The organism is Shinella sp. M27 (assembly GCF_049199905.1).
In the GTDB taxonomy this organism is placed as follows: domain Bacteria; phylum Pseudomonadota; class Alphaproteobacteria; order Rhizobiales; family Rhizobiaceae; genus Shinella.
In genome coordinates, this window is sequence record NZ_JBLZPK010000007.1 from 156008 (window position 1) to 211091 (window position 55084).

Annotated in this window: 45 protein-coding genes, 1 pseudogene and 1 riboswitch; of the genes and pseudogenes, 29 read left to right on the plus strand and 17 right to left on the minus strand. The window is 64.2% G+C overall.

The genetic code is table 11. The features are described from left to right. The 3 genes from ACOZK4_RS01925 to ACOZK4_RS01935 all read left to right on the plus strand — a co-directional run. Positions 1-377: precorrin-8X methylmutase (locus tag ACOZK4_RS01925; RefSeq protein ID WP_421590106.1), on the plus strand; the 377-nt coding region annotated here is incomplete at its 5' end. Beyond that, entirely contained in the window at positions 377-1108 is a 732-nt protein-coding gene (locus ACOZK4_RS01930) for a precorrin-2 C(20)-methyltransferase (protein WP_421590108.1), read from the plus strand. The genes ACOZK4_RS01925 and ACOZK4_RS01930, both read left to right, overlap by 1 nt. Continuing rightward, positions 1105-1869 carry a precorrin-3B C(17)-methyltransferase gene (locus ACOZK4_RS01935; protein ID WP_421590109.1) on the plus strand — a complete coding sequence of 255 codons (765 nt, stop codon included), beginning with the start codon at positions 1105-1107 and terminating at the stop codon, positions 1867-1869. The genes ACOZK4_RS01930 and ACOZK4_RS01935 overlap by 4 nt, the downstream gene beginning before the upstream one ends. Here the strand turns inward: ACOZK4_RS01935 and ACOZK4_RS01940 are convergent. Next, positions 1833-2603, minus strand: a complete 771-nt coding sequence (locus tag ACOZK4_RS01940; protein WP_421590110.1) for a cobalt-precorrin-6A reductase — start codon at positions 2601-2603, stop codon at positions 1833-1835. The genes ACOZK4_RS01935 and ACOZK4_RS01940 overlap by 37 nt on opposite strands. Here ACOZK4_RS01940 and cbiE point away from each other — a divergent pair. Beyond that, positions 2596-3855 carry a precorrin-6y C5,15-methyltransferase (decarboxylating) subunit CbiE gene (cbiE, locus tag ACOZK4_RS01945; RefSeq protein WP_421590111.1) on the plus strand — a complete coding sequence of 420 codons (1260 nt, stop codon included), beginning with the start codon at positions 2596-2598 and terminating at the stop codon, positions 3853-3855. The two genes, ACOZK4_RS01940 and cbiE, sit on opposite strands and share 8 nt — an antisense overlap. A gap of 3 nt (positions 3856-3858) precedes the next feature. Further along, positions 3859-4623 (plus strand): precorrin-4 C(11)-methyltransferase, encoded by a 765-nt coding sequence (cobM, locus tag ACOZK4_RS01950; RefSeq protein WP_421590112.1) that lies wholly within the window; start codon positions 3859-3861, stop codon positions 4621-4623. On the opposite strand, the gene ACOZK4_RS01955 is transcribed toward cobM, so the two are convergent. Continuing rightward, entirely contained in the window at positions 4620-5492 is an 873-nt protein-coding gene (locus tag ACOZK4_RS01955) for a LysR substrate-binding domain-containing protein (RefSeq protein ID WP_421590172.1), read from the minus strand. The two genes, cobM and ACOZK4_RS01955, sit on opposite strands and share 4 nt — an antisense overlap. An 87-nt stretch (positions 5493-5579) precedes the next feature. Between ACOZK4_RS01955 and ACOZK4_RS01960 the strand changes: the two genes are divergently transcribed. Continuing rightward, positions 5580-6605 carry a YeiH family protein gene (locus ACOZK4_RS01960; protein WP_421590113.1) on the plus strand — a complete coding sequence of 342 codons (1026 nt, stop codon included), beginning with the start codon at positions 5580-5582 and terminating at the stop codon, positions 6603-6605. 5 nt (positions 6606-6610) lie between these two features. Here the strand turns inward: ACOZK4_RS01960 and metH are convergent, their stop codons facing one another. Together metH and ACOZK4_RS01970 are read right to left on the minus strand one after the other, a co-directional pair. Continuing rightward, entirely contained in the window at positions 6611-10405 is a 3795-nt protein-coding gene (gene metH, locus ACOZK4_RS01965) for a methionine synthase (RefSeq protein ID WP_421590114.1), read from the minus strand. A gap of 85 nt (positions 10406-10490) precedes the next feature. After that, positions 10491-10706 carry a hypothetical protein gene (locus ACOZK4_RS01970; protein ID WP_421590116.1) on the minus strand — a complete coding sequence of 72 codons (216 nt, stop codon included), beginning with the start codon at positions 10704-10706 and terminating at the stop codon, positions 10491-10493. A 102-nt stretch (positions 10707-10808) separates the two neighbouring features. Next, positions 10809-11025, minus strand: a riboswitch (cobalamin riboswitch). A gap of 408 nt (positions 11026-11433) precedes the next feature. Here ACOZK4_RS01970 and ACOZK4_RS01975 point away from each other — a divergent pair. Together ACOZK4_RS01975 and ACOZK4_RS01980 are read left to right on the plus strand one after the other, a co-directional pair. Beyond that, positions 11434-19920: a GH36-type glycosyl hydrolase domain-containing protein gene (locus ACOZK4_RS01975; RefSeq protein WP_421590117.1), complete on the plus strand. Its 8487-nt coding sequence runs from the start codon at positions 11434-11436 to the stop codon at positions 19918-19920. A gap of 24 nt (positions 19921-19944) precedes the next feature. Further along, entirely contained in the window at positions 19945-21096 is a 1152-nt protein-coding gene (locus tag ACOZK4_RS01980; protein WP_421590119.1) for an OpgC family protein, read from the plus strand. A 35-nt stretch (positions 21097-21131) separates the two neighbouring features. Here the strand turns inward: ACOZK4_RS01980 and ACOZK4_RS01985 are convergent, their stop codons facing one another. Next, positions 21132-22889: a glucan ABC transporter ATP-binding protein/ permease gene (locus ACOZK4_RS01985; RefSeq protein WP_421590121.1), complete on the minus strand. Its 1758-nt coding sequence runs from the start codon at positions 22887-22889 to the stop codon at positions 21132-21134. A 301-nt stretch (positions 22890-23190) separates the two neighbouring features. Here ACOZK4_RS01985 and ACOZK4_RS01990 point away from each other — a divergent pair, with 301 nt between their 5' ends. The 6 genes from ACOZK4_RS01990 to ispG all read left to right on the plus strand — a co-directional run bounded on the left by ACOZK4_RS01990 (position 23191) and on the right by ispG (position 31814). Beyond that, positions 23191-23931, plus strand: a complete 741-nt coding sequence (locus tag ACOZK4_RS01990; RefSeq protein ID WP_421590123.1) for a helix-turn-helix transcriptional regulator — start codon at positions 23191-23193, stop codon at positions 23929-23931. A gap of 207 nt (positions 23932-24138) precedes the next feature. Further along, entirely contained in the window at positions 24139-27597 is a 3459-nt protein-coding gene (pyc, locus tag ACOZK4_RS01995) for a pyruvate carboxylase (protein WP_421590125.1), read from the plus strand. 124 nt (positions 27598-27721) lie between these two features. After that, entirely contained in the window at positions 27722-28273 is a 552-nt protein-coding gene (locus tag ACOZK4_RS02000) for an N-acetyltransferase family protein (protein WP_313527460.1), read from the plus strand. 170 nt (positions 28274-28443) lie between these two features. Next, the gene (locus tag ACOZK4_RS02005) at positions 28444-29208 is read left to right on the plus strand and encodes a DeoR/GlpR family DNA-binding transcription regulator (protein ID WP_421590173.1); all 765 of its coding nucleotides are present in this window, start codon (positions 28444-28446) and stop codon (positions 29206-29208) included. 26 nt (positions 29209-29234) lie between these two features. Next, on the plus strand, positions 29235-30425 hold the full coding sequence (locus ACOZK4_RS02010; protein ID WP_313527462.1) for an MFS transporter: 1191 nt from the start codon (positions 29235-29237) through the stop codon (positions 30423-30425). A gap of 135 nt (positions 30426-30560) precedes the next feature. Next, complete coding sequence (gene ispG / locus ACOZK4_RS02015; RefSeq protein WP_313527464.1) at positions 30561-31814, plus strand: flavodoxin-dependent (E)-4-hydroxy-3-methylbut-2-enyl-diphosphate synthase; 1254 nt, start codon at positions 30561-30563, stop codon at positions 31812-31814. On the opposite strand, the gene ACOZK4_RS02020 is transcribed toward ispG, so the two are convergent. The 3 genes from ACOZK4_RS02020 to ACOZK4_RS02030 form a co-directional block, all read right to left on the minus strand. Then, a complete protein-coding gene (locus ACOZK4_RS02020) occupies positions 31815-32459 on the minus strand; it encodes a LysE family translocator (protein WP_421590126.1) in 645 nt (214 codons plus the stop codon). It abuts the gene before it with no gap. Between the two features lie 126 nt (positions 32460-32585). Continuing rightward, positions 32586-33641, minus strand: a complete 1056-nt coding sequence (gene hisC / locus ACOZK4_RS02025; protein ID WP_421590127.1) for a histidinol-phosphate transaminase — start codon at positions 33639-33641, stop codon at positions 32586-32588. Between the two features lie 4 nt (positions 33642-33645). Continuing rightward, positions 33646-34563, minus strand: coding sequence for a polyprenyl synthetase family protein (locus tag ACOZK4_RS02030; protein WP_421590128.1), 918 nt, complete (start codon positions 34561-34563; stop codon positions 33646-33648). 100 nt (positions 34564-34663) lie between these two features. Between ACOZK4_RS02030 and mtgA the strand changes: the two genes are divergently transcribed. The 4 genes from mtgA (at position 34664) to ACOZK4_RS02050 (ending at position 37069) form a co-directional block, all read left to right on the plus strand. Further along, positions 34664-35455 (plus strand): monofunctional biosynthetic peptidoglycan transglycosylase, encoded by a 792-nt coding sequence (mtgA, locus tag ACOZK4_RS02035; protein ID WP_421590129.1) that lies wholly within the window; start codon positions 34664-34666, stop codon positions 35453-35455. A gap of 68 nt (positions 35456-35523) precedes the next feature. After that, complete coding sequence (locus ACOZK4_RS02040) at positions 35524-36171, plus strand: glutathione S-transferase family protein (protein WP_421590130.1); 648 nt, start codon at positions 35524-35526, stop codon at positions 36169-36171. 147 nt (positions 36172-36318) lie between these two features. Beyond that, positions 36319-36504, plus strand: a complete 186-nt coding sequence (gene rpmF / locus ACOZK4_RS02045) for a 50S ribosomal protein L32 (RefSeq protein WP_024271259.1) — start codon at positions 36319-36321, stop codon at positions 36502-36504. A gap of 157 nt (positions 36505-36661) precedes the next feature. Beyond that, positions 36662-37069, plus strand: coding sequence for a hypothetical protein (locus ACOZK4_RS02050; RefSeq protein ID WP_313527472.1), 408 nt, complete (start codon positions 36662-36664; stop codon positions 37067-37069). 35 nt (positions 37070-37104) lie between these two features. On the opposite strand, the gene phaR is transcribed toward ACOZK4_RS02050, so the two are convergent. Next, positions 37105-37683 (minus strand): polyhydroxyalkanoate synthesis repressor PhaR, encoded by a 579-nt coding sequence (phaR, locus tag ACOZK4_RS02055; protein WP_117371305.1) that lies wholly within the window; start codon positions 37681-37683, stop codon positions 37105-37107. 289 nt (positions 37684-37972) lie between these two features. Between phaR and ACOZK4_RS02060 the strand changes: the two genes are divergently transcribed. From ACOZK4_RS02060 to ACOZK4_RS02085, 6 genes are all read left to right on the plus strand, one after another. Then, complete coding sequence (locus tag ACOZK4_RS02060; RefSeq protein ID WP_421590132.1) at positions 37973-39154, plus strand: acetyl-CoA C-acetyltransferase; 1182 nt, start codon at positions 37973-37975, stop codon at positions 39152-39154. A 132-nt stretch (positions 39155-39286) separates the two neighbouring features. Beyond that, positions 39287-40012: a beta-ketoacyl-ACP reductase gene (locus tag ACOZK4_RS02065; RefSeq protein ID WP_313527479.1), complete on the plus strand. Its 726-nt coding sequence runs from the start codon at positions 39287-39289 to the stop codon at positions 40010-40012. A 78-nt stretch (positions 40013-40090) separates the two neighbouring features. Then, positions 40091-40399, plus strand: coding sequence for a 4a-hydroxytetrahydrobiopterin dehydratase (locus ACOZK4_RS02070; RefSeq protein ID WP_421590133.1), 309 nt, complete (start codon positions 40091-40093; stop codon positions 40397-40399). A 128-nt stretch (positions 40400-40527) separates the two neighbouring features. Then, complete coding sequence (locus ACOZK4_RS02075; RefSeq protein ID WP_421590134.1) at positions 40528-40917, plus strand: YkvA family protein; 390 nt, start codon at positions 40528-40530, stop codon at positions 40915-40917. Between the two features lie 321 nt (positions 40918-41238). Continuing rightward, complete coding sequence (locus ACOZK4_RS02080) at positions 41239-41742, plus strand: invasion associated locus B family protein (RefSeq protein WP_313527485.1); 504 nt, start codon at positions 41239-41241, stop codon at positions 41740-41742. A gap of 70 nt (positions 41743-41812) precedes the next feature. Further along, positions 41813-42325, plus strand: coding sequence for a SixA phosphatase family protein (locus ACOZK4_RS02085; protein WP_421590136.1), 513 nt, complete (start codon positions 41813-41815; stop codon positions 42323-42325). Positions 42326-42334: 9 nt separating this feature from the next. Here ACOZK4_RS02085 and ACOZK4_RS02090 read toward each other — a convergent pair whose 3' ends face one another. Genes ACOZK4_RS02090 through ccmA form a run of 5 tightly spaced genes read right to left on the minus strand, consistent with a single transcriptional unit; the run spans position 42335 to position 45276 of the window. Beyond that, positions 42335-42949: a DsbE family thiol:disulfide interchange protein gene (locus ACOZK4_RS02090; RefSeq protein ID WP_421590138.1), complete on the minus strand. Its 615-nt coding sequence runs from the start codon at positions 42947-42949 to the stop codon at positions 42335-42337. Continuing rightward, positions 42946-43113 (minus strand): heme exporter protein CcmD, encoded by a 168-nt coding sequence (gene ccmD, locus ACOZK4_RS02095; protein WP_421590140.1) that lies wholly within the window; start codon positions 43111-43113, stop codon positions 42946-42948. Before ccmD ends, ACOZK4_RS02090 begins: the two co-directional genes overlap by 4 nt. After that, complete coding sequence (locus ACOZK4_RS02100; RefSeq protein ID WP_421590142.1) at positions 43110-43871, minus strand: heme ABC transporter permease; 762 nt, start codon at positions 43869-43871, stop codon at positions 43110-43112. Before ACOZK4_RS02100 ends, ccmD begins: the two co-directional genes overlap by 4 nt. 60 nt (positions 43872-43931) lie before the next feature. After that, complete coding sequence (gene ccmB / locus ACOZK4_RS02105) at positions 43932-44591, minus strand: heme exporter protein CcmB (RefSeq protein ID WP_421590143.1); 660 nt, start codon at positions 44589-44591, stop codon at positions 43932-43934. Between the two features lie 43 nt (positions 44592-44634). Beyond that, positions 44635-45276: a heme ABC exporter ATP-binding protein CcmA gene (gene ccmA / locus ACOZK4_RS02110; RefSeq protein WP_421590145.1), complete on the minus strand. Its 642-nt coding sequence runs from the start codon at positions 45274-45276 to the stop codon at positions 44635-44637. Between the two features lie 267 nt (positions 45277-45543). On the opposite strand from ccmA, the gene acnA reads away from it, so the two are divergent. From acnA to ACOZK4_RS02125, 3 genes are all read left to right on the plus strand, one after another. Continuing rightward, positions 45544-48237 (plus strand): aconitate hydratase AcnA, encoded by a 2694-nt coding sequence (gene acnA, locus ACOZK4_RS02115; RefSeq protein WP_313527501.1) that lies wholly within the window; start codon positions 45544-45546, stop codon positions 48235-48237. 202 nt (positions 48238-48439) lie between these two features. Further along, positions 48440-49153 carry a DUF1223 domain-containing protein gene (locus tag ACOZK4_RS02120; protein ID WP_421590174.1) on the plus strand — a complete coding sequence of 238 codons (714 nt, stop codon included), beginning with the start codon at positions 48440-48442 and terminating at the stop codon, positions 49151-49153. A gap of 345 nt (positions 49154-49498) precedes the next feature. After that, positions 49499-49873 carry a DUF2794 domain-containing protein gene (locus tag ACOZK4_RS02125; RefSeq protein WP_313527503.1) on the plus strand — a complete coding sequence of 125 codons (375 nt, stop codon included), beginning with the start codon at positions 49499-49501 and terminating at the stop codon, positions 49871-49873. Between the two features lie 104 nt (positions 49874-49977). On the opposite strand, the gene ACOZK4_RS02130 is transcribed toward ACOZK4_RS02125, so the two are convergent. The 3 genes from ACOZK4_RS02130 to ACOZK4_RS02140 form a co-directional block, all read right to left on the minus strand. Next, complete coding sequence (locus ACOZK4_RS02130; protein WP_313527505.1) at positions 49978-50721, minus strand: Bax inhibitor-1/YccA family protein; 744 nt, start codon at positions 50719-50721, stop codon at positions 49978-49980. Between the two features lie 186 nt (positions 50722-50907). Beyond that, entirely contained in the window at positions 50908-53460 is a 2553-nt protein-coding gene (locus ACOZK4_RS02135) for an ABC transporter permease (RefSeq protein WP_421590146.1), read from the minus strand. Continuing rightward, positions 53457-54170, minus strand: coding sequence for an ABC transporter ATP-binding protein (locus ACOZK4_RS02140; RefSeq protein ID WP_421590148.1), 714 nt, complete (start codon positions 54168-54170; stop codon positions 53457-53459). The genes ACOZK4_RS02135 and ACOZK4_RS02140 overlap by 4 nt, the downstream gene beginning before the upstream one ends. 59 nt (positions 54171-54229) lie before the next feature. On the opposite strand from ACOZK4_RS02140, the gene ACOZK4_RS02145 reads away from it, so the two are divergent. Then, positions 54230-54874 (plus strand): arylesterase, encoded by a 645-nt coding sequence (locus ACOZK4_RS02145; protein ID WP_421590149.1) that lies wholly within the window; start codon positions 54230-54232, stop codon positions 54872-54874. 82 nt (positions 54875-54956) lie between these two features. After that, positions 54957-55084, plus strand: a pseudogene (locus ACOZK4_RS02150) (RNA 2',3'-cyclic phosphodiesterase); the annotation flags it as partial.

The following is a 55084-nucleotide window of genomic DNA, read 5'->3' on the forward strand; positions in this document are numbered from 1 at the left end:
CCGCCGCCCGCCTGCCGGCCAATAACGATGTCATCTGCACGCTGCGCGATCCGCGCACGCCCGACATCGCCAAAGAGATCGACAACACCCGCTCGGCGGCCGCCATCCGCCTGTGGCTCGAGCGCATGGCCGGCTCCGTCGTTGCCATCGGCAATGCGCCGACCGCGCTGTTCTACCTGCTCGAGCTCCTGCGCGATGGCGCGCCAAAACCGGCGGCGATCCTCGGCATGCCCGTCGGCTTCGTCGGGGCGGCGGAATCCAAGGATGCGCTGGCAGACAATTCCTACGGCGTGCCCTTCGCCATCGTGCGCGGCCGCCTCGGCGGCAGCGCCATGACGGCCGCCGCTCTCAATTCGCTCGCACGGCCGGGAGTATGATGATGACGACAGGACGACTTTACGGTGTGGGCACGGGGCCGGGCGATCCGGAGCTTCTGACCCTGAAGGCGGTGCGGGCGATCGGTGAAGCCGATGTGCTCGCCTATTTCGCCAAGGCCGGCCGCTCGGGCAATGGCCGGGCGATCGTTGAAGGCCTGTTGAAGCCCGGCATGGTGGAGCTGCCGCTCTACTATCCCGTGACGACGGAAATCGACAAGGATCACGACGACTACAAGAGCCAGATCACGGCCTTCTACGATGCCTCCGCCGCTGCCGTGGCGGAGCACCTTGCCGCCGGCCGCACGGTCGCGATCCTGTCGGAGGGCGATCCGATGTTCTACGGCTCCTATATGCACCTGCATGTGCGCCTTGCCGACCGCTTCCCGACGGAAGTCATTCCCGGCATCACCGCGATGTCCGGCTGCTGGTCGCTGTCGGGCCTGCCCATCGTGCAGGGCGATGACGTGCTCTCCGTCCTGCCGGGCACGATGCGTGAGGAAGAGCTGTCGCGCCGGCTCGGCGATACCGAGGCGGCCGTCATCATGAAGGTTGGCCGCAACCTGCCAAAAATCCGTCGGGCGCTTTCGGAAGCCGGTCGTCTCGGTGAGGCCGTCTATGTCGAGCGCGGCACCATGGCGACGAGCAAGTCCATGCGCCTTTCGGAAAAACTCGACGACACCGCGCCCTATTTCTCGCTCGTGCTCGTGCCGGGCTGGAGCGCGCGGGCATGACCGGCAAACTCTTCGTCATCGGCACCGGTCCCGGCAATCCGGACCAGCTGACGCCGGAAGCGCTTGCTGCCGTCGCCGCATCGACCGAATTCTTCGGCTACTTTCCCTATATCGACCGGCTGAACCTTCGGCCGGACCAGATCAAGGTCGCTTCCGACAACCGCGAGGAACTGAACCGTGCGCAGGCAGCTCTGACGCGGGCCGCCGAAGGCGTCGACGTTTGCGTCGTCTCGGGCGGCGATCCCGGTGTCTTCGCTATGGCGGCCGCTGTCTGCGAGGCGATCGATGCTGGGCCGGAGGAGTGGAAATCGGTCGATCTGACGGTCGTGCCGGGTGTGACCGCGATGCTCGCCGTCGCCGCCCGCATCGGCGCGCCGCTCGGGCATGATTTCTGCGCCATTTCGCTGTCGGACAATCTCAAGCCCTGGGATATCATCGAAAAGCGCCTGCGTCTGGTGTCCGAGGCGGGTCTGGTGATCGCGCTCTACAACCCGATCAGCAAGGCGCGACCCTGGCAGCTCGGCCGGGCCTTCGAGATTCTGCGCGAGACCTTGCCGGCCACGACGCCCGTCATCTTCGGCCGCGCCGCCGGCCGGCCGGATGAGCGCATGCTGGTCATGCCGCTGGGCGAGGCCGAGGCCGACCGCGCCGACATGGCGACCTGCGTCGTCATCGGTTCGCCGGAAACCCGCATCATCGCCCGCCCCGGCCTGGCTGACCTCGTCTATACGCCGCGTTTCCTGAAGGACGCGAGCAGATGATCGGCGAGCCGCAGCGCATCCTCGACCGTTTCGGCTCGGTGGTCGTCCGCGACCGCCGGCCGCTCGATGAGCAGGACGGGCAGGCCGAGAAGGCGCGCGGCGACGATCTTTCCCCGCGTGGCCTCGCCGCCGGAATTCTTGCTGACGACCACATCGATCCTGTGGGCGCGCAACAAGGCGATCTCGTTTTCGACGGCGAAGGGGCCGCGGGCGAGCAGGTATTGTGCATCGGGCACGTCGAGCGGCGGATCGACGGGATCGACGCTGCGCACAAGGTAATGATGCTGCGGGGCGGCAGCGAAGGCCTTCGCCTCCTGCCGGCCGATGGTGAGAAAGACACGGCGCGGCACCTCGCCGAGTGCCATTACCGCATCGGTGACCGAGGCGACGCGCGTCCAGCGGTCGCCGGAAACCTCTTCCCAGCCGAGCCGCTCCAGCCGCAGCAGCGGAATACCGGTTGCGGCGCTTGCCGTGCGGGCATTGGCGGAAATCTGTTTGGCGAAGGGATGCGTGGCGTCGATGACAAGATCGATCGCATGCGATGCAAGATGGGTGACAAGCCCCTCGGCGCCGCCAAAACCGCCCGTGCGTACCGGTACTGGCTGCGGTGCGGGATCGAGCGTGCGGCCGGCGAGCGACAGCGTGACGGCAAGGTCGGGGCGTTCCCCAAGGCGATCGGCCAGGTCGCGCGCTTCCGTCGTGCCGCCCAGAATGAGGATGCGTCGCTTGTCCACGCCTGATCGATCCCTTTTGCCCACCGCCCCTTGGCTTTCCATCGTCGGGATCGGCGAGGACGGTCTAGCCGGTCTCGGCGACGAGGCCAAGGCCGCGATCGGCCGCGCCGAGATCGTCTTCGGCGGCGCGCGGCATCTGGAACTGGCGGAAGCCGCTATCAGCGGTGAGCGCCACGGCTGGCTCAGCCCCTTCGAGCGCTCCGTCGAGGCCGTTCTTTCCGCGCGTGGGCGGCCGGTGGTCGTGCTCGCCTCGGGCGATCCCTTCTTCTACGGTGTCGGCGTGACGCTGTCGCGCCGCATTCCGCGCGCGGAAATGCGGGTCTTCCCCGCCCCTTCTTCGTTCAGTCTCGCGGCTTCGCGCATGGGATGGGCCTTGCAGGATACGGTCTGCATCTCCCTGCATGGCCGTCCGCTCGATCTCATCCGCCCGCATCTGCATCCCGGCAGCCGCATCCTCGCGCTGACCTCCGACAGCGATGGTCCTGCGGCGCTGGCTGCGTTGCTGTCTCAAAGCGGATTCGGGAACTCGGCGCTCACGGTTCTCGAAGCGCTTGGCGGTGCGCGCGAGCGGGTGAGCAGCCATCAGGCGCAAAGCTTCGCGCTTGCCGATGCCGACATGCTGAATGTCTGCGCGGTGGAGGTTTTCGCCGATAACGCGGCGGCGCGCGTGCTCGCCTTCACGCCGGGCCTCGACGACGGGCTTTTCGAGCATGACGGGCAGATTACCAAGCGCGAAGTGCGCGCTTTGACGCTTTCGGCCTTGGCGCCGAAGCGCGGTGAACTTCTCTGGGATGTCGGCGGCGGCTCCGGCTCTATCGGCATCGAATGGATGCTGGCCGATCCCTCGCTCCGGGCCATCGCCATCGAGGGGCATGCCGAGCGCGCGGCCCGCATCCGGCGCAATGCGCAGAATTTCGGTGTGCCGAGCTTCGTGGTCTTTGAGGGCATAGCGCCCGGCGCGCTCGAAGGCCTTGCAGCTCCCGATGCGATCTTCATCGGCGGCGGCGGCAGCGAGGCGGGGGTGATGGAGGCGGCGCTGGCGGGCCTGAAACCCGGCGGCCGGCTGGTCGCCAATGCGGTGACCACGGAGATGGAAGCGGTGCTGCTCGCCCACCACGCCCGGCTCGGCGGCGCGCTCACCCGCATCGATATCGCCCGCGCATCGCCCGTCGGGCAGATGACGGGCTGGCGGCCGGCCATGCCGGTCACGCAATGGAGCTGGGTCAAGCCGGCTAAACAGTTTGAGGACTAAGACATGACCGTTCACTTCATCGGCGCCGGCCCCGGCGCCGCCGACCTCATCACCGTGCGCGGCCGCGATCTCATCGGCAAATGCCCCGTTTGCCTCTATGCCGGCTCGATCGTCTCGCCGGAGCTTCTGCAATATTGCCCGTCCGGTGCGCGCATCATCGATACGGCCCCGATGTCGCTCGACGAGATCGAGGTGGAATATGTCCGCGCGGCTGCGGCGGGCGAGGATGTGGCGCGGCTGCATTCCGGCGATCTCTCGGTCTGGAGCGCCGTTGCCGAGCAGATAAGGCGGCTGGAAAAGAACGGCATCGCCTATACGATGACGCCGGGTGTGCCCTCCTTCGCGGCGGCGGCTGCAGCACTTGGCCGCGAACTCACCATTCCCGCCGTTGCGCAGAGCCTTGTACTCACCCGCGTTTCCGGCCGCGCCTCGCCTATGCCGAACCGCGAGACCCTGCAGGGATTTGGCGCGACGGGGGCGACGCTCGCCATTCACCTCGCCATCCATGCGCTCGACCAGGTGGTGACGGAACTCACGCCGCTCTACGGCGCCGATTGCCCGGTCGCGATCGTCGTCAAGGCCTCCTGGCCGGATGAGCGCGTGGTGCGCGGCACGCTTTCCGATATCGCTGCGAAGGTGGCGGAAGAGCCGATCGAGCGCACGGCGCTGATCTTCATCGGCCGCTCGCTGGCGGCGGAGGATTTTCGCGAAAGCTCGCTCTACGATCCCGCCTATCAGCGCCGCTTCCGCGGCCGCGACGGGTTTTAAGGCAGCATCACCTCGAAGGCACGCGCGGCCTTGGAGCGATAGCGCTCCTTGTGCCGCAGCAGTCGGAAGGCCCGTTCCGGCAGGGCGAAGCCGACGGGCATGAGCCTGCCGGCGGCGATGTCGTCCTCCACCACGGCAAAGGACACCGCCGTCAGCGCCCCGCCGCTCAGCACCGCGCTGCGCACCGCCTCGTTCGAGGGGAGCGACAGCGCCACATCCAGCGCATCCTCCCTCACACCATGATCGGCAAGCATCGCGGTCAGTGCGCTGCGCGTGCCGGAGCCGGGTTCGCGCAGCACCCACCGGGCTGTGGTCAGCATGGCGGCATCCGCCGGACGGCCGGCGAGCGGATGGCCTGACGGGGCGACGATGACCACGCGGTCATGGGCGACGATGCGCTGGGCAAGAGCGGGATGATCCACGATACCCTCGACGAAGCCGAGTTCCGCCTGCCCTTCGAGCACGGCGTCGGCCACCTGCTCGGTGTTGCTGGCGCCGAGCCTGATATCGATGGCCGGATAGTCCGCCTTGAAGCGCATCAGCCGCGGCGGCAGCCAGGAGCCGGCGACGGTCTGGCTGGCCGCAAGCGTCAGCATGCCGCGCTTCAGGCCGCCGATCTCGGTGAGGAAGAGGTCCGCGCCTGCCGCCCGCGCCAGCGTGGCCTTCGCCTCGGGCAGGAAGGCCGCCCCGGTCTCCGTGAGTTCGATGCGTCGCCCCGTGCGGTGGAACAGCGCGATGCCGTAGCGCTCCTCCAGCACGCGGATTGCGGAGCTGACGGCCGAGGGCGTGAGGTTGAGCGCCTCGGCCGCCTGGGTCAGGTGCTCGCGCTCGGCCACGGCGATGAAGATGCGGAGCTGTTCGAGCGTCATCATCTGTTCGATCCAATCGAATGAAATATGCGATATTTACCGATGGATCGAACGGATTTTCAAGCGCATTTTTGGCGCATGGAAAATTTGGTCAAGAATCTGAAGAATTTTGGAATTGCATCCCTGTTTCCGGGCGTGCTGCTCTCAGGACTGGTTTCCGGCCTCGCGCTCGTTGCGGAGCGGCTGGAAGTGTGGCTGACGGGTGGCGCCCGGGTCGAGGCGCTGGTGCTGGCGATCCTGATCGGCGCGCTTTGCCGTCTCACGCTGCACCGGGCTGCTTTGCTCGATCCCGGCATCGCCTTTTCGGCAAAGTATTTTCTGGAGATTGCCATCGTGCTGCTCGGCGCGAGCGTGAGTGCGGCGGCAGTGACGGAGATGGGCCTGCCGCTGATCGCGGCCATTGCGGTCGTGGTGGGCATCGCGCTCGTCGCAAGCTATGCGATCGGCCGGGGGCTTGGGCTATCCCGTCCCGTCGCGCTGCTCGTCGCCTGCGGCAATTCGATTTGCGGCAATTCGGCGATCGCCGCGACGGCGCCGGTCATCCGGGCGGATGCGGAGGATGTCGCCTCCTCCATCGCCTTCACCGCGGTTCTCGGCATGCTGACCGTGCTCGCCTTGCCGTTTCTGGTGCCGCTGCTCGGGCTTTCGGCGACGGGTTACGGCGTCATGGCCGGCATGACGGTCTATGCGGTGCCGCAAGTGCTGGCGGCCACCGCGCCGGTCTCCGCGCTCAGCATCCAGATCGGCACCTTCGTCAAGCTGGTGCGGGTGCTGATGCTCGGCCCGGTCATCTTCCTGCTGTCGCTCGCCTCGGGCAGGTCAAAGGGGAAACGCCCGGCGCTGCACCTGATGGTGCCCTGGTTCATCCTCGGTTTTCTCGCCCTGCTCGTTGCCCGCAGCGCCGGCCTCGTCGATGCCGCCTTGGCCGCGCGCATGAACGGCCTGGCGACGGTGCTGACGATCCTGTCGATGGCGGCGCTTGGCCTCGGCATCGACCTGCGCCGGGTGATGCGCGCCGGGCCGCGGGTGACGGCCGCGGTCGTGCTGTCGCTCGGCGTGCTCATAGCTGCGAGCTATGCCATGGTGCTGCTGCTCGACCTTGCGACGGCCTGAAAATCTCAGGCCGCGTTTTCCCGCGCGGTCGCCGGTATGTAGTTGAGGACCGGCCCCAGCCAGCGCTCGACCTCGTTGATCGCCATGCCCTTGCGCCGCGCATAGTCCTCCACTTGGTCGCGCTCGACCTTGGCGACGCCGAAATAGTAGCTTTCGGGCGCCGCGATATAGAGGCCGGAGACGGAGGAGCCGGGCCACATGGCAAAGCTCTCCATCAGCATCACGCCGATATCCTTTTCCGCATCGAGCAGGCGGAAGAGGGCCGTCTTTTCCGTGTGGTCGGGCTGGGCGGGATAGCCGGGCGCGGGGCGAATACCGATATAGGGCTCGCCGATCAGATCGGTCGGAGCGAAGGTTTCATTGGCGGCGTAGCCCCAGAGTTCCTTGCGCACGACTTCGTGCATGCGCTCGGCAAAGGCTTCGGCAAAGCGGTCGGCGAGCGCCTTGACGAGGATCGAGTTGTAGTCGTCGTTCGCCCGCTCGAAGCGTTCGGCAATGGCGATCTCGCCGATGCCGGCCGTGACGACGAAACCGCCGAGATAATCCGGTTTGCCGCTGTCGGCAGGCGCAACGAAATCGGCGAGCGCGACATTCGGCCGGCCGTCGCGCTTGGACAGCTGCTGGCGCAGCGTGAAGAAGGTGGCGAGTTCCCTGGTTCGCGTCTCGTCGGTGAAGAGCCTGATATCGTCGCCCACCGTGCCGGCCGGCCAGAAACCGACGACGGCCTTGGGCGTGAACCATTTCTCCGCGATGATTTGTTCCAGCATGGCCTGCGCATCGGCAAAAAGCTGGCGGGCGGCGGCGCCCTGCTTCTCATCGTCGAGGATTTTCGGATAGACGCCCTTCAGCTCCCAGGTCTGGAAGAAGGGGGTCCAGTCGATGTAGCGGGCAAGGTCTGCAAGGTCCCAGTCCTGCCAGACGCGGGTGCCGAGGAAGGACGGCGTCTTCGGCCGGTAGGCGGACCAGTCGGCCTTGAAGGCGTTTTCGCGGGCCTTGGCGAGCGGCAGACGCTGCTTTTCGGCCTCGCTTCTGGCATGGGCGTCGGCGACCTTGCGGTATTCCGCCTTCAGCGTCTCGACATAGCCCGGCTTCATCTCCGGCGACAGCAGGCTGCCGACGACGCCGACGGCGCGGCTCGCGTCGGTCACGTAAACGGTTTGGCCCCGGTCGTAGCGCGGATGGATTTTCACGGCGGTATGAACACGGCTCGTCGTCGCGCCGCCGATCAGGAGCGGGATGTCGAAGCCTTCGCGCTCCATTTCGGCGGCGACATGCACCATCTCGTCGAGCGAGGGGGTGATGAGGCCGGAGAGGCCGATGATATCGACCTTTTCGGCTTTCGCCGTCTCAAGGATCTTCGTTGCCGGCACCATGACGCCGAGGTCGATGATCTCGTAATTGTTGCAGGCGAGCACGACGCCGACGATGTTCTTGCCGATATCGTGCACGTCACCCTTGACGGTGGCCATCAGGATCTTTCCCGCGCTCTGCCGTTCGCCGCTGCCGCCATTGGCGCGCTTTTCGGCTTCCATATAAGGCAGCAGCACCGCGACGGCCTGCTTCATCACACGGGCGGATTTCACCACCTGCGGCAGGAACATCTTTCCTGCGCCAAAAAGGTCGCCGACGACGTTCATGCCGGCCATCAAGGGACCCTCGATGACGTGCAGTGGACGCTCCGCGTTCTGACGTGCTTCTTCGGTGTCTTCCTCGACGAATTCGGTGATGCCGTTGACGAGGGCATGTTCCAGCCGCTTCTCGACCGGCCATTCGCGCCAGGCGAGGTCGCGCTCCCGAGCCTCCTTGCCGGCCGCGCCCTTGAAGCGCTCGGCGATGTCGAGCAGGCGTTCGGTCGCGGTGCCGCCGGCCTTCGGCACGCGGTTCAGCACCACGTCCTCGCAGGCCTCGCGCAGGTCCGGTTCGATCGTGTCATAGACGGCGAGCTGGCCGGCATTGACGATGCCCATGTCCATGCCCGCCTGGATGGCGTGGTAGAGGAAGACGGCGTGCATCGCCTCGCGCACTGGCTCGTTGCCGCGGAAGGAGAAGGAGAGGTTGGAGACGCCGCCCGAGATATGGACATGCGGGAGGGTAGCGGTGATCTCGGCGGTCGCTTCGATGAAATCGACGCCGTAGTTGTCGTGCTCCTCGATGCCGGTCGCCACGGCAAAGATGTTCGGGTCGAAGACGATATCTTCCGGCGCAAGGCCGGCGACTTCGGTGAGCAGCGTGTAGGCGCGCGTGCAGATTTCCACTTTGCGCGCCTTCGTATCGGCCTGGCCTTTCTCGTCGAAGGCCATGACGACCACCGCCGCACCATAGGCGCGCACGAGCTTCGCATGTTGCAGAAAGGCCTCTTCACCCTCCTTCAGCGAGATGGAATTGACCAGCGGCTTGCCCTGCACGCATTTCAGGCCGGCCTCGATCACTTCCCATTTGGATGAGTCGATCATCACGGGAACACGGGCGATATCGGGCTCGGCGGCGATGAGGTTGAGATATTCCACCATCGCCTTGGCGGAATCGATGAGGCCTTCGTCCATGTTGATGTCGATGATCTGCGCGCCGTTCGCCACCTGATCGCGGGCGACGTCGAGAGCGGCCGCGTAGTCGCCCGCCGTGATCAGCTTGCGGAATTTCGCCGAGCCGGTGACGTTGGTGCGCTCGCCGACATTCACGAAGGGAATGGCTTCGGTCAGCGTGAAGGGTTCGAGGCCGGAGAGGCGCATGTGGCGTGGAATGTCGGGGATGGCGCGCGGCTTGTGGCGCGCGGCGGCTTCGGCGATGGCGCGGATATGGTCCGGCGTCGAACCGCAGCAGCCGCCGACGATATTGACCAGCCCATCGCGCATGAACCCTTCGATCTGGGCGGCCATCTCGTCCGGCGTCTCGTCATACTGGCCAAAGGCATTCGGCAGGCCGGCATTCGGATAGGCGCAGACGAAGGTTTGCGCCACGGAGGAAATCTCGGCGAGGTGGGCGCGCATGGCATTGGCGCCGAGCGCGCAGTTGAGGCCGATGGAGAAGGGGTCGGCGTGGCGCACCGAATTCCAGAAGGCCTCCGGCGTCTGGCCGGAAAGGGTGCGGCCGGAGAGGTCGGTGATGGTGCCGGAGATCATGACGGGCAACTCGATGCCCTTTTCCTCGAAGACCTCGCGCGTGGCGAAGATCGCGGCCTTGGCGTTCAGCGTGTCGAAGATCGTCTCGATCAGGATGATGTCGGCACCGCCGTCGATGAGGCCGCGCAGCTGTTCGGCATAGGCGATCCTGAGATCGTCGAAGGTCACGGCACGGTAGCCGGGATTGTTGACGTCGGGCGAGATGGAGGCGGTGCGGTTGGTCGGGCCGAGCGCACCGGCGACGAAGCGGCGTCGGCCGTCCTTTTGCTGGGCACGCAGGCCGGCGCGGCGGGCAAGGCGCGCGCCGTCGCGGTTCAGCTCATAGACCATGTCCTCCATGCCATAGTCCGCCTGGGCGATGGTGGTGGAGGAGAAGGTGTTGGTTTCCAAAATATCGGCGCCGGCGAGCGCGTAGCGATAGTGGATGTCCTCGATGGCGCCGGGCTGGGTCAGCGTCAGCAGATCGTTGTTGCCCTGCTGGTGGCAGGCGCAATCGCCGAAACGGTCGCCGCGGAAATCGTCCTCGAGCAGCTTCAGCGTCTGGATTTCCGTGCCCATGGCGCCGTCGAGCACGAGAATGCGTTCGCGGGCGGCGGCTTCGAGGGCGGCGCGGATCTCGCGACCGTCCCGCTTCGGCTGTTCGGGGCCGAACAGGTCGTCCAGGTGGGAAGTGGTGGCCATGGGGAAACCCTCCGATGCAGTATCGTCTGCATCGGAGTTCACATAAAGATATCTTTATGTCAATATATCTTTATGTGGTTTGGCCCTAGTGCATCGGTCCATTCGCCCCGGCAAGCGAGGCGAACAGCGCCTTGAGGCGGATGATGTCAGGGTCGGCGCTTTGGCAACGGGCAAGCTTGTCCACCTCCTTCAGCGCCTCGACCGGAAGATCGGCGCCGCGCGGCTGCCAGAGCAGCCAGGAGATGAAGACGGATTCCGGCTTGCCGGTACCGGACGGCTGGATATCGGTGAATTGATACATTCTTTTTCCCCAATCGAAAATTGGGGGATGACCGGACGCACGCTGCTGGAATTTCACCCAAAGGTGACAACAAGCGCACCCTTGGGACACCCCGCCCATGGACGTTACAGACGTGTCAGGGCAGGTCTCCTGGCTTGCGGGTCATTGCCTTTGTCTCGCCTTCCCGGTGGTTCACACCAGTGGCATGGAGCGACATCGGCTCGCCGTTCACAGTTGCGGGGGCAGCGCCGGTCTTGATCCTCCTTGGAGCATCGCACCGGCTTCCCTCTTAGCCTCCGAGCCGCATGCGACTCGGAAGACCCTGACGGCCGGAGACTGGCGTGACGCGGTAAGCAAGTCAAGGATGCGGGAACACGATGCACAGGCCCGGAACTTTTTTCTCAGCAATGCATTTGGGCTTCCGCCTGCCTCCTGCCCCTCGCTCGTCTCGCCGGCGAGGGCGTGATTCACCAAAACTGCAGATGAGGGCCAATGCAGAGCCATCCCGACACGCTGAGATGTTGCAAGTCTCTGTCCTTACGGCTAAAAAATGCCGTTTTCATGCACCACGCGGCCAGGATGCCAATCAGCGTGTCGCCTGAGCCATGTTCTTTCCGTCAGCGCCATGGGGGCGTCGCATGGTGTCATGGCTGATCGCGGCACAGAGACGAAACCTGCCCGCAAAAAACCCTCCGGCGCACAGGCCTTTGCCGGATGGTTCAACATGGCCGGATCCAGATTAAGAAATATGTCCCTTCACAATACGCCGCACGCCGCCCGCGACGCAGACGCCAAGCAGATCGACTATAACGATTCGATCCGCGCCACCTATCTGACGCTGGAGGAGCTGGCCGAGTGCGGCGAGGCTCTGGCGCGCGACAAGATTGCGCCGCTGCCCGGTTTCCGGCCCTTCGAATTCCGCGCCCGGCACAAGGAAAACGAGAAGGAAATCTTCCGCGTCTATCAGGCGACGGCCAAGGACGTGGAGTCGGGCGCGCAGATCACGCCCGCCGCCGAATGGCTGCTCGATAATTATTACGTCATCGAAGAGGCCATCCAGGAGGTCCGCCGCGATTTCCCGCGCCGCTTTTACCGCCAGCTGCCGACCGTCGAGATCGACGGGCAGGCGGTGCCGCGCACTCTGGTGCTGGCCTGGCTCTACGTCGCGCACACCCAGAGCAACATCTCGCATGAAAGCCTGACGGCCTTCGTGCAGGGTTTCCAGAAGATCGATGCGCTGAAGATTGGTGAACTCTGGGCGCTGCCATCCTTCATCCGCTTCGTGCTGCTCGAAAACCTGCGCCGCATCTCCAGCCGTGTCGAGCGCTCCCGCAAGATGCGCTTCAAGGCCAATGACGTCGCCGATGAGCTGGTGCGCCTGAACGATCCCGAAAAGAGCATCCAGTATCTGCGCTCGATCGAGAACTTCGTCGAGGACAACACCTTCGTCACGCAGCTGCTCTACCGGCTGCGGGATGGCCTGCAGGCATCCGGTGTGGTGATCCAGTGGCTGGAGCGCAAGATCGAGAGCCGCGGCAGTGATCTCGAAGAGCTGATCGTCTCGGAAAACAACCGCCTGTCCTCCGGCAATGCGACGATGAGCTCGCTCATCAAGAGCCTGCGCACCGTCGACGACACCGAATGGCCCGTCTGGTTCGAGAGCGTCAGCCGCCTCGACGACGCGCTGCGCCAGGGCTCGGACTATTCCGACCTCGATTTCGGCTCGCGCAACAAGTACCGCAACACGATCGAGCGTTTCGCCCGCCGCTCCGGCAAGACGGAGCTTGAAGTCACCGAGATCGCGCTTGCCATGACGGCGGAAGATGCGGCCGCCCATGTCGAGGACCTCGACTACAAGGCCAATGTCGCCGCCTTCCTCGTCGGCAAGAAGCGCAAGCAGCTCGAAAAGCGTATCGGTTACCGTCCCTCCATCGTGCAGCGCATCGTGCGCTTCGGCCGCAAGCTCGACTGGTTCGCCATTGCCGGGCCGAATATCCTGCTGACGCTGCTCGCGATGATCGCGGTCTTCTACTTCCTCGATCAGCTCGATATTCCGAACGGCGCCTGGTTGATCATGCTGGTGCTCTTCGCGCTGCCGGCTTCGGAAGGCGCCTCGGGCCTGTTCAACACGCTCGTCACCTTCTTCGTCACGCCCTCGCGGCTTGTCGGCTACGAATTCAAGGACGGCATTCCCGACGATGCGCGCACGCTCGTCGTCGTGCCCTGTCTGATCGCCAAGCGCGACCATGTCGATGAGCTGGTGCGCAATCTCGAGGTGCACTACCTCGCCAACCCGCGCGGCGAGATCTATTTCTCGCTGGTCAGCGACTGGACGGACGCCCAAGTCGAGGAAACCCCCGCAGACCTCGAAGTGCTGGAATACGCCAAGCGCGAGATCGCGGCGCTTTCGGCGCGTTATGCCTATGACGGCCGCACGCGCTTCTACCTCCTGCACCGCCGCCGCCTCTACAATCCCTCCGAGGGCGCCTGGATGGGCTGGGAGCGCAAGCGCGGCAAGCTGCACGAACTGAACCTGCTTTTGCGCGGCGACGGCGACACAACCTTCCTGCCAGGCGCCAATGTGGTGCCGCCTGACGTCAAATACGTCATGACGCTCGATTCCGACACGCGCCTGATGCGCGATGCCGTGACCAAGCTCGTCGGCAAGCTGCACCACCCGATCAACCGTCCGGTCATCGATGCCGAAAAGGGCAAGGTCACCGCCGGCTACAGCATTCTCCAGCCACGCGTCACGCCGTCGCTGACGACCGGCAAGGAAGCCTCGACCTTCCAGCGCATCTTCTCCGCCGACCGCGGCGTCGATCCCTATGTCTTCACCGTCTCGGACGTCTATCAGGACTTCGCCGGAGAAGGCACGTTTACCGGCAAGGGCCTCTACCATGTCGACGCCTTCGAGGCGGCCGTGAAGGGCCGCATCGGCGAAAACGAAGTGCTCAGCCACGACCTGCTCGAAGGTTCGTTGTCGCATTGCGCGCTGGTCACCGACGTCGAACTCATCGAGGACTTCCCGACCCGCTACGGCACGGAAACCTCGCGCCAGCATCGCTGGGCGCGTGGCGACTGGCAGCTCCTGCCCTACCTTTTCAACCCGGCCAACGGCATTTCCATGCTCGGCCGCTGGAAGATGTACGACAACCTGCGCCGCAGCCTCATCCCCATCGGCTGGCTCGTCGCCTCCGTCATGGGCTGGTACTATATGGAGCCGCGCCAGGCGCTGATCTGGCAGCTCGTGCTGATCTTCCTGCTCTTCGTCGCCCCCACGCTCTCGCTGATCTCGGGCATCATGCCGCGCCGCGGCGACATCGTCGCGCGCGCCCATGTGCACCGGGTCATCTCCGATATCCGCGCCTCCAATGCGCAGGTCGCGCTGCGCATCGCCTTCATCGCCCATTCGGCGGCGCTGATGGCGGACGCCATCGTGCGTTCGATCTACCGCACCTTCGTCAGCCGCAAGCTGATGCTGGAATGGCGCACGGCCGCGCAGGCCGACAGCGCCGCACGTGGCGGCATTCTCGACCATTACAAGGCGATGTGGCAGGCGCCGGCGCTCGCCGTGCTTTCCGTGGCGCTTGCCACGATCTCGGATACGGGCCTGCCCTTCATCGGCGTGCCCTTCGCGCTCGTCTGGGCGCTCTCTCCGGCCATTGCCTGGTATGTCAGCCAGACGGCCGAAACCGAAGACCAGCTCGTCGTGTCCGACTATGTCGCGATGGAACTGCGCAAATACGCCCGCCGCACCTGGCGCTATTTCGAGGATTTCGTCACCGCCGAGCAGCATTACCTGCCGCCGGACAATTTCCAGGAAACGCCGCAGCCGGTGCTCGCCGAACGCACCTCGCCGACCAATATCGGCGTTTACCTGCTTTCCACCATTTCCGCGCGCGATTTCGGCTGGATCAGCTTCGAGGAAACGGTCCGCCGCCTCGAGCAGACCATCGCCACCATCGACGGCATGCCGAAATATCGCGGCCATCTCTACAACTGGTACCGCACGAACACGCTGGAAACGCTCGGTCCCCGTTACGTCTCGGCGGTCGACAGCGGCAACCTCGCCGGCCATCTTATCGCCGTCTCCTCCATGTGCCGCGAATGGGCGGAAGCGCCCTCGGCGCATCTGCAGGGCAGTCTCGACGGCATCGGCGACGTCGCCTCGATCCTCTCTGAAACGCTGAAGAAGCTGCCGGACGACCGCAAGACCGTGCGCCCGCTGCGCCGCCTCATCGAGGAGCGCATCGTCGGCTTCCAGAACGCGCTCGCCGCCGTCAAGCGCGAGCACGAATTCGCCTCCATCCGCGTCATCAACCTCTCGGTGCTGGCGCGTGACGTCAACAAGCTGATCGTCAATCTCGACCACGAGATCAAGTCGGCGGACAGCGGCGAACTCGCCAAATGGGCGGGCGCGCTGGTCGCGACCTGCGAGGCGCACATCGCCGACAGCGTCTTCGACCTCGGCTCGATCGAGGGCCTGCGCAACCGTCTCATCGTGCTGCGCGACCGCGCCCGCGACATCGCCTTCTCGATGGATTTCGGCTTCCTGTTCCGCCCGGAACGGCGCCTGCTCTCCATCGGCTACCGCGTCGAGACCAACGAACTCGACGAGGCCTGCTACGACCTTCTCGCGTCCGAAGCCCGCCTCACCAGCCTCTTCGCCATCGCCAAGGGGGATCTGCCGACCGAGCACTGGTACAAGCTCGGCCGTCCGGTCGTGCCGGTCGGCTCGCGCGGCGCGCTGGTCTCCTGGTCCGGCTCGATGTTCGAATATCTGATGCCCCCGCTCGTCATGCAGGAGCGCCAGGGCGGCATCCTCAACCAGACCAACAATCTGGTGGTGAAGGAACAGATGAACCACGGCCGCCGTCTCGGCACGCCCTGGGGCATTTCGGAAGCGGCCTTCAACGCTCGCGACCATGAACTGACCTACCAGTACACGAACTTCGGCGTGCCGACGCTCGGCCTCAAGCGCGGTCTCGGCCAGAACGCCGTCATTGCGCCCTACGCTTCACTGCTCGCCGCGCAATATGCGCCGAAGGAAGCGCTCGAAAACCTCGAGCGACTGCGCAAGCTCGGCGCGCTCGGTGTCTATGGTTTCCACGACGCCGTCGACTTCACGCCGACCCGCGTGCCGGAAGGCAAGACCTGCGCCGTTGTGAAGAACTACATGGCGCACCATCACGGCATGTCGATTGCCGCTGTCGCCAACGTCGTCTTCAACGGCGCGCTGCGCGAACGCTTCCATGCCGACCCGGTCATCGAGGCCGCTGAACTGCTGCTGCAGGAAAAGGCGCCGCGCGACATCCCCATCATCAACGCCAAGCGCGAGCCGGAAACCGTCGGCAGCACGCAGGCCGACCTGCTGCGCCCGGAAATCCGCATCATCGAGAACCCCTTCGCGAAGGAGCGGGAAACCGTCTTCCTGTCGAACGGCCACTATTCGGTGATGCTGACGGCGAACGGCTCGGGTTATTCGCGCTGGAACAGCCAGTCCGTCACGCGCTGGAAGCCCGATCCGACGGAAGACCGCTGGGGTTCGTTCCTCTTCCTGCGCGATACCGTCTCCGGCGAGTGGTGGTCCGCCACGGCGGAACCCAAGCGCATCGAGGGCGAGAAGACCAAGACGCAGTTCGGCGACGACAAGGCGGAATTCGTGAAAACCATCGGCTCGCTCACCAGCGAGGTCGAGGTCATCGTCGCCACCGAGCACGATGCCGAGGGGCGTCGTCTGACGCTGCTCAACACCGGCACGGAAGACCGCTTCATCGAAGTGACCTCCTATATGGAGCCGGTCATCTCGACCGACGACGCCGACAGCGCCCATCCGCTGTTCTCGAAGATGTTCATCCGCACCGAGATCGGCAAGCGCGGCGACGTCATCCGGGCGGAGCGCAACAAGCGCAATCCGAACGAGCCGGACATGGCGATCGCCCATCTGATCGTCGACAATGCCGGCCCGTCGCGCCGCACCGAGGTCGAGACCGACCGCCGCCGCTTCATCGGCCGTGGCCGCACACTCGCCACCGCCGCCGCCTTCGATCCGGGCGCGCAGCTTTCCGGAACGGACGGATTCACGCTCGATCCGGTTCTGGCGCTACGCCGCGTGGTGCGCGTGCCCGCCGGCAAGAAGGTCAAGGTCATCTTCTGGACGATTGCGGCCCCGAGCCGCGCCGAGGTGGATGCGGCCATCGACCTCTATCGTCATCCGGAGAGCTTCAATCAGGAAATGATCCATGCCTGGACGCGCTCGCAGGTGCATATGCGCCATATCGGCGTGACCTCGCAGGAGGCGGCGAGCTTCCAGACGCTCGGCCGTTACCTCACCTATCCCGACATGCACCTGCGTGCCGATGCCGGCACGATCCAGACGGGGCTGACGGCCCAGTCGGCGCTGTGGCCGCTGGCGATTTCCGGCGATTTCCCGATCTTCGTCCTGCGCATCAACGACGAGATCGATCTCGACGTCGCCCGCGAGGCGCTGCGCGCGCAGGAGTATCTGCGCCACCGCGGCGTGACGGCCGATCTGGTCATCCTCAACGAGCGCGCCTCCTCTTATGCGCAGGATATGCAGCACACGCTCGACCAGATGTGCGAGAACCTTCGCCTGCGCGGCCAGTCCGACGGCATGCGCCAGCATATCTTCGCGGTGCGCCGCGATTTGATGGAGGTCTCCACCTGGCAGGCGCTGCTGGCCACCGCCCGCGCCGTCTTCCATGCGCGCAACGGCACGCTCTCCGATCAGATCAACCGCATGGCGATGCTCTTCTCCACGCCGCGTGGTGAAGACGATGTGAAGGCCGAGATCGTTGTTCCAAAGCTGCCGGCCCCTGCTGCCGCGGAGCCGGTGACGATCGATGGCGAGGGCCTGACCTTCTGGAACGGTTTCGGCGGTTTCAACGCTGATCGCCGCGAATATGCCGTGCGCCTGCGCGGTGGCACGGTCACACCCCAGCCGTGGATCAACGTCATCGCCAACAAGGAGTTCGGCTTCCACGTTTCGGCTGAGGGGGCTGGCTTCACCTGGAGCCGCAACTCGCGCGATTTCCAGCTGACACCCTGGACCAACGACCCGGTCATCAACCGTCCGGGCGAGGCCTTCTATGTCAGGGATCGCGACCGTGGCACGGTCATGACGCCCTTTGCGGCGCTGTCGCAGCGTCCGTCGGTGAAGTTCGAGACCTGGCACGGCCTCGGCTACACCGCCTTCCGCAGCTGGGAGGACGGTATCGAGCTCGATCTCGTGCAGACGGTCGATCCCGAGGACCCGGTGAAATATTCGCGCCTCGTCGTGAAGAACACCGGAGACACGGAACGCAGCCTCTCGGTCTATGGTTATGTGGAATGGGTGCTTGGCAACAATCCCGTCAAGACGGCGCCGTTCATCCTGACCAGCCATGACGAAGAGACCAGCGCTCTTTTCGCCAACAATCCCTACAGCTTCGATTTCGCCGGCCGGACCAGCTTCTTTGCCGTCGATGCGCCGCTTGCGGGCTTCACGGCCAAGCGCCGCGATTTCATCGGCAAGGGCGACATCGCGTCGCCTGCGGCCCTTGCGACGGGCCTTGCCCTTTCGGGTGCGGCCGATGGCATGGGGGATCCCTGCGCGGCACTTGCCGTCGATATCGTGCTGAAGCCCGGTGAGAAGCGCGAGCTCATCTTCGTGCTCGGCGATACCGCGGATGCGGACAGCGCCAAGGCGCTCGCCGAAAAGAGCCGTGCGGCCGATTTCGACGCCGTCATGGTGGCGGTGCGGGCCTTCTGGGAAGACTTCACCGGTACCTTGCAGGTCAAGACGCCCGATGCTGCGCTCGACCGCATGGTCAATGACTGGCTGCCCTATCAGGCGCTCGGCTGCCGCATCATGGCCCGTTCCGCCTTCTATCAGGCAAGCGGCGCCTACGGCTTCCGCGACCAGTTGCAGGATACGCTCGCCTTCGTGCTGCACCGGCCGGAACTTGCCCGCCGGCAGATCCTCAACGCAGCCTCGCGCCAGTTTATCGAGGGCGATGTGCAGCATTGGTGGCTGCCGGACAGCGGCGCCGGTGTGCGCACCATGATCTCCGACGATGTGGTCTGGCTTGCCCATGCCGTGGAGTATTACTGCCGCGCCTCGGGTGATCGTGCCGTGCTCGACGAAAAGCTTGCCTTCATCGAGGGCCAGCCGCTCGCCGAGGGACAGCATGATGCCTTCTACAAGCCGGACCGCTCTTCTGACGAAGCCTCGCTCTACGAACACTGCGCCTGCGCGCTCGATCTTGCCATCAAGCGCACCGGCGAAAACGGCCTGCCGCTCATCCTCGGCGGGGACTGGAACGACGGCATGAACCGGGTCGGCGAAGCCGGCCGGGGCACCAGCGTCTGGCTCGGCTGGTTCCTCGCCGGCACGCTGCGCGGCTTCAGCGCCATCGCCCGCGAGCGCGGTGACAATGGTCGCGCCGAAGCCTGGGAAGGCCATCTCGGCCGCCTCAAGCAGGCGCTGGAAACGGCGGGCTGGGACGGTGGTTACTATCGCCGTGGCTATTTCGATGACGGCACGCCGCTCGGTTCCTCCGAAAGCGCCGAATGCCGGATCGATTCCATCGCGCAGAGCTGGAGCGTGCTTTCAGGTGAAGGCGATGCGGAACGGTCGCGCCAGGCGATGGACGCCGTCCTGGAAAACCTTGTCGATCGGGAAAACGGCATCATCCGCCTGTTCACCCCGCCGCTTGCCGAGACGCCGCAGGATCCCGGCTACATCAAGGCCTATCCGCCGGGTGTTCGCGAAAACGGCGGGCAATATACCCATGCCGCGACCTGGGTCGTGCTGGCCTTGGCGCGCCAGGGCCGGGCCGACGACGCCTTTGCGTGCCTTGACCTGCTCAATCCCGTCAAGCACGCGCTCGACCCGGGTGCGGCCGAACGCTACCGCGTCGAGCCCTATGTGGTCGCCGCCGACGTCTATGGCGAAGGCGAGCGCACCGGGCAGGGCGGCTGGAGCTGGTACACCGGCTCGGCAGGCCTGCTCTATCGCGCGGCCGTCGAGGGCATCCTCGGCATCCGCAAGGAAGGCGGTCGTCTCTTCGTCAATCCGGTCCTGCCTTCGGCGTGGAACGGCTATGGCGCGACGCTCAACCTCGATGGCAAGAAGGTCACGATTCGCGTGGATCGCGGCGACGATGGTGGATGGCAGGCAAGTGTGAACGGCACTGTCATCAAATCTTCAAACGAGGGTTATTTGCTCTGATCCACACATGTGGATCAGACTGACATGACAGACAAAGCTGGACTGACGGGCGCCGTGCCGCGGCAACGCGACACGCGCCTCGATGTCTTCAGGGCCATCGCCCTCCTGACGATTTTCGTCAATCACGTTCCGGGCCAGTATCTGGAGCACCTGACGCACAAGAATTTCGGCTTTTCCGATTCGGCTGAGGCCTTCGTGCTGATCTCCGGCATGTCGGTGGGCCTTGCCTATGGCGCGCGTTTTGCCGTCGGTGAGCGGCTGGCGGTGACGCTGCGCATCCTGCGGCGGGCGCTGACGCTCTATATCGCGCATATCATGACGAGCATCCTGACCTTCGCGATCTTTGCGGGCGGTGCTTTGTGGTTCGAGCGGCCGGATCTGATTTCGGAAATCAATCTGCGCGCCGTCGTCGACCGCACGGAGCAAGGCGTCGTCAGCATGGTGCTGCTCGGCCATCAGTTCGGCTACAACAACATCCTCTCGATGTATGCCGTGCTGTTCCTGATGCTGCCGGGCTTCCTCTGGCTCTACCGGCAAAGCGCGCTGCTGCTCATCGCCGTCTCTGGCACGCTCTGGCTTTGTGCCGGCATCTGGCAGATCGCGCCGTCGAATTTCCTCGACGACGGGAAGTGGTTCCTCAATCCGCTGTCCTGGCAGTTCCTCTTCGTCATCGGCTTCGTCGGCGTGCTCAAGGCGAAGAGGACGGGCATTCCCCGCATTGTCGTGCTGACGGTGCTGTCCGCCACCTATCTCTTTATTTCGATGCTCTGGGTCGTGTTCTCCTGGTGGAACATCGACTTTTCCTACGGCTTGCCGGCCGTGCTGACCGGCTTCGACAAGACCTTCCTCTCGACCACCCGCCTGCTGCATGTGCTGGCCGGCGCCTATCTGGTGGCGACGATCCCGGTTCTGTCGAACTGGGCGGCGCTGCCGCTCTCCCATCCGCTGGTGGCCGTCGGCCGGCATTCGCTCGCCGTCTTCATCTTCGGCACGATCCTCGCCATGGTCGGTCAGGTGATGATGTTCGTCACGGGCAAGAACCCTGTCCTCGGCACGCTCTATGCGCTGGCCGGCGTTGCGCTGCATTTCGTCTATGCGCGGTATCTCGATTGGCAGGCCGCCGTGATTGCCAGCACCAATGCAAAACGGCAGGGCGTGCGAGGCCCTGCCGGTTAGAAGGGGCGGTTAAGCCCGAAGTGTTGGCCGGAGGTTCAGGCGGCCGTGTGGCTCTTGCGCACGTCGTCGTCCGTGAGGATGCCGCTGGCGCGCAGCAGGGCGGCGAAACGGCCGTTGCTGTGGCTGAGGTCGTTGAACGTGCCCATCTCGGCGATCTGGCCGTGATCCATGAAGACCACCAGATCGGCCTCGCGGACCGTCGAAAGGCGGTGCGCGATGATGAAGGTCGTGCGGTTGCGGCGCAGCTGGTCGATCGCCGCCTTGACGCGCGCTTCCGTCTCCACGTCGAGCGCGCTGGTCGCCTCGTCGAGCACCAGGATCGGCGCGTTCTTGAGGATGGCGCGGGCAATCGCGATGCGCTGGCGCTCGCCGCCCGACAGGCGGTTGCCGCGCTCGCCGACATGGGTGTCGTAGCCGCTCTGGCGCGAGACGATGAAGTCGTTTGCCGCCGCCGCTTCCGCAGCCAGCATGACCTCGTCCTCCGTCGCGCCCTCGCGGCCGAGACGGATATTGTCGGAGATCGAGCGATTGAGCAGGCCGGCATCCTGGAACACCGTGGCGATCGAATGGCGCAGCGACTTGCGCGTCACCGTCGCGATATCGACGCCGTCGATGAGGATTTGGCCGGACTGCGGCTCGTAGACGCGCTGCAACAGGTTGACCAGCGTCGTTTTGCCCGCACCCGTCGGGCCGACGATGGCGACCGTCTGGCCAGCTTCGGCGGTGAACGAGACGTCGCGCACGCCCTGCGTGGCATTGGCGAAGTCGAAGCTGATATTGCGGAACTCGACCCGGCCCTTGACCTCGCCGAGGTCGCTCGCACCCGCCGGCTCCTCGCGCTCCTTGACGGCGTCTTCCAGCGTGAAGAAGTCCTCGAGCTTCGAACGCGCCTCGAAGATCTGCGTGACGAAGGCCTTCATCTGATCGAGGCGGCCGATGAGCAGGCCGGCAAAGCCGATGAAGGCGATGACGTCACCCACCTTGATCTCGCCGCGCTGAACCAGAACCGTGCCGATGACGAGGATGGTCATCATCGAAATGGTCGATGCGATGCGGTTCAGCGCGCTGGCGAGCGCCCACCAGTCGAGCACCGGATACTGCGCGTTGATCAGCCGCTCGGCGAATCGCTTCAGTTCGCGCGTCTCCGCCTCGATGCGGTTGTAGCTATGGACGACCGAAACGTTGCTGATGGAATCGGACACATGCGAGAACACAGTGTGGTAGTGGTTCTCGACGGAGGCCTGGCCCTCGCGGGTGCGGTTCATCACCACCTTGCCGATCAGCACATAGAGCGCGCCGAGCACGACGAGCACCAGCGAAAGACGATAGTCCATCACGAAGGCGGTGGGCACGAGCAGGACGAGTGCTACGGCGGTCGCCAGATGCGTGCGCATGAATTCGAGCCAGAGGCCGAACAGCGTCTCGCAGGCGCGCAGCAGCGTGTGGAGCGCATTGGAGGTGCCGCGCTGGCTATGCCAGGCGAGCGGCATGGAAATGATGCGGCCGAAGGCTTCCGTCAGGAGGCTCGCGCGGCGGCCATGGGCCAGCCGGTCGGCCTCGCGGGCGACGAGCACGAAGGCGATGGTGTTGAACAGGCCGAAACCTGCCCACATCAGCAACATCGGCGTGACATTGCCTTGGGACGAAATGGCATCGATGATACGGCCGAACAGGATCGGTTCGGCAATGGCGATCACGGCGAGCACGACGTTGGCGGCAACGACCGAGCCAACCCTCAGCTTATAGACGCTCAGATAGCTGAGCGCCCTTGCATAGACCTGAAACAAAGACACGAATGCGGCCTTTCCGGGCAAAACCTTTTGTGCAGTGCGATATACGCACCCTCGATCCCTTCGCTACAGGCATTAAGCAGCGCAAGGGGCGAAAGTTCTTCGCGGCCGTGCAAATTTCATGACGCAAATGAAATGTTGCGTGATGACTTGAGATTTGCGCGTCGCAACGTCCTTATCCGATTGATTTTCATCATTCGATCCTGCCAAGTGTATGCGGGGTAACATGAATGGGACATGACTGGCCGCAACAGGGCCGGTTATTTCCTGGAATTCGGATTGGGGCGCTTCCAGCGCAGGGTATATGAAGATCAACTTGCTGGTGCAGTTCCTTGCACTGATCGACGAGTTGCGCGGTCGTGACGAGACGACGGCCGAATTCGAGCGTCTGCTGACGCTGTATGGTTTCGAATATTACTGGCTGAACCAGGCGCCCAAGCCGGTGGAGACCCTGTCGGGCCTCATTCTTGCGGGACGCTGGCCGCAGGGCTGGCCGGAAACCTATCTTCAGAAGCGCTATATGCAGGTCGATCCGACTGTGCGCTATCTCGGCCATGCGCAGACCGGTTTCCGCTGGCGCGATACGCTGAGCGCCTTCCGCACCAGCCCGCACCGCAAGCGCATGGAGCGCATGATGGTCGATGCACGGCAGAACGGGCTGGAGGATGGTTACATTTTTCCGGTGCATGGCCGGCGCGGCCTTGTCGGCAGCCTCAGCCTGGGCGGCAAGCCGGTCGAGCTCGAAAGCGTCGAGGTCGGCCTTTTCGACAGCATTGCCCGGCGGCTGTACTGGAAATTGATCCATATCGCCGACCCCGACATGGCGGCGCGCCTTTCGGCCATCGTCGATGTCGAATTGACGCGTCGCGAAATGGAGGCGCTGAGCCTGCTGGCCGAAGGCATGACGTCGCCGGACATTGGCCGGGTTCTCGGCATTTCCAGCCATACGGTCGACTGGTACATGAACGGCATCCAGGAGAAGCTCGGCGCGCGCAATCGCCACCATGCCGTCGCCATCGCCTTCCGGCTCGGCCTCGTCTCGTAACGGCGAGCGCTTCCCCTCCGGACATCAACTGTTTGTTTTAAAACAACCTATGGCGGAAAACGGCCCTCGGCGGCTGGCTGGATTGTTTCTGGCGGCGCAAATCTTTTGTTCCATGACGACTACAAAATTGCACTTTGGAAATTAGGCGCTAATAATTCTCTTCGCGGGTGCAGCATTTCCCGTTTCCCAAGTCTTGAGGAGTTCGACTTGCCCATTTCCAAGATCCTTGTCGCCAACCGATCCGAAATCGCCATCCGCGTGTTCCGCGCGGCCAATGAACTCGGTCTGAAAACAGTTGCGATATGGGCGGAAGAGGACAAACTGGCGCTGCACCGGTTCAAGGCGGACGAGAGTTATCAGATCGGCCGCGGCCCGCATCTGGCCCGCGACCTCGGGCCGATCGAGAGCTATCTCTCCATCGAGGAGGTGATCCGCGTTGCCAAGCTTTCCGGGGCGGATGCGATCCATCCCGGTTACGGCCTTCTGTCGGAAAGCCCGGAATTCGTCGATGCCTGTGACGCCGCCGGCATCACCTTCATCGGTCCGCGCCCGGCCACCATGCGCCAGCTCGGCAACAAGGTCGCCGCGCGCAATCTGGCGATCTCCGTCGGCGTACCGGTCGTGCCCGCCACCGATCCGTTGCCGGACGATGAGGCCGAAATCCATCGTCTCGCCGCCGAGATCGGCTATCCCGTCATGCTGAAAGCCTCCTGGGGCGGCGGCGGACGCGGCATGCGCGCCATCCGCGACCCGAAGGACCTGATCCGCGAGGTGACGGAAGCCAAGCGCGAGGCCAAGGCCGCTTTCGGCAAGGACGAGGTCTATCTCGAAAAGCTCGTCGAGCGCGCCCGCCACGTCGAAAGCCAGATTCTTGGCGATACCCACGGCAATGTCGTGCATCTCTTCGAGCGTGACTGCTCCATCCAGCGCCGCAACCAGAAGGTCGTCGAGCGCGCACCGGCCCCCTATCTCTCGGAAGCGCAGCGCCAGGAACTGGCCAACTATTCGCTGAAGATCGGCCAGGCGACGAACTATATCGGTGCCGGCACGGTCGAGTATCTGATGGATGTCGAGAGCGGCAAGTTCTACTTCATCGAAGTGAACCCGCGCATTCAGGTCGAGCACACCGTCACGGAAGTCGTGACCGGCATCGACATCGTCAAGGCGCAGATCCACATCCTCGACGGCGAGGCAATCGGCACCCCGGAATCGGGCGTTCCCGCACAGGAAAACATCCGCCTCAACGGCCACGCGCTGCAGTGCCGCATCACCACCGAGGACCCGGAGCAGAATTTCATCCCGGACTATGGCCGCATCACCGGCTACCGTTCGGCGGCCGGCTTCGGCATCCGTCTCGACGGCGGCACGGCCTATACCGGTGCCTATATCACCCGCTACTACGATCCGCTGCTCGTCAAGGTCACGGCGTCGGGCAGCACGGCGGCGGAGGCGATCACCCGCATGGACCGCGCGTTGCGCGAATTCCGTATCCGCGGCGTGGCGACCAACCTCACCTTCCTCGAGGCGATCATCGGCCACGAGGCGTTCCGCACCAACACCTATACGACACGCTTCATCGACACGACGCCGGAGCTCTTCCAGCAGGTGAAGCGTCAGGACCGTGCGACGAAGCTCTTGACCTATATCGCCGACGTTACCGTCAACGGTCACCCGGAGGCCAAGGGCCGGCCGAAGCCGCCCTCCGATGTCGCCAAGCCCGTCGTGCCCTATATCAACGGCGATATCCCCGATGGCACCAAGCAGAAGCTTGACGAACTCGGCCCGAAGAAATTCGCCGAATGGCTGCGCGGGCAGAAGCAGGTCCTGCTCACCGACACGACGATGCGCGACGCGCACCAGTCGCTCTTGGCGACCCGCATGCGCACGCATGATATCGCCCGCGTCGCCGGCACCTATGCGCGCGCGTTGCCGCAGCTCTTCTCGCTGGAATGCTGGGGTGGGGCGACCTTCGACGTCTCGATGCGCTTTCTGACGGAAGACCCGTGGGAGCGTCTCGCCCGCATTCGCGAGGATGCGCCCAACCTGCTGCTTCAGATGCTGCTGCGCGGCGCCAACGGCGTCGGCTACAAGAACTATCCCGACAATGTCGTGAAGTATTTTGTCCGCCAGGCTGCCAAGGGCGGCATCGACGTCTTCCGCGTCTTCGACTGCCTGAACTGGGTCGACAACATGCGCGTCTCGATGGACGCGATTGCCGAAGAGGGCCGCATCTGCGAGGCGACGATCTGCTACACCGGCGATCTCCTGAATGCCGCCCGCCCGAAATACGACCTGAAATACTACACCAACCTTGCCGGCGAGCTGGAAAAGGCCGGCGCGCATATGATCGCGCTGAAGGACATGGCGGGTCTCCTGAAGCCGGCCGCCGCCCGCGTGCTGTTCAAGGCGCTGCGCGAGGCGACCGATCTTCCGATCCATTTCCACACGCATGACACGTCGGGCATTGCCGCGGCGACCGTGCTTGCCGCCGTCGATGCCGGTGTCGATGTCGTGGATGCGGCGATGGATGCGCTGTCGGGCAACACGTCCCAGCCCTGCCTCGGCTCGATCGTCGAGGCGCTGAAGGGCTCCGAGCGCGATCCGGGTCTCGATCCGGAATGGATCCGTCGCATCTCCTTCTACTGGGAGGCAGTACGCTTTCAGTACGCCGCCTTCGAAAGCGATCTCAAGGGGCCGGCCTCGGAAGTCTATCTGCATGAAATGCCGGGCGGCCAGTTCACCAATCTCAAGGAACAGGCCCGCTCGCTCGGTCTGGAGACCAAGTGGCACAAGGTCGCCCAGGCCTATGCCGATGCCAACCACATGTTCGGCGATATCGTCAAGGTGACGCCGTCCTCCAAGGTGGTCGGCGACATGGCGCTGATGATGGTCAGCCAGGACCTTACCGTCGCCGATGTCGAGAACCCGGCGCGCGACATTGCCTTCCCGGATTCGGTCGTCTCCATGCTGAAGGGCGACCTCGGCCAGCCTCCGGGCGGATGGCCGGCAGCCCTGCAGAAGAAGGTGCTGAAGGGCGAAGAGCCCTATACCGCCGTTCCCGGCTCGCTTCTGCCGCCGGCCGATCTTGCTGCCGAACGCAAGGCGATCGAGGACAAGCTGGAGCGCCCGGTCGATGACTTCGAATTCGCCTCCTACCTGATGTATCCGAAAGTCTTCACCGATTATGCGCTGGCCGTCGATACCTACGGCCCCGTCAGCGTCCTGCCGACGCCGGCCTATTTCTACGGGCTTGCGCCCGGCGAGGAGCTTCAGCCTGAACTGGAAAAGGGCGTTTCCCTCGTCATCCTGCATCAGGCGATCAGCGAGCCGGATGCGCAGGGCATGGTCAAGGTGTTCTTCGAGCTGAACGGTCAGCCGCGCCTCATCAAGGTACCGGATCGCAACCGCGCCGCCACCTCCGCCGTGCGACGCAAGGCCGACATCGGCAATGCTGCCCATCTCGGTGCGCCGATGCCGGGCGTTATCTCGACGGTCTCGGTTTCCGCTGGTCAGGCGGTCAAGGCTGGTGACGTGCTGCTCTCCATCGAGGCGATGAAGATGGAAACGGCGCTGCATGCCGAAAAGGACGGCATGATCTCGGAAGTGCTGGTGCGCGCTGGCGACCAGATCGACGCCAAGGACCTGCTGGTCGTCTACGGCGCCTGACCGGCCCACGGACGCGACACGTGAACGAGAGGGATGGGGATTAACCCCATCCCTTTTTTCGTCTTGCTTTCCAGAAAGCGCGGACGCACAACGCGGCGGAATTGTTCAACAAATGTTGGCTTCCATGAGCTTCGTCATTCGCACCGCCGCCCTCGGCGACATCGCCGCCTTTACCGAGATCTATCGTGAATCCGTGCTGAACGGGGTTGCGAGCTACGAGATCGATCCGCCTTCGCTCGATGAGATGGAGGCGCGCTTCACTGCGATCACCGGCAAGGGTTACCCCTATATCGTTGCCGTCGAGCAGACCGGCCTCATCCTCGGCTACGCCTATGTCTCGGCCTTCCGCACACGGCCGGCCTATCGCTGGCTCGTCGAGGATTCGGTCTATCTGGCGCCGGAAGCGCGCGGCAAGGGCGTCGGCAAGGCGCTGCTCGCCGAACTGATCCGCCGCGCGACAGACCTCGGCTTCCGCCAGATGGTGGCCGTCATCGGCGGCGCGCATCCGGCCTCGATCGCCGTGCACAGTGCCGCCGGCTTTGCGCATTCCGGCCGAATGACCGCGACGGGCTTCAAGCACGGGCGCTGGCTGGACACGGTGTTCATGCAGCGCGCACTGGGCGACGGCGCGGAAAACGAGCCGTCGGCGACGGACTATCCCGGCACAATGCCGTAAAAGCTCGCAAGAGCAGCTTCCAAGGTCTGCCCATGCGTTCGTCGTGATCGCGCTTGGATGAATGTCGAGCGACGTCGTGCAAGCAAACGTGATCGCCCGCATTCATTGACGTTCATGCCTGGTTGTGCGCATTGTAGCGCAATCGTGCATGATTTGGTGATGCGGTGTCGATACAGGATCTTCTTCTCGGCGAGCGGCAGGCGCTCATCCGCACGCGGCTCGACCTTTCGGGTCGGGTGATCGCGGCGGAGCTGGCGCAGGAACTGGGCGTGTCGGAAGACACGATCCGGCGGGATCTGCGCGAGATGGCCTCGGCCGGCCTCTGCCGCCGGGTCTATGGCGGTGCCCTGCGCGTTTCCCAGTCGCAGGTCTCGATGAACGAGCGCATCGCGATCGGCGGCGAGCGCAAGGCGGCGCTGGCACGGACCGCGGCGGCGCTCATTCCATCCGGCTCCAACGTGTTTCTCGATGCCGGCAGCACCAATCTCGCCCTCGCCCGCGCGCTGCCCATCGGCGCCGACCTGACGGTGGTGACCAACGCGCCCGCCATCGCGGCGGCCGTGCTCGAGCGCGATATCCGGACGATCCAGCTCGGCGGCGTGATCGATCCGGCCGTCGGCGGTGCGGTCGGCGCCAAGGCGCTGCGCGATGCGGAGGCCTTCCGCCCCGACATCATGGTGCTCGGCGTCTGCGGCATTGATGCGGAGGCCGGCGTCACCGCCTATTCCTTCGAGGATGCCGAGTTCAAGCGCTTCCTCGCCTCGCGCAGCAAGACCGTGCTCATCGCCGTCACCAACGACAAGCTTTCCACCGCGGCTCCCTATTCGGTCGTGCCGCTCGCCCGCGTCACGCGCGCCGTCATCGAGGCCGATGCGGATGACGCGGAAGTCGCAGCGCTCGCCAGCGCCGGCATCGAAACCATCCGGGCCAGCTAGGCCTCCCAAGCAATGGAACTCCCAAGATGACGCCCGAAAATGCCGTTTCCGGCAAATCCTTCGCCAAGACCTATTTCCCCTCGACGCGGCTTGCCGTCTCTGGCCTGTTCCTGCTGAACGGCACCTTCGCCGGCGCCTGGGCGCCGAAAATTCCGGAATTCGCCAGCCGTCTCGATCTCTCCGAATCGGGCCTCGGCCTGATGATCATGTGTTTCGGCATCGGCTCGCTGGTGCTGATGCCGATCGCCGGCATTCTGATTGCGCATTTCGGCACGACGCGCACGGTGAAGGGCGCGACGATCCTCTTCCTCACGACCATGCTGCTGCTCTCGATTGCGCCGACCATTCCTGTCGGTGCCGTCGCGATCTTCTTCTTCGGCGGCTTGATGGGCGCGATGGACGTCTCGATGAACGGCAATGCCGTCGAGGTCGAAAAGTCGATGCGCCGGGCGATCATGTCGTCCTGTCATGCCTTCTGGAGCCTCGGCGCCTTCATCGGTGCGTCCACCGGCGGTTTCCTCATCGAGACGATGGGTGTGATGGGCCATGCACTGCTGCTGACGGGGCTTGGCATCGTCGCGCTCGTCGTCATCTGGCCCTTTGTGCTGCACGATGCGCCGCATCCGAGCGAGGAGCGCCAGAAGGTGCGCCTGCCGATGACCCTGCTGCCGTGGCTGATCGGCATCATGGCGCTTTTTTCCATGGTGCCGGAAGGCGCGATCCTTGATTGGGGCGCGCTCTATATGCGCGACGAACTCGGCGCGTCGCTGGCGCTTTCCGGCTTCGCCTTCGGCGCCTTCTCGCTCACCATGGCCGTCATGCGCTTTGCCGGCGACCATGTGCGCGACCGTTTTGGCGCGGTGAAGACGCTGCGGTTCTGCACAGTGATGGCGATCATCGGCATGATCATCGCCGGTCAGGCACCGAATGCCTATGTGGCGATGCTCGGCTTCGCGCTCTGCGGCGTCGGCATTTCCAATATGGTGCCGATCGCCTTTTCCGCGGCCGGCAACCTGCCGGGCTTCGCGCAGGGCGTGGCGTTGTCGGTCGCGACCGTCATGGGGTATTCCGGCTCGCTCTTCGCGCCTTCGGTCATCGGCTTCATCGCCGAGCACACCGGCTTTGCTATCATCTTCACGCTCCTGCCGGTGCTGTTCATCGTCGTGCTTCTCCTGTCGCGTCACGCGATCCATGCGGATGTGCGCGAGCACCATTGAGACGAACCACGCGCGGCGATCAAATCGTCGCGCGTGCCGGCTCTTGCTGTTGACAAGCCCCGCGTCCTGATCCACCTGAGGGCAAAGGCCGCGCCTTTTCGGGCGCTGGCCGCTTTTCGAGCAAGAGGCTCCAAAATGTCCTTTTCCTTCGACTTTGAACCGAAGCCGCGGCGCCAGTCCGTCGGCGTCGATGTGGGCGGCGTGCTTGTCGGCGGCGGCGCGCCCGTCGTCGTCCAGTCGATGACCAATACGGATACGGCCGATATCGACGGCACGGTGGCGCAGGTCGCGGCCCTTCATCGCGCCGGTTCCGAGATCGTGCGCATCACGGTGGATCGCGACGAGAGTGCGGCGGCCGTGCCGAAGATCCGTGAGCGCCTGGAGCGCCTCGGCCTCGACGTGCCGCTCGTCGGCGACTTCCATTATATCGGCCACAAGCTGCTCGCCGATCATCCGGCCTGCGCCGAGGCGCTGGCGAAATACCGCATCAATCCCGGCAATGTCGGCTTCAAGGAGAAGAAGGACCGGCAGTTCTCGGCCATCGTCGAGACGGCTATCCGCTACGACAAGCCGGTGCGCATCGGCGTCAACTGGGGCTCGCTCGACCAGGAGCTGCTGACCCGCCTGATGGACGAAAACCAGGACAAAGGCTTTCCGCTGACGGCCCAGCAGGTGATGCGCGAGGCGATCTGCCAGTCGGCGCTGCTGTCGGCGGAACTGGCGGAAGAGATCGGCCTGCCGCGCAGCCGCATCATCCTCTCGGCAAAGGTCTCCGCCGTGCAGGACCTCATCGCCGTCTATGCGATGCTGTCGTCGCGCTCCGACCACGCGCTGCATCTCGGCCTCACCGAAGCCGGCATGGGCACCAAGGGTATCGTTGCCTCCTCGGCCTCGCTCGGCATCCTCATGCAGCAGGGCATCGGCGATACGATCCGCATCTCTCTGACGCCGGAGCCCGGCGGCGACCGCACCCGCGAGGTGCAGGTCGCGCAGGAACTGCTGCAGGTCATGGGCTTTCGCCAGTTCATTCCCGTCGTCGCCGCCTGTCCGGGTTGCGGACGCACGACCTCGACGGTCTTCCAGGAACTGGCGCAGAAAATTCAGGACGATATCCGCAAGAACATGCCGGTCTGGCGGGAAAAATATCCCGGTGTCGAAGGCCTCAAGGTCGCGGTCATGGGCTGCATCGTCAACGGGCCGGGCGAGAGCAAACATGCCGATATCGGCATCTCGCTTCCGGGCACCGGCGAACTGCCAATCGCGCCCGTCTATGTGGATGGCAAGAAGGCGATGACGCTGCGCGGCACCAACATTGCCGGCGAATTCGAGACGCTGGTCAACGACTATATCGAGAAGCGCTACGGGCAGGGCCAGGCCGCTGCCGAATAATTAGAGGCGGGTCGTTAAAAGTTTGAACCCGGCGAAAGCGAAGAAGGCGGCCATGACGCCTTCGATGGCACGGCGCGATTTCAGATAGGCGCGGTGTACCGGGCCGAGCGAGAAGACGAGCGCGAAGCCGAGGAAGACGCAGACCCCCAAAACCATGCAGCCGGCGATGAAGGTCGCCATCACACCACCCGGTGCTCCCGGCGGCATGCCGAGCGATGTCAGCATGATCCAGTTGAAGATCGCCTTGGGATTGGTGATGTGGATGCCGAGACCCTTGAGGTACTGCCGGCGCGGCGAAAGAGCCGGCATCGCGGCCATCTGGGCGCGATAGGTTTCCTCGCTCCTGCGGGCGGCGCACCAGGCATTCCAGGCGAGCCACAGCAGGTAGCAGCCGCCGACGATCTTCAGCACGATCAGCGCTTTGCCATAGGTGCGGATTAGCGCGGACAGGCCTGAGGCCGTCAGGATCGCCCAGATATAGGAGCCGGTCAGCACGCCGGAGGCGAGCGCAAGACCTGCCCGCCGTCCCTGACTGATCGAGGTTGCGATGATCGCGATGATCGCCGGCCCCGGCGAGGCCGTCGCGATGAAATAGGCCGTCCAGGCGACGGCGAGTTGCGGCAGATAGGGTGTAAGATCGGTCATGGTTCACCGCTTCTATGTCAGCGAACGATAATCGATCGGTTTTCCCGCTCCAAGCCGGAGAATTGCACCACATGTCCCTCTCATCCGGCCTTTCCAGGCCGAACGAGAAGACGCTGTCCGAAAACCTCAGACGATCTCTTCGATCGCCGCGATCAGCCGGTCGCATTCGTCAGGCGTGCCGATGGTGATGCGCAAAAAGTCCGAGATGCGGGGCTTGGCGAAGTGGCGCACCAGGACGGCGCGGTCGCGCAGGCCCTTGGCGAGCGTCTCGCCGCTATGCGCCGGGTGGCGGGCGAAGACGAAGTTCGCCTGCGAGGGCAGCACCTCGAAGCCGCGCTGACGCAATGCGCCTGTGACGCGCTCGCGGGTCTCGATGACCTTGCCCCGCGTCTCGTCGAACCATTCTCGGTCGTCGACGGCAGCGGCGGCACCCGCCTGGGCGATGCGGTCGAGCGGATAGGAGTTGAAGCTGTCCTTGACGCGCTCCAGCGCATCGATCAGCGGGCGCTGGCCGATGGCGTAGCCCACGCGCAGGCCGGCCAGCGAGCGGGATTTGGACAGCGTGTGCACGACGAGCAGGTTGTCGTATTTTTTCGTCAGTGGGATCGCGCTCTCGCCGCCGAAGTCGATATAGGCCTCGTCGATCACGACCGGCTGGTCCGGATGCTCGGCCACCAGCTTCTCGATGGCGGAAAGCGGCAGGCCGATGCCGGTCGGCGCATTCGGGTTCGGGATAATGATCGCGCCGCAGGGGCGATCATAGTCCGTGAGATCGATGGTGAAATCGTCTTTCAGCGGGATCTCGACCGATTCAATGCCGAACAGCCGGCAATAGGTCGGGTAGAAGCTGTAGGTGATATCGGGATAGGCGAGCGGCTTCTCATGTTTGAGAAGGGCGACGAAGGCATGCGCCAGCACCTCGTCGGAACCGTTGCCGACGAAGACTTCGTCCGCATCCACGCCGTAGAAGCGGGCGATGGACTGGCGCAGCGCCAGCGCCGAGGGGTCGGGATAGAGTTTCAAGCTGTCGGCGACGGCTCCTCGCATGGCGGCGATCGCCTTGGGCGAGGGGCCATAGGGGTTTTCGTTGGTGTTGAGCTTGGTGAGGTTTTGAATGCGCGGCTGTTCGCCTGCGACATAGGGCTTGAGCGTGGCGACGATCGGCGACCAGAATTTGCTCATGACGTCAGTTCCTGCGATTGGCTATGAAATGGGCGGTTTCGATCAGGATTCCGGCCCGATGGCTGAACGGCGCAAGAAGCGCCTCGGCCTCCGTCACAAGCGCCTGAAGGCGATCTTCCGCCCAGGCCTGGCCGCGGCGCGACACGAGCGTCGCCTTGCCGCGGTCGGCATCCTTGCCCGTCGCCTTGCCCATGGTCGCCGCATCGGCGGTGAGATCGAGCAGATCGTCGGCGATCTGGAAGGCGAGGCCCACGGTTTCGCCGTAGCGGCGCAGCGCCGTGCGTTCGTCCTGCGAAGCGCCGGCGATGATCGCGCCCGCCTCGCAGGCGAAGCGCAGCAATGCGCCCGTCTTCATCGCCTGAAGCGTGACGATGCCGCCTTCGTCCGGGGCGACTTTCTCCGCTGCAAGGTCGAGCATCTGGCCGCCGGCCATGCCGCCGATGCCGGCGGCGCGCGCCAGCGCCAGGATGAGCGCGGTCTTGGTGGCATCCGGCAGGCATGTTTCGGGGGCCGCGACGATGTCGAAGGCGAGTGTGAGCAGGCTGTCGCCGGCAAGGATAGCCGCCGCCTCGTCGAAGGCGATGTGCACGGTCGGCTGGCCACGGCGCAGGTCATCGTCGTCCATCGCCGGCAGGTCGTCGTGCACGAGCGAATAGCAGTGGATGCATTCGAGCGCCGCACCGATGCGCAGCGCCGTTTCGCGCGCAACATCGGGAAAGAGCGCCGCCGATTCGATGACGAGGAAGGGCCGCAGGCGCTTGCCGCCGTTCAGCACGCCGTGGCGCATGGCGGCCATCAGGCGTTCGGGGCGGGTGATTTCGTCCGGCTGCCTTTCGCTGGAAAGCAGGTCGGCCAGCAGCGCTTCCACCGCTTCGGCATTGCTCTTCAGGCGGGCCTGGAATTCCTGTTGACGTGCGCTCATGGCCGCTCTTTGGCATGGGTGTCCGGCCGAGGCAACGGGAAGGACGGGACGGCGGCAAAGAATCGCGGCGGAGCGCTGGTTTTTGGCAAGCCGGGACGGTATGAAGGCGCAGCGACGCAAGGATGGGCGCCGGCACTTGGACATCGTACCGGAAACACGGGCAGAGACGGATAATTCGGAGGCAGACGCCGGCGAAACGGAGGGTTGGATGACCCGCCTGAGCCGGAACTGGCGACGGATCGTTCTTGCCGTTCTCGCACTCGTTGCGCTGCCCTATGTGCTGATCGTGCTCTATGCGATCGATTTCATCCGCCCCGTCTCCACGCTGATGCTGCGCGATCTCTTGCTCCTGCGCGGTTATGACCGGCAATGGGTGGAATTCGAGGATATCTCGCCCACGCTCGTGCAATCGGTGATGATGTCCGAGGACGGGCAATATTGCCGCCATGCCGGCGTCGATTGGGGCCAGATGCGCGCCGTCGTCAACGAGGCGCTGGCCGGCGAACAGACGCGCGGCGCAAGCACCATTCCCATGCAGACGGCCAAGAACCTGTTCCTGTGGAACGGTCGCTCCTTCCTGCGCAAGGCGATGGAGCTGCCACTGGCGGTGGCGGCGGATTTCGTCTGGAGCAAGCGGCGGCTGATGGAGATCTATCTCAACATCGCCGAATGGGGGCCGGGCATCTACGGCATCGAGGCTGCCGCCCAGCACCATTTCAAGGTGCCGGCGGCAAAGCTCTCGCGCCGCCAGGCCGCCCTTCTCGCCGTCTCGCTGCCCAATCCGATCGAGCGCAATGCCGGCAAGCCGGGGCGCGGGCTGCAGCGGCTGGCGCGGCTCATCGAGCGGCGGGCGAGCGGTTCGGGCGATTATATCAAATGCCTTTATGACTGAGTTCAGGCCTTTTCATTGGTGCTGTCCTCGATGAAGCCGTAGGGTCCGGCGCTCGCAAGGAGCGTAAAATGTCAGACCTCATCCTCTATGTCGGCAACAAGAACTATTCCTCCTGGTCCTTCCGGCCGTGGATCGCGCTGGAGGGAGCGGGCGTGCCCTTCACGGACAGGGTGATTCCCTTCGACTTCGCCGCCGGCAACCCAAAGTTCCGCGACCTTTCGCCGACCGGCAAGGTGCCCGTGTTGCACCATGGTGCGGCCAGGGTCTGGGAATCGCTCGCCATCATCGAATATGTCGCCGAGCTTTTCCCGGAAAAGGGCCTCTGGCCCCAGGATGCGGCGGCCCGCGCCGAAGCGCGGTCGATCTCGATGGAAATGCTCTCGGGCTTCCTCGCCATCCGCAATGCCTGCCCGATGAACATCCGCCGCAAGCCAAGTGCCATCGACCTGCCCGACGGCGTGACGGACGACGTCGCGCGGATCGAGACGATCTGGAAGGATGCGCTGGCCCGCTCCGGCGGCCCGTTCCTGTTCGGCGGGTTTTCGGCAGCAGACGCGATGTATGCGCCCGTCGTCAACCGTTTCGAAGTGTATTGCCTGACGACGGACGAAACGGTACTGGCCTATATGGCGCGCATGAAGGCGCATCCGGCCTGGCGGAAATGGCAGGCGGCGGCGGAAGCCGAGCCGTGGATCGTGCCGGAAGACGAGGTCTGACGGCCAGAGTCGAAAAAAACAGCACGAGGACTGGTCAAGCAGGCTTTTGCTGTGTATAAGCCGGCCAAATTTCCGAAATAACGACATGTCCTTGTCAGCCATTCGGTGGCGTGAGGATGTGTTTGCCCGATAAGTGGAGTTAGTGAAATGGCTGTACCGAAAAGAAAAACGAGCCCGTCCAAGCGCGGTATGCGCCGTTCCGCAGACGCTCTGAAGGGTTCGACCTACGTCGAAGACAAGAACTCGGGCGAACTGCGCCGTCCGCACCATATCGACCTGAAGACTGGCATGTACCGCGGTCGCCAGGTTCTGACGCCGAAGGAAAGCGCATAAGCGCTTTCGGCATCAGCGGAGATCAAGGCCTGGGATTTTCCCGGGCCTTTTCTTTTTGGTCCGGCCTTTCCGGTGAGTCGACATTTTCTTGTGCCGATTCTTCGGCTAAGACCATCCGAAGGCCGCCAGCCCGGCGGTTACTCGGAGTTTTTTGCCGATGCTGTTTGCCATTCCGCTGCTGATCATTCCCTTCGCCCTCTACAACCTTGCCATGACCGGTCTCTTCGGCGATGGCGGCGTTGCCGTGCTCGACAGCGAGGTTATGGCGGTCAACATGCTCTCCGGCACGACCTGGACCATGGCCTTTGGCGACCTGCTCATCCTCGTCGCGCTGGTGCTGCTCTTCGTGGAGATCCTCAAGGCCACGCGGCCGGGCTCGCGCGCGCTGCTTGATCACATGCTGTCGATGGTGCTGTTCGTGGTGTTTCTCGTCGAATTCCTGCTGGTGCAGGGCGCGGCGACGCAGATCTTCTTCATCCTGATGACGATCACGTTCATCGACGTCATCGCAGGTTTTGCGGTGTCGATCCGCACGGCGGGCCGCGACGTCTCCATCGGGCTTTGAGGTGGCGCGGGCTTCCCCGCGCCGATCCCGGCTTCTCAGCTCAGATTGTCGAGCTTCGTCTGGAGGGCGCGCAGCTGTTCCTTCAGCTCGTCGAGGTCTTTGGGCTCGGCCTTGCGCGTCTCCTTCGGCGGCGCGGCTGCGGCGAAGGGCGTGAACATCTTCATCGCCTGCTGGAAGAGTTCCGTGTTGCGCCGCGTCGTTTCCTCGATAAGCGCCATCGGCACCTGCAGGTTCTTGCCGAGCGGCGTGTCGCCCAGGGTCTTGTTGATCTGCTCGCGCATCTGCGCCTGCTGATCGGTGAAGGCCTGCATGGAGTGCTCGAGATAGCTCGGCACGACCATCTGCATCTGGTCGCCGTAGTAGGAGATCAGCTGGCGCAGGAACGAGATCGGCAGAAGCGTGTTGCCGGTCTTGGATTCCTGCTCGAAAATGATCTGGGTGAGCACCGAATGGGTGATGTCCTCGCCGGATTTGGCGTCCTGCACGGTGAAGTCCTCGCCCTTCTTCACCATGACCGCAAGATCGTCGAGCGTCACATAGGTGCTCGTACCGGTGTTGTAGAGGCGCCGGTTCGCATATTTCTTGATGACGATCTGACCGTCGTTCCTGGCCATTAGGGTCTCCTCATCCCCGTATTTCCATTTCTTTTTTGGTCGGCAGGAGTATCCGCAAAAAGACGGCGGCTGACAATCGAATTGTGCGATGCGGCGAGGAATGCTGCGCAACATGGATTTTCATGCTGCATGTCGCGGCGATGAAATTTTAGCGGCATCGGATATCCCGTTTGACTCTCTTCCTTCGCTTTGCCAGTTTTGATTTCGGGAGAACCGCCGGCTCGCGCCGTTCGTGCGCCGGGCCGGTTCCAAGACCGACCACCCGGTCGCAGAATTGAGGAAGCACACCATGAGCACCCCGTCCATCGTCATCGCCAGCGCCGCCCGCACCGCGGTCGGGTCCTTCAACGGAGCCTTCGCCAACACGCCCGCCCACGAGCTCGGGGCGACGGTCATTTCGGCGGTTCTGGAGCGCGCGGGTGTTGCGGCGGGCGAGGTGAACGAGGTGATCCTCGGCCAGGTGCTGCAGGCCGGCGAAGGCCAGAACCCGGCCCGCCAAGCCGCCATGAAGGCCGGCCTGCCGCAGGAGGCCACGGCCTGGGGCATGAACCAGCTCTGCGGCTCGGGTCTTCGCGCTGTCGCTCTCGGCATGCAGCAGATCGCAACCGGCGACGCCAGCATCATCGTCGCGGGTGGCATGGAGTCTATGTCGCTTGCCCCGCATTGCGCGCATCTGCGCGGCGGCGTGAAGATGGGTGACTTCAAGATGGTCGACACCATGATCAAGGATGGCCTGACCGACGCCTTCTACGGCTACCACATGGGCACGACGGCCGAAAACGTCGCCAAGCAGTGGCAGCTGTCGCGCGACGAGCAGGACGCCTTCGCCGTCTCCTCGCAGAACAAGGCCGAGGCCGCCCAGAAGGACGGCCGCTTCAAGGACGAGATCGTTCCCTTCATCGTCAAGGGCCGCAAGGGCGACGTGAGCGTCGACGCCGACGAATATATCCGCCATGGCGCCACACTCGATTCCATGGCCAAGCTCCGTCCGGCCTTCGACAAGGAAGGCACCGTGACGGCGGGCAACGCCTCGGGCCTGAATGACGGCGCCGCTGCCGCTCTCCTGATGAGCGAAGCCGAGGCCTCGCGCCGCGGCATCCAGCCGCTTGCCCGCATCGTGTCCTGGGCGACCGTCGGCGTCGATCCGAAGGTCATGGGCACCGGCCCGATCCCGGCGTCGCGCAAGGCGCTCGAACGCGCCGGCTGGAAGATCGGCGATCTCGACCTCGTGGAAGCCAATGAGGCCTTCGCGGCGCAGGCCTGCGCGGTCAACAAGGATCTCGGCTGGAATCCCGATATCGTCAACGTCAACGGCGGCGCCATCGCCATCGGTCACCCGATCGGTGCATCCGGCGCCCGCATCCTCAACACGCTCCTCTTCGAGATGAAGCGTCGCGGCGCCAAAAAGGGCCTCGCCACGCTCTGCATCGGCGGCGGCATGGGCGTGGCGATGTGCGTCGAGAGCCTCTGAGCAACCCCCGCAAAAGCGCTTAGCGGTTTTGCGGAAACGCTCTGATCATCGACTGACATTCTGCTTTGCCATGACCTGCCGCCGGCGGGGCGACGGGTCGATTCAAAAAAACAGCCTAGGGGAGTGAGCCACATGAGCAGGGTAGCATTGGTAACTGGGGGATCGCGCGGCATCGGTGCCGCCATTTCGGTGGCGCTGAAGGCGGCGGGATACAAGGTGGCTGCAAGTTATGCCGGCAATGACGATGCCGCCAACGCCTTCAAGGCGGAGACCGGCATCCCCGTCTACAAGTGGGACGTGGCGAGCTACGAATCCTGCGTCGAGGGTATCGCCAAGGTGGAGGCCGATCTCGGCCCCGTCGAAATCCTCGTCAACAATGCCGGCATTACCAAGGATGCGATGTTCCACAAGATGACGCCCGACCAGTGGGGCGCCGTCATCAACACCAACCTGACCGGTCTGTTCAACATGACCCATCCGGTCTGGTCCGGCATGCGTGACCGCAGCTTCGGCCGCGTCATCAACATCTCCTCGATCAACGGCCAGAAGGGCCAGATGGGCCAGGCGAACTATTCTGCCGCCAAGGCCGGCGACCTCGGTTTCACCAAGGCGCTCGCCCAGGAGGGTGCCGCCAAGGGCATTACGGTCAACGCCATCTGCCCCGGCTATATCGGCACGGAAATGGTGCGCGCCATCCCGGAAAAGGTGCTGAACGAGCGGATCATCCCGCAGATCCCGGTCGGCCGCCTCGGCGAACCGGAAGAGATCGCCCGGGTGGTCGTCTTCCTCGCCTCCGACGATGCCGGTTTCATCACCGGCTCGACGATTTCGGCAAACGGCGGCCAGTTCTTCGTCTGACCGCATTGTCCGGCTAGGGAACACGGCGCCTTCGGGCGCCGTTTTCATTATGGTAGGATGCGAAAAAGCGAGGGCGCCATGAAACAGGAAAAGCTTGATGAAGCCGCCATTTCCGAAGCGCTTGCTAGCCTGGAGGGGTGGAGCCGGTCGGACGACGGCATCGCCATCGAGAAGACCTTCAAGTTCAAGTCGTTCCGCGAGGCCTTCGGCTTCATGACCGAGGCGGCGCTGGCGGCGGAAAAATTCAATCACCACCCCGAATGGTTCAATGTCTACAACCGCGTCGATGTCCGCCTGACGAACCACGATGCGGGCGGCCTGACCGAGCTCGACGTCAAGATGGCGACCGCCATGGAGAAGGCGGCGGCGTTTCGCACGAAGAGTTGAAGCGACGTGAAAACATCCCCATATGTTTCCGCGCCGGGCTTTGCCGGCGCTGCCACCTGAAGCATTGCAGCAAAGTGCGAAGCGGTTTTGCGCCCGCAAATGCGCAAAAACCACAAGGGAGGCCTTGAATGGATGATGTGAAGATCGGCGAAATCCTGCTGCCGGGCGACAAGGACGAGCAGGCGCGCCAGGAGACCCGTATCAAGAAGCGGTTCTGGCCCGTGTTGAAGCGCGCAATGCGGCAGGTGCCGTTCTCCCGCGATCTCGTCGCCTCTTACTATTGCGCGCTCGATCCACGCACGCCGACCAAGGTCCGCGGTATCCTCTTGGCAGCACTTGCTTATTTCGTGCTGCCGCTCGACGGCATCCCGGATTTCTTCGCGCTCGTCGGCTTTTCAGACGACATCGCGGTGCTGACGGCCGCCTTCGCCGCCATCCGCGGTCACATCCGCGAAGACCATTATATTTCCGCCGACAAGGCGCTTGAGGACGAGCCGGAAATGCAGCCTACGGGCTAGTGCGGTTGTGGCAGTCTGGCCCGCACTCTCGCGGGTCAAATTCTTGCCCTAATCGTTCTGCCATTAGTGGGTTTCGACGGGGTCTATCTCACCAAATGGGGACTGCGGACGCTCAGCCCTTGCGGCAAGGGCAGCGGCGGTTTTCAACGCAAATTTGTCCCGGTGCGGCACGGAAGACCTTCGGAAATTAGGTGCATGTTGACGGTTTGGTAACCTGAATTAAGTCAAAATGAACCAAATCGTCATCATGCAGGCCGACACCGGCGTGGCAGGCATCTGCCTTCGGCCGGCAATCACTGGCAAGACAACCGGCAGGAAAACATGTTCGTAAGAAAGCTCGCAACCGCACTCGCCCTCGTCATCGCGACCGCAGGCGTTGCCTCGGCCCAGTCGCCGACGCGCATTCAGCAGTTCAACGCCTGGGGTGCCTATTCGTACCAGGCGAATGGCGGCAAGGTCTGCTACGTTCTGTCCGTGCCGAAGGAAAAGACGCCCCCCGGCGTCGATCACGGCGATGTCTTCTTCCTCGTCTCGCAGCGCCCCGGCCAGAACATCAGCTACGAGCCGCAGGCCATGATGGGCTACCCGCTGCAGGAGAACTCCAAGGTCAACGTCGTCATCGACGGCCGCACCTTCGTGATGTTCACCAAGGGCAATTCGGCCTGGGTGGAAAACGCCGCCGAAGAGCCGGCGCTGGTCAACGCCATGAAGACGGGCAAGGATATGCAGGTGCAGGCGAAGTCGCGCCGCGGCACGGGTACGGCCTATTCCTACTCGCTGTCGGGCATCTCGGCCGCGCTGAAGCAGATCGAAAAGTGCCGCTGAGGTACGCGAAATTCACAACGGAAAGGCCGGCGCGATGCCGGCCTTTTTCGTTTCAAGGCTGGAATTATCCATGAAAACCCTTCTTCTGCTGCGACACGCAAAATCCGCCTGGCCCGACGGCGTCGCCGATCACGACCGGCCGCTTGCCGAGCGTGGTCGCCGCGATGCGCCGCGCATGGGTGCCTATATGGCCGAGATGGGTCTCGAGCCGGATTTCGCGCTGGTCTCGTCGGCGCGGCGAACGCAGGAAACCTGGGCGCTGGTCGCGCCGGCGCTTGGCAAGGACTGCCCGTCGCAGACCGTCGCTTCGATCTATGAGGCGGAGCCGGGTGCGATCCTTGCGGCCATCCATGCGGCGCCGCAGGAGTGCGGCACATTGCTCGTCATCGGCCACAATCCGGGTTTCGAGGATCTGGCGGCGATGCTGGCGCCGGCCGGAGACGCGGATACGCTTGCGCGTGTGCGGTCGAAATATCCGACCGCCGGGCTGGCGGTGATCCGCTTCGATGGGGAGCGATGGGCCGGTGTCGCGCCCGGTGCCGGGCGGCTTGCCGCCTTCGTGACGCCGAAGACGCTGCCGTAACAGGCGGGATCAGCCGGCCTGTGCCGGCGTTCCCAGCGCTTTTTCGATCGCCGGATAGAGCCCGTTCTTGAGGCTCTTCTCGTCGAACGGCCCGACGCGCTTGTAGAGGATCGTCCCGTCGGGACCGACGAGGTAGCTTTCCGGGATGCCGTAAACGCCCCAGTCGATGGCCATCTTGCCGACCGGGTCGAGGCCGATGGCGGAGAAGGGATTGCCGAGCTCGCCGAGGAAGCGCAGCGCATTCTCGGCGCCGTCCTTGTAGTTCACGCCGACGACGGTGAGGCGCGGATCCTTGGAAAGCTGGAGGATAACAGGATGCTCCTGCCGGCAGGGCACGCACCAGGAGGCCCAGAAATTGACGAGCGTCAGCTTGCCCTTGCCGATGTCCTTGGTCAGCGCCGGAACGGGCACGCCATCCCGTGTGGCGCCGACGAGCGGATCGAGGTCGCGGAAGGGCGCCTTGGTGCCGATCAGCGCGGAGGGGATTTCCGAGATATCGCGGCCGGAATTGAGCTGCGTCCAGAAGATCAGCGCGAGGCCCAAAAAAATCGCCAGCGGCAGCGCGGCGAGGATGAGGCGCGTGCGCGTGCCCGCACCTTCGGCATTGCCTTCGCTCTCGCTCATCGGGTTTCCTCTGGTCGCGCCGAGCGGCGGCGGATGCCGGCAGCTTCCAGGCGCTCCAGTTCGCGATGGCGGCCGCGATGGTCGATGAAGACCCAGCCGATGAGGCCGACGGTGATGGCGAAGGCGGCGATATAGGAGGCCGTGACGTAGAAGGTGTGGCTCATGCTGCATCTCCGGCCGAGCGGGCGGCATGGCGGCGCAGCACGGCGATGCGGCGGCGCAGGATTTCGTTGCGCATCGCCAGGATATGCAGCGTGAAGAACAGCATGGAGAAGGCGATCGCCATCACCAGCAGCGGCCACAGGAATTCCGGATCGATGGTCGGGCCGCCCATGCGCACGACGCTTGCCGGCTGGTGCAGCGTATTCCACCATTCGACGGAAAACTTGATGATGGGGATGTTGACGAAGCCGACGAGGATGAGCACGGCGCTGACCTTCGCGGCGCGCGTCGGGTCGTCCATGGCGCGGTTGAGGGCGATCAGGCCGAGATACATCAGGAAGAGCACAAAGACCGAGGTCAGCCGCGCATCCCAAACCCACCAGGTGCCCCACATCGGCTTGCCCCAGAGCGAGCCGGTGATGAGGGCGAGCAGCGTGAAGCAGGCGCCGATAGGGGCTGCGGCCTTGGCCGAGACATCGGCGAGCGGATGGCGCCAGACGAGCGTGCCGAGCGCCGAGAGCGCCATGACCGTGTAGCACATCATCGAGAGCCAGGCGGCCGGCACATGCACATACATGATGCGCACCGTCTCGCCCTGCTGGTAATCGCCCGTGGTGGTGAAGGACAGATAGAGCCCGACCGCGAACAGACAGAGCGTCAGCCCGGCAAGCCACGGCCAGACGGTGGCGACCAGCGCCAGAAACCGCGTCGGGTTGGCGAGATCGCTGAATTTGCGGATGGCAAGGCTCGGTTCGCTCATGATGGTTCTTTAACGCGGAAGCCCGCCGGCTTCAATTGATCTGCCGCAATCACATTTGTGTCAGTCGCTGGAAAGGCGAAGTGCCGCAGCCGCCGCGACGGGGCCGATGACGGCGAAGAACAGGTTGAGCGCGACGAGGATGAGGAACGGCGGCAGGAAGGGCGCCGGCTCCTGGATCGCCGCATAGACGGCGCTGACGCCGAAGATCAGCACGGGAATGGCGAGCGGCAAAACGAGGATGGAGACGAGCAGCCCGCCGCGCGGCAGCGCCACAGCAATGCCGGCACCAGCGGCGCCGATGAAGGTGATGGCGGGCGTGCCGGCGAGCAGCGTCAGCGTCGTTGCGCCGATCGCCACCTCGTCCATGTTCATGAACAGGCCGAGCAGTGGCGAGGCGATGACGAGCGGCAGGCCGGTCGCAATCCAGTGCGCGACGCATTTGATGAAAACCGTCAGCACCAGCGGCGTTTCCTGCATGAGAAGCAGATCGAGCGAACCATCCTCGCGCTCGGCCTGGAACAGCCGGTCGAGGCCGAGCAGCGAGGCAAGCAAAGCGCCGATCCAGAGGATCGCGGGACCGATGCGCGAGAGAAGATTGAGGTCCGGTCCGACGCCGAAGGGGATGACGGCAACGACGGTCATGAAGAACAGCACGCCGATCAAGGCGCCGCCGCCGGCGCGGACGGAGAGTTTGAGGTCGCGGGCGAGGAGGGCGATCATGCGCTGGTCTCGGGGCAGAGGAGGGGAGCTACAAGCAAGGCCATCACCAAACCTCCTCCACCACACCCGCAAACCCGGTCATCCGCAATTCCTTCACCCCTTCCAGCCCCAACGGCTGGTGCGTCGCGGCAATCGCGATGCCGCTGCGGGAAAGGTGGGCGGTGACGAGGCCGGCGAACATCTCCTCGGCGGCGGCATCGAGCGCCGCGGTCGGCTCGTCGAGAATCCAGACGGGGCGCCAGGCGACCAGCAGTTTCGCCATGGCCATGCGGCGCTGCTGGCCGGCGGAGAGGTAGCCGAAGGGGAGATGGACGATGCCGCCGAGGCCGACCGATTCGGCGGCTTCATCGACGGAGACACCGGCGCCGCCGGAGAAATCGCCCAGAAAGGCTTTCCAGAAAGCGAGATTCTCCTCGACGGTCAGTTCCCGCTTCATCGCATTGCGATGGCCGAGATAGTGTGCGGCCTCGCTCAGGCGCTCCACCGGTTGCGCTGCAGCAAGGAGTTTCATCGTGCCCTTTTCGGCCGGCAGGAGGCCGGCCAGAACGCGCAGCAGGGTGGACTTGCCGGAGCCGTTCGGCCCCTTCACGACCAGCGCTTCGCCGCGTGCGATTTCAAAGGAAATGTCTTGGAAAATCAGGTCTTCGCCGCGCCTGGCGCTCAACCCTTCGGCGACGAGCCGCATGACTGTTCACTTTCCCTTTACGACCTTGGTCGCAACGCAAAAAAATTGTCCCGATTTGCCCTTCGGCGCTCTGGAACGTTTCTTAGAAATTATCTATAACCCCCGCAACACGCCAGCGGTCGGCGTGAATTTCATCCAAGCGCCGAACCGGAATGAATTCCGCGTACGGACAGCGGAAATGACCGCACCCGCATCCCATAACGCGCTTCAACAGCGCACGGGCGTTCGTACGTCAGCTTTCTGGCGCCAGACGAGACGGGGTATCAAGTGTCCAAATCCCTAGACAGTTTCAATTGTCGTTCGACCCTTACGGTCAATGGCACCGACTACGTATATTACAGCCTGCCCAAGGCCGAAGCGAACGGGCTTACCGGCGTCTCGAAGCTGCCCTACTCGATGAAGGTGCTTCTTGAGAACCTGTTGCGCTTCGAGGACGGCCGCTCGGTCACAAAGGAGCAGATCCTCTCCGTCGTCGACTGGCTGACCAACAAGGGCACGGTCGAAAACGAGATCGCTTATCGCCCGGCGCGCGTGCTGATGCAGGACTTCACCGGCGTTCCCGCCGTCGTCGATCTCGCGGCCATGCGCGACGCGATGGTCTCGCTCGGCGGTGATCCGGAAAAGATCAACCCGCTCGTTCCCGTCGACCTCGTCATCGACCATTCCGTCATCGTCGACGAATTCGGCACCCCAACCGCCTTTGCCCGCAATGTCGAGCTGGAATACCAGCGCAACGGCGAGCGCTACCGCTTCCTCAAGTGGGGCCAACAGGCGTTCCAGAATTTCCGCGTCGTTCCTCCGGGCACCGGCATCTGTCATCAGGTCAATCTGGAATATCTGGGCCAGACGGTCTGGACCAAGGAAGAAGACGGCGAAATCATCGCCTACCCGGATACCTGTGTCGGCACGGACAGCCACACGACGATGATCAACGGTCTCGGCGTTCTCGGCTGGGGCGTGGGCGGCATCGAGGCGGAAGCCGCCATGCTCGGCCAGCCGGTCTCCATGCTGCTGCCGGAGGTCATCGGCTTCAAGCTGACCGGCAAGCTCAAGGAAGGCGTCACGGCGACCGACCTCGTGCTGATGGTCGTGCAGATGCTGCGCAAGAAGGGCGTGGTGTCGAAGTTCGTCGAATTCTTCGGCCCCGGTCTCGACAACATGACGCTCGCCGACCGCGCGACGATCGGCAATATGGGCCCGGAATACGGCGCGACCTGCGGCTTCTTCCCGGTCGACGGCGAAACCGTCAATTACCTCACGATGTCTGGCCGCGAAGAACAGCGCATCGCGCTGGTCGAAGCCTATTCGAAGGCGCAGGGCATGTGGCGTGACAATGACGGGTCCGACCTCGTCTTCACCGACACGCTCGAACTCGACCTCGGCGCCGTCGTGCCAGCCATGGCCGGCCCGAAGCGTCCGGAAGGTCGTATCCCGCTGGAAAACATCGCGTCGGGTTTCGCCGGCTCGATGGACACCGATTACAAGAAGCCGGGCCAGCTGACCAACCGCTACCCGGTCGAAGGCACCGACTACGATCTCGGCCATGGCGACGTCGCCATCGCCGCCATCACGTCCTGCACCAACACGTCCAACCCGTCGGTCCTCATCGCCGCCGGCCTTCTCGCCCGCAATGCGGTCGCCAAGGGCCTGAAGACCAAGCCGTGGGTCAAGACGTCGCTGGCGCCGGGATCGCAGGTCGTCGGCGAATACCTTGCCAAGTCGGGTCTCCAGGCCGATCTGGACAAGCTCGGCTTCAACCTCGTCGGCTTCGGCTGCACGACCTGCATCGGCAATTCCGGCCCGCTGCCGGCGCCGATCTCCAAGACAATCAACGACAAGGGCCTGATTGCTGCCGGCGTTCTCTCCGGCAACCGCAACTTCGAAGGCCGCATCTCGCCGGACGTGCAGGCGAACTACCTCGCCTCGCCGCCGCTCGTCGTTGCCTACGCACTCGCCGGTTCGGTCCAGAAGGACCTGACGACGGAGCCGCTCGGCGAAGACAAGGACGGCAACCCGGTCTATCTCAAGGACATCTGGCCGACCTCGCAGGAAATCCAGGAGTTCATCCTGAAATACGTCACCCGCGCGCTCTACGCCGCGAAATATGCCGACGTGTTCAAGGGCGACGAGAACTGGCAGGCCGTGCAGGTTCCCGAGGGACAGACCTATGCCTGGGACGACAAGTCGACCTATGTGCAGAACCCGCCTTATTTCGTCGGCATGGGCAAGACCGGCTCGGGCCTGAAGAACATCGAGGGTGCACGCGTCCTCGGCCTGTTCGGCGACAAGATCACCACCGACCATATTTCTCCGGCCGGTTCGATCAAGGCGGCGTCTCCGGCCGGTGCCTACCTCACCGATAACGGTGTGGCCGTTGCCGACTTCAACCAGTACGGCACGCGCCGCGGCAACCATGAAGTGATGATGCGCGGCACGTTTGCCAATATCCGCATCCGCAACCACATGCTCGGCCCGAACGGCAAGGAAGGCGGCTACACGATCCACTATCCTTCGAAGGAAGAGATGTCGATCTACGACGCGGCCATGAAGTACAAGGCCGAGGGCGTTCCGCTCGTCATCTTCGCCGGCGTCGAATACGGCAATGGCTCGTCGCGCGACTGGGCGGCCAAGGGCACCAACCTGCTCGGCGTCAAGGCCGTGGTGGCGCAGTCCTTCGAGCGCATCCACCGCTCCAACCTCGTCGGCATGGGCATCGTGCCCTTCGTCTTCGAGGACGGCACGACCTGGGCCTCGCTCGACCTCAAGGGCGACGAGATCGTCACGATCGAAGGCCTGGAAGGCGACATCAAGCCGCGCGAGAAGAAGATCGCCAAGATCACCTACTCGGACGGCACGGTGAAGGACGTTCCGCTGCTCTGCCGCATCGATACGCTCGACGAGGTTACCTACATGAACAACGGCGGCATCCTGCAGACCGTTCTTCGCGACCTCGCCGCCTGATCTCTGTCGGCTTAAAATCTGAAATGCCGGGGCCTTTGGCTCCGGCATTTTCCGTTTTAGAAGGCAAAAATCTCACTCCATCGTGACTTCCTGTTGAAGCGGCAAGGGCGTATGAGGCTTCAAAAGGCCGGCCTTTGCCGGCGCTTCATTGGAAATGATCATGCCGAGACTGTATAGACCGGAATGTCTGGCGATCCTGCTGATGCTCGGGGCCAGCACCGCTGCCGCCGAGGAAGGCCTCAAGCCCAAGGGCGTCGTCGAGCTTTTCACCAGCCAGGGCTGTTCGTCCTGCCCGCCGGCCGACAAGGCGCTGGAGCAGCTTGCTCGCGAGGGCAAGGTCGTGGCGCTCTCCTACCATGTCGATTACTGGAACTATCTCGGCTGGGCGGACACGCTCGCCTCCAAGGACAATACCGACCGGCAATATGCCTATGCCCGCATGTTCGGCCGCAACGGCGTCTATACGCCTCAGGCCGTGCTGAACGGCCGCGAACACATCAACGGCGCCGACATTTCCGGCATCCGCAACCGCATGGAAACGATGCCCGCCGAGGGCAAGGGCCTCGACGTGCCCGTCGATGTCGAGGTGAAGAACGACGAGCTGCGCATCCGGGTTGGTGCGGGCGAGGGCAAGGCCAATATCCTGATCGCCTATTTCGAGCGTGAGCGCACGATCAACATCGACACCGGTGAAAACCGCGGCAAGACGATCAACTACTGGCATGCCGTCACCGACATGGAGACGATCGGCATGTGGGAAGGCAAGGAGACGAACCTCGTACTTCCCGCCGATATGCTGAAGAAGAAAAAGAAAGCCGGTGGCTGTGCCATCCTGTTGCAGCGTATGAAGACGGCGGATACGCCGGGTGCCATTCTGGGCGCGACGGTGCTGACCGGGGAAAAGGCGACCCGATAACCTCCCCTTTTTGGGGGAGATCCGGTCCGGCTTCTTCGAGGGGCTGGGGCTTGAGGGTTCGAAGGAGACGGACCGGACCGGGACGAAGCTGCCGGCAACGGAATACAGGGCAACCTCGACAGACGCTCGCCGGATCGGCCGGTTTCCGCGGGAAGCGGATGGCCGGGACAGGCTGCGACGGGCGAACTCTCTCTTTAAATTTGGGCGTCTGTTTGTCTGAAATGCGGCAGGACGGATTTTTGCGAAATCGCAAAGCCGGCACCTTGCCTTGTCCCTCAGCCTTGCATTTCATCTCCGGTCAGGCACACTGTCACCGTGCCGTCACAGAAAAGGTGCGGAGATTCGATGACTGATCAGCCGGATTTGCAGGCGTCCGATGTCGTGGTCGACCTCAGGGAATACCGGAGCAGCAAGGACCCGCTGCCCGTAACCTTCCATCGACGCGAGCTCGATGCGATCCTCTGGGTCTATGGTCGCATGGTCGGCGAGGGTGAATGGCGCGACTACGCCATCGACCATATGCGCGACAAGGCCGTCTTCTCCGTCTTTAAACGCTCCGGCGAAATGCCGCTCTACCGCATTGAGAAGGATCCGAAGCTCGCCGCCAAACAGGGCGCCTACAGCGTCGTCAACCAGCACGGCACGATCCTCAAGCGCGGCCATGAGTTGAAGCAGGTGCTGAAGGTCTTCGACAAGGTCCTGCGTCTCATCGAGACGTAACCCAGCTCACGGGCGTCGTGCCGGAGCGTCGTCATTTCTTTATCCCAAACAAAAACCCCGCCTTTTCAGGCGGGGTTTCGCATTCAGCCCTTCGGCTTCTCTACTTAGTCGCGGTTTCCGAGGAAACGCAGCAGGAAGAGGAAGAGGTTGATGAAGTCGAGGTAGAGCGTCAGCGCACCCATGATGGCCTTGCGGCCGGCCACTGTGGCGTCGTCTGCTTCGAAATACATTTCCTTGATCTTCTGCGTATCCCAGGCCGTCAGGCCGGCGAAGACCAGCACGCCGATCGCGGAGATCGCGAAGTCGAGCGCCGACGACTGCAGGAACAGGTTGACGAGCGAGGCGATGATCAGGCCGAACAGACCCATCACCAGGAACGAGCCCATCGCGGACAGGTCCCGCTTCGTCGTGTAGCCGAACAGCGACAGGGCGCCGAAGGCGGCGGCCGAGACGAAGAAGGTCTGCGCGATGCTGGCGCCCGTGTAGATCAGGAAGATCGACGACAGCGACAGGCCCATCAGGCCGGCATAGACCCAGAAGGTCGCCTGCGCGGCGGAAACGCTCATCGTGTGGATGCGGAAGCTCAGGAAGAAGACCAGCGCCAGCGGGGCGAGCATGACAACCCACTTCAGCGGGCTGAGGTAGATCGCCTGGCCGAACGCGGTCAGCTGGCCATCGGCGATCGCAGCCTGCGAGGCGAAATACGCCACGAGACCGGTGATCGCGAGACCGAAGGCCATGAGATTGTAGACCCGCAGCATGTAGCTGCGCAGGCCCTGGTCAATGACGGCGCCGGCCTGGGCGCCGGCCGTTGCCGTTCGGGTCTGGTAGTTGCGGAGATCAGCCATGTTTTCCTCTTGGTCAAAGCCCCAAATGTGTACGGTGTCGGGCACCCGCTTATTCGCTCCGTTGCCGGAACATCGTCGGGATCCAGGCAACCGCTGTGGGCTCCAGCTTGCCTGACGTAAATATGCGCATGAATTGTGTCTCGCACAAGACCCGCGACCCTGACGGGAGGCCGCAGGCCTATGATTCTACAGCTCGCGCAGCACCGGTGCTGCCTTCTGTCCCAGAATGCGCCAGGTGCCGGCAAGGCCGATCCCGACGGTCATGACGAGGGCCGTCACCACCGTCATCACGGCGACATCGGGCAGGAAGCTCGACGGCAGCTTCATGATCGTGCTCACCACGAACCACGCCGCCACACCGCCGGCCAGAAGCGCGAAGATGGCGGTGGCCAGCCCGAGCATCAGATATTCGTAGCTGAAGGCGCGGATGAGCGTCGCCCGCGTCGCGCCCAGCGTCTTCAGGACGACGGCATCGTGCACGCGCGCCCGGTTGCCGGCCGCAAGCGCACCGGCCAGCACAAGCACGGAGGCGATGAGCGCCACCGCCGCCGCCGCGCGGATGGCGGTCGCAAGCTGCCCGACCAGTTCGTTGACCACATCGAGCGCATCCTTGACGCGCACCGTGGTGATCGTCGGAAAGGCGTTGGTGACGGCTTTCAGCGTTGCGGCCTCCTGCTCGGCGCTGGCCTTGGGGTCGATCATCGTCGCCAGCCAGGCATGCGGCGCGCCGGCGAATGTGTTGGGCGAGAAGACCATGACGAAGTTGATCGACAGCGATTCCCACTCGACGGTGCGGAAATTGGCGATGCGCGCCGTGATGTTGCGGCCGAGCACGTTGACGGTCACGGTGTCGCCGATCTTCAGGCCGAGTTCCTTGCCCTCTTCGGCGGCGAAAGAGACGAGCGGTTCGCCGGTGTAATCCTCCGGCCACCATTCGCCCTCGGCGAGCGTCGAGTTTTCCGGCACGCGCTTGGCATAGGTGATGCCGCGGTCGCCGCGCAGCACCCATTGGCCGCCCTGGGGAACCTTGATCTTGGCGACATCGACGCCGTTCAGTTCCATCACGCGGCCGCGCAGCATCGGCACCTCGATGATCTTGCCGTCGGGCATGTTGCTCTTCAGCACGTCGCGGAACCCGTCGAGCTCGCTGCCCTGGATATCGACGAAGAAGAAATTCGGCGCCCGCTCCGGCAGGTTGCCGGTGAGTTCGCGGCGCAGGTTCCCATCGATCAGCGTCAGCGTGACGAGCAGCGCAAGGCCGAGGCCGAGCGACAGCACGACGGAGGCGGTGAGCGCGCCGGGCCGATGGATATTGCCGATGGCTAGGCGCAGCGACGGCGAATTGACGCGCGGGCTACGCCGCGCCAGCATCGTGATCAGCATGGCGACGACGCGCAGCACGACGAAGGCGATGGCGATCGCGCCGAGGAAGACCATGGCGATGTAGCGATCATAGGCCGTGATGATGGCAAGGCCGGCAAGCGCTGCGAGAAACAGTACCGCGCCCAAAAGATAGGGCCAGCTCGGCAGCCGGCTTTTCTGGAAACCCTGCTCGCGGAACAGCGCCGTCGCCGGCACTTCGCGGGCATGGCCGAGCGGCAGGATGGCAAACGCCAGCGCCGTCAGCAGGCCGAAGACAGCCGCGAGCAGCAAGGCTGAGGGATAGAGCGTGGTTTCCGCCGGCACCGGCAGCACGCCGTCGAGGAAGCGCATCGCGACCATCGGCATCAGCGCGCCGGCAACGAGGCCGACGGCGATGCCGACGGCGGCGATCAGCGCGATCTGCGTGAGATAGATCAGCGCCACCAGCGAGGCCGGTGCACCCAGGCACTTGAAGGTGGCGATGACAGAACGTTTGGAATCGAGATAGGCCCGCACGGCATTCGCCACGCCGACGCCGCCGACGATCAGCGCGGTGAGGCCGACCAGCGTCAGGAACTGCGAGAAGCGGGTAATGTTGGCCGTCAGCGAGGGCGCGGCGCTGTTCGACGTTCGGATCGACCAGCCGGCTTTCGGAAACGCCTTGTTGGCATCGGTGCGGACCTTGGAGAGCGAGAGGCCCTGGTCGGCAAGCCGCACGCGATAGGCGTTTTCGACGAGGCTGCCGGTCTGCACGAGGCCGCTCGCCGTCAGCGCGTCTTCCGAGAGCATGAGGCGCGGTGCAAAGCCAAACCCTTCCGAAACGGAATCAGGTTCGCGCACCAGCGTCGCGGTGATCTTGAGCTTCGCCGTGCCGAGCAGCACCTCATCACCGATAGCGACGCCGAGCCGGTCGAGCAGCAGGGGTGCTACGACCGCGCCATAGGCGTCACCCTGCTTGGCGAAGAGCTCGGCGCTCGGCCGCTGCGGCACGGTCTCCAGCGTGCCGTAAAGCGGATAGGCGCCATCGACGCCCTTGGCCTCGACCAGCGTCTGGTCCGACCCGTCGGGCAGGCGCGCCATGGAGCGCAGGCCGGAGGACAGGGAAACATCGCCCAGCGACTGGAAATGTTTCAGCTCCTCCGGCGTCGCGAAACGGTTGTTGAACTCGAACCGCACATCGCCCGCCAGCAGCGACTGCCCCTGCGAAGCGATGGCCTGGGTGATGGCGCTCGAAACCGAATTGACCCCGGCGATCGCCGCCGTGCCGAGCGCTATGCAGGCGAGGAAAATGTAAAAGCCCTTCAGCCCGCCGCGCATCTCGCGCAGCGCCAGGCGAAAGGCCAGCGGAAACTGCCGCAGGATCCCACCGATCCTCATGCCGGCACCGCCGTGGCGACGGCGCGCAGCGGCGCAGCGCCCGAAACGATCTCACCGGAGCGCATGGCGACCTGCCGGCCGCAGCGGGCGGCAAGCGAGGGATCATGTGTCACCAGCACCAGCGTCGTGCCGCGCTCGGCCTGCTTGGAAAAGAGCAGGTCGGCGATCTGCCGGCCGGTCTCGGTGTCGAGATTGCCGGTCGGCTCGTCGGCGATCAGCAGTTTCGGCGCCGGCGCGAGCGCACGGGCGATCGCCACGCGCTGCTGCTCGCCGCCCGAGAGCTGGCCGGGGTAATGCGACAGGCGCTCGCCGAGGCCGACGGCCGTCAGCTCGCGCCGGGCGATCTCGAAGGCGTCGCGCACATTGGCAAGCTCCAAGGGCACCGCGACGTTTTCCAGCGCCGTCATGTTGGGAATGAGATGGAAGGACTGGAAGACGATGCCGATGTTGCGGCCGCGGAAATCCGCCACCTGATCCTCGTTCATGCCATGCAGGCCCGCACCGTCGATGTGGATTTCGCCGCTGTCCAGCCGCTCCAGCCCGGCCAGTACCATCAGAAGCGTTGACTTGCCGGAGCCCGAGGGGCCGACGATGCCGACCGATTCACCCGCATCGATGACAAGGTCGATCCCTTTCAGCACATGGACAGAGGCGGCGGCCTGTCCGAGAGTGAGATCGGCTTTTTTCAGGTCGATGATGGTTTTGGCCAAGGAATTCTGCCCTATATGGGAGGGATAAACTGGAATACCGGCAATCTAGGATCAGCATCATGTCGTTTAAAGCGGCGCTCGGCTTTTTCATCTCACTTGCAATCACAGCTTTGTTATCCGCAGGTTCGGCCTTTGCGGAGCCGATCAAGCTCGTCGGCTTTGGCGACAGCCTGATGGCCGGCTACCAGCTGCCCGCATCCGATGCCTTTCCGGTGAAGCTGGAGGCCGCGCTGAAGGCCAAGGGTTACGACGTCGAGATCGCCAATGCCGGCGTGTCCGGCGATACCAGTTCCAGCGGTCTTGCCCGGCTCGACTGGTCGGTGCCTGATGGTACGAAGGGCGTGATCCTCGAACTCGGCGCCAATGATGCGCTGCGCGGCATCGCGCCCGAGGAGACGGAAAAGAACCTCGACGCCATGCTGACGCGGCTGAAGGAGCGCGGCATCGCCGTTCTGCTCGCCGGCATGCTCGCGCCGCCCAATATGGGCGCGGACTACGAGAAGCGCTTCAACGGCATCTACCAGCGCATGGCCGAAAAGCACGGTGTTGCGCTCTATCCGTTCTTTCTGGATGGCGTCGCCGCCCAGGCCGACCTGCAGATCGACGACGGCATGCATCCCAATCCGGCCGGTGTCGATGTGATGGTCGCGAAGATCCTGCCGACGGCGGAGGCCTTTCTCAAGGCGGTCACGGCCGGGGAATAGTTTTTGCGGGTGCGAAATAAGGGTTGCCTAAAAAGGCGCCGCATGATTCGCTGACACTACTTTCCAGTCAGGAGAAGTCGCCATGCCGAGACTTTTCGTTGCCCTCGAAGTGCCGCGCACCGCGGCGATGAGCCTCTCGCTTCTGAGAGGCGGCCTTCCCGGAGCCCGCTGGATCGACGTCGAGAATTTCCACATCACCTTGCGTTTCAT

Excerpts from the sequence above, each read along its gene's own strand:
- ACOZK4_RS01930 (WP_421590108.1), top strand. The coding sequence starts at position 377 with ATGATGACGACAGGACGACTTTACGGTGTGGGCACGGGGCCGGGCGAT.
- ACOZK4_RS01935 (WP_421590109.1), top strand. The coding sequence starts at position 1,105 with ATGACCGGCAAACTCTTCGTCATCGGCACCGGTCCCGGCAATCCGGAC.
- cobM (WP_421590112.1), top strand. The coding sequence starts at position 3,859 with ATGACCGTTCACTTCATCGGCGCCGGCCCCGGCGCCGCCGACCTCATC.
- ACOZK4_RS01955 (WP_421590172.1), bottom strand. The coding sequence starts at position 5,492 with ATGACGCTCGAACAGCTCCGCATCTTCATCGCCGTGGCCGAGCGCGAG.
- metH (WP_421590114.1), bottom strand. The coding sequence starts at position 10,405 with ATGGCCACCACTTCCCACCTGGACGACCTGTTCGGCCCCGAACAGCCG.
- ACOZK4_RS01970 (WP_421590116.1), bottom strand. The coding sequence starts at position 10,706 with ATGTATCAATTCACCGATATCCAGCCGTCCGGTACCGGCAAGCCGGAA.
- ACOZK4_RS01975 (WP_421590117.1), top strand. The coding sequence starts at position 11,434 with ATGTCCCTTCACAATACGCCGCACGCCGCCCGCGACGCAGACGCCAAG.
- ACOZK4_RS01980 (WP_421590119.1), top strand. The coding sequence starts at position 19,945 with ATGACAGACAAAGCTGGACTGACGGGCGCCGTGCCGCGGCAACGCGAC.
- ACOZK4_RS01990 (WP_421590123.1), top strand. The coding sequence starts at position 23,191 with ATGAAGATCAACTTGCTGGTGCAGTTCCTTGCACTGATCGACGAGTTG.
- ACOZK4_RS02000 (WP_313527460.1), top strand. The coding sequence starts at position 27,722 with ATGAGCTTCGTCATTCGCACCGCCGCCCTCGGCGACATCGCCGCCTTT.
- ACOZK4_RS02010 (WP_313527462.1), top strand. The coding sequence starts at position 29,235 with ATGACGCCCGAAAATGCCGTTTCCGGCAAATCCTTCGCCAAGACCTAT.
- ispG (WP_313527464.1), top strand. The coding sequence starts at position 30,561 with ATGTCCTTTTCCTTCGACTTTGAACCGAAGCCGCGGCGCCAGTCCGTC.
- ACOZK4_RS02020 (WP_421590126.1), bottom strand. The coding sequence starts at position 32,459 with ATGACCGATCTTACACCCTATCTGCCGCAACTCGCCGTCGCCTGGACG.
- hisC (WP_421590127.1), bottom strand. The coding sequence starts at position 33,641 with ATGAGCAAATTCTGGTCGCCGATCGTCGCCACGCTCAAGCCCTATGTC.
- ACOZK4_RS02030 (WP_421590128.1), bottom strand. The coding sequence starts at position 34,563 with ATGAGCGCACGTCAACAGGAATTCCAGGCCCGCCTGAAGAGCAATGCC.
- mtgA (WP_421590129.1), top strand. The coding sequence starts at position 34,664 with ATGAAGGCGCAGCGACGCAAGGATGGGCGCCGGCACTTGGACATCGTA.
- ACOZK4_RS02040 (WP_421590130.1), top strand. The coding sequence starts at position 35,524 with ATGTCAGACCTCATCCTCTATGTCGGCAACAAGAACTATTCCTCCTGG.
- rpmF (WP_024271259.1), top strand. The coding sequence starts at position 36,319 with ATGGCTGTACCGAAAAGAAAAACGAGCCCGTCCAAGCGCGGTATGCGC.
- ACOZK4_RS02050 (WP_313527472.1), top strand. The coding sequence starts at position 36,662 with ATGCTGTTTGCCATTCCGCTGCTGATCATTCCCTTCGCCCTCTACAAC.
- phaR (WP_117371305.1), bottom strand. The coding sequence starts at position 37,683 with ATGGCCAGGAACGACGGTCAGATCGTCATCAAGAAATATGCGAACCGG.
- ACOZK4_RS02060 (WP_421590132.1), top strand. The coding sequence starts at position 37,973 with ATGAGCACCCCGTCCATCGTCATCGCCAGCGCCGCCCGCACCGCGGTC.
- ACOZK4_RS02065 (WP_313527479.1), top strand. The coding sequence starts at position 39,287 with ATGAGCAGGGTAGCATTGGTAACTGGGGGATCGCGCGGCATCGGTGCC.
- ACOZK4_RS02070 (WP_421590133.1), top strand. The coding sequence starts at position 40,091 with ATGAAACAGGAAAAGCTTGATGAAGCCGCCATTTCCGAAGCGCTTGCT.
- ACOZK4_RS02075 (WP_421590134.1), top strand. The coding sequence starts at position 40,528 with ATGGATGATGTGAAGATCGGCGAAATCCTGCTGCCGGGCGACAAGGAC.
- ACOZK4_RS02080 (WP_313527485.1), top strand. The coding sequence starts at position 41,239 with ATGTTCGTAAGAAAGCTCGCAACCGCACTCGCCCTCGTCATCGCGACC.
- ACOZK4_RS02085 (WP_421590136.1), top strand. The coding sequence starts at position 41,813 with ATGAAAACCCTTCTTCTGCTGCGACACGCAAAATCCGCCTGGCCCGAC.
- ACOZK4_RS02090 (WP_421590138.1), bottom strand. The coding sequence starts at position 42,949 with ATGAGCGAGAGCGAAGGCAATGCCGAAGGTGCGGGCACGCGCACGCGC.
- ccmD (WP_421590140.1), bottom strand. The coding sequence starts at position 43,113 with ATGAGCCACACCTTCTACGTCACGGCCTCCTATATCGCCGCCTTCGCC.
- ACOZK4_RS02100 (WP_421590142.1), bottom strand. The coding sequence starts at position 43,871 with ATGAGCGAACCGAGCCTTGCCATCCGCAAATTCAGCGATCTCGCCAAC.
- ccmB (WP_421590143.1), bottom strand. The coding sequence starts at position 44,591 with ATGATCGCCCTCCTCGCCCGCGACCTCAAACTCTCCGTCCGCGCCGGC.
- ccmA (WP_421590145.1), bottom strand. The coding sequence starts at position 45,276 with ATGCGGCTCGTCGCCGAAGGGTTGAGCGCCAGGCGCGGCGAAGACCTG.
- ACOZK4_RS02120 (WP_421590174.1), top strand. The coding sequence starts at position 48,440 with ATGCTCGGGGCCAGCACCGCTGCCGCCGAGGAAGGCCTCAAGCCCAAG.
- ACOZK4_RS02125 (WP_313527503.1), top strand. The coding sequence starts at position 49,499 with ATGACTGATCAGCCGGATTTGCAGGCGTCCGATGTCGTGGTCGACCTC.
- ACOZK4_RS02130 (WP_313527505.1), bottom strand. The coding sequence starts at position 50,721 with ATGGCTGATCTCCGCAACTACCAGACCCGAACGGCAACGGCCGGCGCC.
- ACOZK4_RS02135 (WP_421590146.1), bottom strand. The coding sequence starts at position 53,460 with ATGAGGATCGGTGGGATCCTGCGGCAGTTTCCGCTGGCCTTTCGCCTG.
- ACOZK4_RS02145 (WP_421590149.1), top strand. The coding sequence starts at position 54,230 with ATGTCGTTTAAAGCGGCGCTCGGCTTTTTCATCTCACTTGCAATCACA.